Annotated in this window: 52 protein-coding genes and 1 pseudogene; 8 read left to right on the forward strand and 45 right to left on the reverse strand. The window is 62.1% G+C overall.

All coding sequences use genetic code 11. The annotated features are described in order from the left end of the window. Positions 1–135, forward strand: a pseudogene (locus AC0L2K_RS31665) (alanine dehydrogenase); the annotation flags it as partial. A gap of 197 nt (positions 136–332) precedes the next feature. Then, complete coding sequence (locus tag AC0L2K_RS31670; protein WP_473533250.1) at positions 333–1,634, forward strand: outer membrane protein; 1,302 nt, start codon at positions 333–335, stop codon at positions 1,632–1,634. 221 nt (positions 1,635–1,855) lie between these two features. Here the strand turns inward: AC0L2K_RS31670 and AC0L2K_RS31675 are convergent, their stop codons facing one another. The 6 genes from AC0L2K_RS31675 to AC0L2K_RS31700 form a co-directional block, all read right to left on the reverse strand. Continuing rightward, positions 1,856–2,323, reverse strand: coding sequence for a DUF1203 domain-containing protein (locus AC0L2K_RS31675; protein ID WP_023799253.1), 468 nt, complete (start codon positions 2,321–2,323; stop codon positions 1,856–1,858). 77 nt (positions 2,324–2,400) lie between these two features. Further along, positions 2,401–3,207 (reverse strand): 4-hydroxy-tetrahydrodipicolinate reductase, encoded by an 807-nt coding sequence (gene dapB / locus AC0L2K_RS31680; protein WP_473533251.1) that lies wholly within the window; start codon positions 3,205–3,207, stop codon positions 2,401–2,403. A gap of 112 nt (positions 3,208–3,319) precedes the next feature. Then, on the reverse strand, positions 3,320–3,883 hold the full coding sequence (locus AC0L2K_RS31685) for a GNAT family N-acetyltransferase (RefSeq protein ID WP_023799255.1): 564 nt from the start codon (positions 3,881–3,883) through the stop codon (positions 3,320–3,322). A gap of 5 nt (positions 3,884–3,888) precedes the next feature. Next, complete coding sequence (gene sseA / locus AC0L2K_RS31690) at positions 3,889–4,740, reverse strand: 3-mercaptopyruvate sulfurtransferase (RefSeq protein WP_023799256.1); 852 nt, start codon at positions 4,738–4,740, stop codon at positions 3,889–3,891. A 51-nt stretch (positions 4,741–4,791) separates the two neighbouring features. Beyond that, the gene (locus AC0L2K_RS31695) at positions 4,792–5,535 is read right to left on the reverse strand and encodes an alanyl-tRNA editing protein (RefSeq protein WP_077377797.1); all 744 of its coding nucleotides are present in this window, start codon (positions 5,533–5,535) and stop codon (positions 4,792–4,794) included. After that, positions 5,535–6,569, reverse strand: coding sequence for a cysteine synthase A (locus AC0L2K_RS31700; RefSeq protein WP_473533252.1), 1,035 nt, complete (start codon positions 6,567–6,569; stop codon positions 5,535–5,537). The genes AC0L2K_RS31695 and AC0L2K_RS31700 overlap by 1 nt, the downstream gene beginning before the upstream one ends. 214 nt (positions 6,570–6,783) lie before the next feature. On the opposite strand from AC0L2K_RS31700, the gene AC0L2K_RS31705 reads away from it, so the two are divergent. Both AC0L2K_RS31705 and AC0L2K_RS31710 read left to right on the forward strand, forming a co-directional pair. Next, positions 6,784–7,605 (forward strand): SDR family oxidoreductase, encoded by an 822-nt coding sequence (locus tag AC0L2K_RS31705; protein WP_473533253.1) that lies wholly within the window; start codon positions 6,784–6,786, stop codon positions 7,603–7,605. Between the two features lie 95 nt (positions 7,606–7,700). After that, on the forward strand, positions 7,701–8,675 hold the full coding sequence (locus tag AC0L2K_RS31710; RefSeq protein ID WP_023799260.1) for an alpha/beta hydrolase: 975 nt from the start codon (positions 7,701–7,703) through the stop codon (positions 8,673–8,675). Between the two features lie 101 nt (positions 8,676–8,776). Here the strand turns inward: AC0L2K_RS31710 and AC0L2K_RS31715 are convergent, their stop codons facing one another. Then, positions 8,777–10,198: a DEAD/DEAH box helicase gene (locus AC0L2K_RS31715; RefSeq protein WP_473533254.1), complete on the reverse strand. Its 1,422-nt coding sequence runs from the start codon at positions 10,196–10,198 to the stop codon at positions 8,777–8,779. Between the two features lie 748 nt (positions 10,199–10,946). On the opposite strand from AC0L2K_RS31715, the gene AC0L2K_RS31720 reads away from it, so the two are divergent. Beyond that, entirely contained in the window at positions 10,947–12,479 is a 1,533-nt protein-coding gene (locus AC0L2K_RS31720) for an acyl-CoA carboxylase subunit beta (protein WP_027154021.1), read from the forward strand. Between the two features lie 35 nt (positions 12,480–12,514). Here the strand turns inward: AC0L2K_RS31720 and AC0L2K_RS31725 are convergent, their stop codons facing one another. Beyond that, positions 12,515–14,518, reverse strand: a complete 2,004-nt coding sequence (locus tag AC0L2K_RS31725) for a hypothetical protein (protein ID WP_473533255.1) — start codon at positions 14,516–14,518, stop codon at positions 12,515–12,517. Next, entirely contained in the window at positions 14,515–16,047 is a 1,533-nt protein-coding gene (locus AC0L2K_RS31730; protein WP_473533256.1) for an NAD(P)H-hydrate dehydratase, read from the reverse strand. The genes AC0L2K_RS31725 and AC0L2K_RS31730 overlap by 4 nt, the downstream gene beginning before the upstream one ends. A gap of 436 nt (positions 16,048–16,483) precedes the next feature. On the opposite strand from AC0L2K_RS31730, the gene AC0L2K_RS31735 reads away from it, so the two are divergent. Beyond that, complete coding sequence (locus AC0L2K_RS31735) at positions 16,484–16,822, forward strand: P-II family nitrogen regulator (RefSeq protein ID WP_006205430.1); 339 nt, start codon at positions 16,484–16,486, stop codon at positions 16,820–16,822. Between the two features lie 54 nt (positions 16,823–16,876). Then, on the forward strand, positions 16,877–18,286 hold the full coding sequence (gene glnA, locus AC0L2K_RS31740; RefSeq protein ID WP_023799265.1) for a type I glutamate--ammonia ligase: 1,410 nt from the start codon (positions 16,877–16,879) through the stop codon (positions 18,284–18,286). 164 nt (positions 18,287–18,450) lie between these two features. Here glnA and AC0L2K_RS31745 read toward each other — a convergent pair whose 3' ends face one another. Further along, positions 18,451–19,491: a glutamine synthetase beta-grasp domain-containing protein gene (locus tag AC0L2K_RS31745; RefSeq protein ID WP_473533257.1), complete on the reverse strand. Its 1,041-nt coding sequence runs from the start codon at positions 19,489–19,491 to the stop codon at positions 18,451–18,453. Between the two features lie 317 nt (positions 19,492–19,808). Between AC0L2K_RS31745 and AC0L2K_RS31750 the strand changes: the two genes are divergently transcribed. Beyond that, a complete protein-coding gene (locus AC0L2K_RS31750) occupies positions 19,809–20,003 on the forward strand; it encodes a DUF2735 domain-containing protein (RefSeq protein ID WP_473533258.1) in 195 nt (64 codons plus the stop codon). Between the two features lie 92 nt (positions 20,004–20,095). On the opposite strand, the gene AC0L2K_RS31755 is transcribed toward AC0L2K_RS31750, so the two are convergent. The 35 genes from AC0L2K_RS31755 to AC0L2K_RS31925 all read right to left on the reverse strand — a co-directional run. Next, positions 20,096–21,982, reverse strand: a complete 1,887-nt coding sequence (locus AC0L2K_RS31755; RefSeq protein WP_473533259.1) for an MFS transporter — start codon at positions 21,980–21,982, stop codon at positions 20,096–20,098. 286 nt (positions 21,983–22,268) lie between these two features. Continuing rightward, complete coding sequence (locus AC0L2K_RS31760) at positions 22,269–23,060, reverse strand: ATP12 family chaperone protein (protein ID WP_473533260.1); 792 nt, start codon at positions 23,058–23,060, stop codon at positions 22,269–22,271. An 11-nt stretch (positions 23,061–23,071) separates the two neighbouring features. Then, positions 23,072–23,992, reverse strand: coding sequence for a DMT family transporter (locus AC0L2K_RS31765; RefSeq protein ID WP_128248297.1), 921 nt, complete (start codon positions 23,990–23,992; stop codon positions 23,072–23,074). A 5-nt stretch (positions 23,993–23,997) separates the two neighbouring features. After that, positions 23,998–24,978, reverse strand: a complete 981-nt coding sequence (locus AC0L2K_RS31770; RefSeq protein ID WP_091591186.1) for an RluA family pseudouridine synthase — start codon at positions 24,976–24,978, stop codon at positions 23,998–24,000. Positions 24,979–25,111: 133 nt separating this feature from the next. Next, the gene (gene crcB / locus AC0L2K_RS31775) at positions 25,112–25,489 is read right to left on the reverse strand and encodes a fluoride efflux transporter CrcB (RefSeq protein WP_128248296.1); all 378 of its coding nucleotides are present in this window, start codon (positions 25,487–25,489) and stop codon (positions 25,112–25,114) included. A 67-nt stretch (positions 25,490–25,556) separates the two neighbouring features. Further along, positions 25,557–26,867 (reverse strand): replication-associated recombination protein A, encoded by a 1,311-nt coding sequence (locus AC0L2K_RS31780; RefSeq protein WP_473533261.1) that lies wholly within the window; start codon positions 26,865–26,867, stop codon positions 25,557–25,559. A gap of 51 nt (positions 26,868–26,918) precedes the next feature. Further along, a complete protein-coding gene (locus tag AC0L2K_RS31785) occupies positions 26,919–28,406 on the reverse strand; it encodes a DegQ family serine endoprotease (protein WP_128248294.1) in 1,488 nt (495 codons plus the stop codon). Between the two features lie 194 nt (positions 28,407–28,600). Beyond that, entirely contained in the window at positions 28,601–29,032 is a 432-nt protein-coding gene (gene rplQ, locus AC0L2K_RS31790) for a 50S ribosomal protein L17 (protein ID WP_023799277.1), read from the reverse strand. Positions 29,033–29,176: 144 nt separating this feature from the next. Further along, positions 29,177–30,187 carry a DNA-directed RNA polymerase subunit alpha gene (locus tag AC0L2K_RS31795; protein ID WP_023799278.1) on the reverse strand — a complete coding sequence of 337 codons (1,011 nt, stop codon included), beginning with the start codon at positions 30,185–30,187 and terminating at the stop codon, positions 29,177–29,179. Positions 30,188–30,392: 205 nt separating this feature from the next. Then, positions 30,393–30,782: a 30S ribosomal protein S11 gene (gene rpsK, locus AC0L2K_RS31800; RefSeq protein ID WP_023799279.1), complete on the reverse strand. Its 390-nt coding sequence runs from the start codon at positions 30,780–30,782 to the stop codon at positions 30,393–30,395. Positions 30,783–30,921: 139 nt separating this feature from the next. Continuing rightward, entirely contained in the window at positions 30,922–31,290 is a 369-nt protein-coding gene (gene rpsM, locus AC0L2K_RS31805; RefSeq protein WP_023799280.1) for a 30S ribosomal protein S13, read from the reverse strand. Positions 31,291–31,481: 191 nt separating this feature from the next. Next, on the reverse strand, positions 31,482–32,102 hold the full coding sequence (locus AC0L2K_RS31810) for an adenylate kinase (protein ID WP_128248293.1): 621 nt from the start codon (positions 32,100–32,102) through the stop codon (positions 31,482–31,484). After that, positions 32,099–33,439, reverse strand: a complete 1,341-nt coding sequence (gene secY / locus AC0L2K_RS31815) for a preprotein translocase subunit SecY (protein WP_023799282.1) — start codon at positions 33,437–33,439, stop codon at positions 32,099–32,101. Before secY ends, AC0L2K_RS31810 begins: the two co-directional genes overlap by 4 nt. Positions 33,440–33,629: 190 nt before the next feature. Beyond that, the gene (gene rplO / locus AC0L2K_RS31820) at positions 33,630–34,103 is read right to left on the reverse strand and encodes a 50S ribosomal protein L15 (RefSeq protein ID WP_027154037.1); all 474 of its coding nucleotides are present in this window, start codon (positions 34,101–34,103) and stop codon (positions 33,630–33,632) included. Positions 34,104–34,125: 22 nt separating this feature from the next. Next, positions 34,126–34,323 carry a 50S ribosomal protein L30 gene (gene rpmD / locus AC0L2K_RS31825; RefSeq protein ID WP_006205449.1) on the reverse strand — a complete coding sequence of 66 codons (198 nt, stop codon included), beginning with the start codon at positions 34,321–34,323 and terminating at the stop codon, positions 34,126–34,128. 24 nt (positions 34,324–34,347) lie between these two features. Next, positions 34,348–34,911: a 30S ribosomal protein S5 gene (gene rpsE / locus AC0L2K_RS31830; protein WP_006333394.1), complete on the reverse strand. Its 564-nt coding sequence runs from the start codon at positions 34,909–34,911 to the stop codon at positions 34,348–34,350. 156 nt (positions 34,912–35,067) lie between these two features. Then, positions 35,068–35,427, reverse strand: a complete 360-nt coding sequence (gene rplR / locus AC0L2K_RS31835; protein ID WP_023799284.1) for a 50S ribosomal protein L18 — start codon at positions 35,425–35,427, stop codon at positions 35,068–35,070. Between the two features lie 192 nt (positions 35,428–35,619). Continuing rightward, positions 35,620–36,153, reverse strand: coding sequence for a 50S ribosomal protein L6 (gene rplF / locus AC0L2K_RS31840; RefSeq protein ID WP_023799285.1), 534 nt, complete (start codon positions 36,151–36,153; stop codon positions 35,620–35,622). Positions 36,154–36,264: 111 nt separating this feature from the next. Beyond that, the gene (gene rpsH / locus AC0L2K_RS31845; protein ID WP_006205453.1) at positions 36,265–36,663 is read right to left on the reverse strand and encodes a 30S ribosomal protein S8; all 399 of its coding nucleotides are present in this window, start codon (positions 36,661–36,663) and stop codon (positions 36,265–36,267) included. 12 nt (positions 36,664–36,675) lie between these two features. After that, positions 36,676–36,981: a 30S ribosomal protein S14 gene (rpsN, locus tag AC0L2K_RS31850; protein WP_023799286.1), complete on the reverse strand. Its 306-nt coding sequence runs from the start codon at positions 36,979–36,981 to the stop codon at positions 36,676–36,678. 27 nt (positions 36,982–37,008) lie between these two features. After that, the gene (rplE, locus tag AC0L2K_RS31855; protein WP_023799287.1) at positions 37,009–37,587 is read right to left on the reverse strand and encodes a 50S ribosomal protein L5; all 579 of its coding nucleotides are present in this window, start codon (positions 37,585–37,587) and stop codon (positions 37,009–37,011) included. After that, on the reverse strand, positions 37,580–37,894 hold the full coding sequence (gene rplX, locus AC0L2K_RS31860) for a 50S ribosomal protein L24 (protein WP_013531428.1): 315 nt from the start codon (positions 37,892–37,894) through the stop codon (positions 37,580–37,582). Before rplX ends, rplE begins: the two co-directional genes overlap by 8 nt. A 12-nt stretch (positions 37,895–37,906) precedes the next feature. After that, positions 37,907–38,275 carry a 50S ribosomal protein L14 gene (gene rplN, locus AC0L2K_RS31865; RefSeq protein ID WP_006205457.1) on the reverse strand — a complete coding sequence of 123 codons (369 nt, stop codon included), beginning with the start codon at positions 38,273–38,275 and terminating at the stop codon, positions 37,907–37,909. Positions 38,276–38,347: 72 nt separating this feature from the next. Continuing rightward, positions 38,348–38,587 carry a 30S ribosomal protein S17 gene (rpsQ, locus tag AC0L2K_RS31870; RefSeq protein WP_023799288.1) on the reverse strand — a complete coding sequence of 80 codons (240 nt, stop codon included), beginning with the start codon at positions 38,585–38,587 and terminating at the stop codon, positions 38,348–38,350. Positions 38,588–38,598: 11 nt separating this feature from the next. Beyond that, positions 38,599–38,799 (reverse strand): 50S ribosomal protein L29, encoded by a 201-nt coding sequence (gene rpmC, locus AC0L2K_RS31875; protein ID WP_023799289.1) that lies wholly within the window; start codon positions 38,797–38,799, stop codon positions 38,599–38,601. A gap of 13 nt (positions 38,800–38,812) precedes the next feature. Next, a complete protein-coding gene (gene rplP, locus AC0L2K_RS31880; protein ID WP_023799290.1) occupies positions 38,813–39,226 on the reverse strand; it encodes a 50S ribosomal protein L16 in 414 nt (137 codons plus the stop codon). 27 nt (positions 39,227–39,253) lie between these two features. Further along, a complete protein-coding gene (rpsC, locus tag AC0L2K_RS31885) occupies positions 39,254–39,979 on the reverse strand; it encodes a 30S ribosomal protein S3 (RefSeq protein WP_023799291.1) in 726 nt (241 codons plus the stop codon). Continuing rightward, positions 39,979–40,368, reverse strand: a complete 390-nt coding sequence (gene rplV, locus AC0L2K_RS31890) for a 50S ribosomal protein L22 (RefSeq protein ID WP_023799292.1) — start codon at positions 40,366–40,368, stop codon at positions 39,979–39,981. Before rplV ends, rpsC begins: the two co-directional genes overlap by 1 nt. A 2-nt stretch (positions 40,369–40,370) precedes the next feature. Further along, positions 40,371–40,649 (reverse strand): 30S ribosomal protein S19, encoded by a 279-nt coding sequence (gene rpsS / locus AC0L2K_RS31895; RefSeq protein WP_006205463.1) that lies wholly within the window; start codon positions 40,647–40,649, stop codon positions 40,371–40,373. 16 nt (positions 40,650–40,665) lie between these two features. Then, positions 40,666–41,499 (reverse strand): 50S ribosomal protein L2, encoded by an 834-nt coding sequence (rplB, locus tag AC0L2K_RS31900; RefSeq protein ID WP_128177330.1) that lies wholly within the window; start codon positions 41,497–41,499, stop codon positions 40,666–40,668. Between the two features lie 23 nt (positions 41,500–41,522). Next, positions 41,523–41,816 carry a 50S ribosomal protein L23 gene (locus AC0L2K_RS31905; protein ID WP_010909275.1) on the reverse strand — a complete coding sequence of 98 codons (294 nt, stop codon included), beginning with the start codon at positions 41,814–41,816 and terminating at the stop codon, positions 41,523–41,525. After that, a complete protein-coding gene (gene rplD / locus AC0L2K_RS31910) occupies positions 41,813–42,433 on the reverse strand; it encodes a 50S ribosomal protein L4 (protein WP_027154042.1) in 621 nt (206 codons plus the stop codon). Before rplD ends, AC0L2K_RS31905 begins: the two co-directional genes overlap by 4 nt. After that, complete coding sequence (rplC, locus tag AC0L2K_RS31915; RefSeq protein ID WP_236372875.1) at positions 42,433–43,179, reverse strand: 50S ribosomal protein L3; 747 nt, start codon at positions 43,177–43,179, stop codon at positions 42,433–42,435. The genes rplD and rplC overlap by 1 nt, the downstream gene beginning before the upstream one ends. A 140-nt stretch (positions 43,180–43,319) precedes the next feature. Next, positions 43,320–43,628, reverse strand: a complete 309-nt coding sequence (gene rpsJ, locus AC0L2K_RS31920) for a 30S ribosomal protein S10 (protein WP_006205468.1) — start codon at positions 43,626–43,628, stop codon at positions 43,320–43,322. Positions 43,629–43,691: 63 nt separating this feature from the next. Next, positions 43,692–43,767: EF-Tu C-terminal domain-related protein (locus tag AC0L2K_RS31925; protein WP_454589835.1), on the reverse strand; the 76-nt coding region annotated here is incomplete at its 5' end.

Genomic DNA, 43,767 nt, shown 5'->3' on the forward strand with positions numbered 1-43,767 from the left:
GGCCTGAAGGCGCTGGTCGACGATCATCATTTGCGCAACGGCCTCAATGTCCACAAGGGCAAGATCACCAACCGCGCGGTGGCCGAATCACTCGGCTATGAGTTGGTCGAGCCGAAGGCCGTTCTCACCGCCTGAGCCTGCCGCTCGATCCTCTCCCGATAGGGCCGCCGACGCCCCCGGCGGCCTTTTCCACAAGTAAATTTCACGAATTGCGCTAGGCTGACCGGTTTTTCCCGTCATGCTTGTAATGTGTCATTGTTGTGGCTTTTTTGTTACATCCGCCGGCATGGGCAGGTGCTAGACGGGTGCCGGGTTTTCAAAAGGCAGGGGCAATGATCAACAAACGATTCGCAAAATCTCTTCTTCTTGGCGCGGTTTCCGTACTGGCGCTCGGATCGGCTTCTCAGGCTGCCGACGCGCTTGTGCCGGTGGTCGAAACGTCGGCCTTCAACTGGAGTGGCATTTATGTCGGCTTTGGCGTCGGCGCCGGCGCCAATGTCCACGAGCTCAGCAGCGATTTCCTTCCCGGCTTCTCGTTGAACGGCATTGGTGGTGAAGGCGTATACGGTGAATTGACCGTTGGATACGACTATATGGTGTCGCCGCGCTTCCTGATCGGCGGACTCTTGGACGCCCATATCGGCAACATTGAAACCACGCTCGATGTAGCTGGACTAGAGGCTTCGGTCCAAGAGACCTACGGCTTCGACGCTGGTCTGCGGGCTGGTTACCTCTTCACGCCGAACACTTTGGGCTACGTGCTCGGCGGCTATTCGTGGCAGAAATACGAACTCGACACCAACGCTGGTTTTGTCCTGGATTGGGACCAGAGCGGCTACTTCGTCGGAGCCGGGGTTGAAACGGCCATCAACAGCAACTGGACCATCAAGACAGAATATCGCTATACCCGCTTCGGCACCAATGATGATCTGCTTTCCGATCTCGGTGCGCCGGATGGCACCCTCAATCTCGACACGTCGCGGCATACGTTCCAGGTTGGGGCCAACTATCGCTTTGGCGCCCAGAATGGCGGCGTGGCCGCTTTTGAAGCGCCTGCCTACAACTGGACCGGCTTCTACGTCGGCGGCGCCGCCGGCGCGGGTGCGTCGGTGCATCAGATCGAGGTCCCGCCGCTTGGCGGGCTCGAGTTCAACGGGCTCGGCGGCGAAGGTGTGTTCGGCGAATTGAACGTCGGCTATGACCATGATTTCGGCAGCTGGGTCGCAGGTGTCATGGTGGATGCCCGCTACTCCGGCATGACTTCCGAGTTGGAACTTCCAGGCGGATCGATCAATCTGGATACCGATTACGGCTTCGATGTGCTTGCCCGCGTCGGTATGAAAGTCAACGAATCAACCCTCGCCTACGTGCTCGGTGGTTACAGTTGGCAGCACTTCGATCTGAACGCGTCTTCGCCGATCGGCGATATCCTCGATTGGGACTCCAGCGGCTTCTCGGTGGGTGGTGGTCTGGAAACGGCCATGTCCAGCAACGTGACCGTCGGCCTCGAGTACCGCTATTCGCAGTTCTCCGAGGAGGATTTCTCGTCGGAACTTGGGCTGCCGGACGACACTCTCACCTCGACGCCTTCGTTCCATACCGTCCGCATTGGTGCGAAGTACAAGTTCAACTAATTTTCGAGCCGTCCAGACAACAGTCAAAGCCCGTCGGTCATTCCGGCGGGCTTTTTCTTTGGGTAAAGAAATATAATGCAGGCAGCAAAAAAGCGGAGCCAAAGCCCCGCTTCCTCTGATATCGAGATCTCCCGCCGGTTCATCCGCGGTCGGCAAATCGATCGACAATCATTCCATAACGCGACATTGCGACAGGCGTACGACAGCTGCGACCGATCCGGTCACGCGCGCTCGATCCGGCACTGATAGCAGTTGTTGCGTGCCGAGCGAACATGCACATAGGCGATGTCGTCGCGCTCGAACAAACTCTCGGCCCGTGCCGCAATAGCGGCCGTTGGGATGACGCCGCCGCTGCCGTAGACGATGCGATCGTCGCTGCCGTAACCGCGCACGATGTAGTCGCTGCCTTCGAGAATTTCGGGAAGCGCCTCGGCCTCGGCAGCGCGCTCGCAAGGCTCGGCATGGAGGAAGATCGGGCCGGTCTCGGCATAAGGCTGCAATTGCGGGAATGGCCGATAAGCCAGGACAAGGTAGGCTTCTCCAGCGGCGACGTTCTTCAGGCAGTGGCGGCAAGGCACGCCGTCACCGTCGGATATTTTCCGCTCTGGGATCAGGCCATAGGCGTCCGGCCCGCCGCGCTGCAAAGCTCTGACGCCTTCCGTGGGCAAGGCCTTGAACTGGATGGTCATGGTGAAATCTCCGGTGTCATCGACCGGAAATTACGTCGCTGCGCCAGCGCTTCCCACCCGATTCCTGCCAATCTGGATCAGTCCATCAGCGCGTCGAGACCGCGCACCAGCCCTGTGATCTCCTGTACCCGCCGGATGGCGAGCAGCGTCCCGGCCACATAAGGGGCAGCGGACGAGCCGGCGTCGTGGCGGATGGTCAGCCGCTCGTCGGGCAGGCCGAACAGCGCTTCGCAGGACAGGATATAGGAAGGCAGGCGAAGCGCATGCACCTGCACCCCCTCGCCCGTGCCAACCGCCGCACCGCGCGTTCCCGGCACACCGGAGACCTCCGAGACCGGCCGCGCGGTCGAAGCCTTGCAGACATCGGCCAGCGCTTCGGCAAGCTCGCGCGCCGTGCCGGACGGCGCGTCGGGCTTTTTGGCGCTGGCATAGTCGATGACCTCGACATCCGGCACGTATTTCGCCGCCATCAGGGCAAACCGCTTCATCAGCGTGGCGGTGATCGAAAAATTGCCGGCGGCAATGACGCCGACACGATTGGCGCGGGCTGCAGCATCGATCTCGCCGAAATCGGCCGCACCCAGCCCCGAGGTGCCGATCACCACGTGCCGTCCGTTTTCGATGGCCAGCAGCGCATGGTCCTTCACGACATGCGGTTTGGTGTAGTCGACCAGCACGTCCGAGGGCACCTCCATTGCCTCGGCCAGCGAGGCGGCAACGATGATGCCGTTTGCCGACAGGCCGACCAGCAGGCCTGAATCCTGCCCAGCGCCGCTGCGTGACACGGCACCGGCCAGCGCCATGTCGCCTTGCGCCCCGATCGCCGGAACCAGTGCCTTGCCGACCCAGCCGGTCGCACCGGCCATCACCACCCGAATCGTCATTGATCCTCCCATCGCCATTTCAAGCGCCACGCGTTCCCTTGGATGCGTGGCGAACGCTCCAACAGTTTGCCTCCGGGCTGAAGCATCGATGAAATTCAGTCTGCGGAGAAAATCATGGCCGCATGACGCTGGCCGCACGTTCGGCGAAGGTCATTGGATGCACCATCTCCTTCTTTTGCGCGACCGGTTCAAAGCCGAGCTTCTGATAGAGCGGCAATGCCGCCGGATGGTCGAGCGTGCAGGTCTGCACCGTCACCCGCCTTGGTCCGTGCGACCAGGCGGCGTCGATCGCCGCACCCAGGAACCAGCGGCCGATGCCTTGGCCGGTGGCGTGCTCCATCATGCCGAAATAGGCCAGTTCCACTTCTCCCGGCAGATGTGGCTTCAGGTCGAAAAAGCCGGCCGGCGAACCGTCGAGATACAGCACCCTGATATCGCGGTCCTCGCGATGGATCCCGGCAGAAAGCTCCTCGTCGCTCAGCCTCAGCACATTGACCCAGTGCCATTTGCGGCCCACCCGATCCATCAAATAGCGGTAGAAATGCAGCGGAATGTCCTTGGTTTTTAGCAATGCGATCTGGCGGTTGTACGGCAGCGGCGGCGAATAGGCCGGCGGCGCATGCATTTCGAGAAACGTCACCGTGACCTCGATGTCGTCAAGCGCGCCGTTTTCCATCACAGTCAGTCCTTGCCCGTCACGACGGGCGTATCGCCAAGCCCACCCCATTCGGTCCATGAACCGTCGTAGAGCCTGTTGTCGGTGTGGCCTAGCGTCTCGAGCGCCAGCGTGATCGCCGCCGCCGTAACGCCTGAGCCGCAAGAGGTGACGACCGGCTTTGACAGGTCGATGCCGGCGTCCTCGATCACCTTGCGCAACCGGTCTTTCGACAGCAACTCGCCATCCTCGGCAAGCGCCGAAAACGGCGCATTGCGCGCGCCGGGCATATGGCCCGAGCGGACGCCGGCGCGAGGCTCCGGCTCGGTACCGGCAAACCGGCCAGGCGAACGCGCATCGGCGATCTGGCTTTCTCCGGTCTCGACGATCCGGCGCATGTCGGCCAGGCTGGCGACGCGAGCGGCATCGAAGTCGGCATGGAACACGCAAGGCGCGATCTTCGTCGGCTCCGCCGTCACCGGCCGTCCAGCCGCTTTCCAGCGATCGAAGCCGCCGTCCAATATGTAGACCTGGAACACCCCCATGACACGGAACATCCACCAGGCGCGCGGCGCCGAGAAGAAGCCCGGGCCGTCATAGACAACGATGGTGTCGTCGGCCGAAATGCCCATGGCGCCGACATACTGGGCGAAATGCTGCGGCGACGGCAGCGTGTGCGGCAGTGGGGAATCAGGATCCGAGATCGCATCGTGATCCAGGAAACGGGCGCCCGGAATGTGCGCTGCGTCATATTCGGCGCGCGCGTCGCGTTTCTGCGCCGGCAAATACCAGGACGCGTCGACGATGGTCAGGCCAGGCTCGCCGAGGCGCTTCTGCAACCAGTCCGCATCGACGGTGAAAGGGCTGTCTTCGGCCATTGTTCTTCTCCTGCCCGCCTTCGACAATCTGTTTATCAGGCCGGCTGTTTATCAGGCCGGCGGCATTGGTCCAAAGCGTATTCGGAAGCGCCGGTTCTCGCGACCCTTCTTCTCGATCTTGCCGATATGTATCTCGCCGACTTCTCCAGTGCTCTTCACATGAGTGCCGCCGCAAGGCTGGCTGTCGATCGAGGCGTTCTCGCCAATGCAGACCAAGCGGATCTTGCCCGTGCCGACCGGCGGCCGAACATTCTTCGATTTCACCAGTCCCGGATTGGCCGCCAACTCCTCGTCGGTGATCAGCCTGACAAAGACCGGGTGGTCGGCCCGCACCAATTCCATCAGCCGGGCCGTCACATCTTCCCTGGTGAAGCCGGCATCCGGAATATCGAAATCGATACGGCTGTCGTCCTCGGAAACCGAGGCACCGGTGATCGGGAACGGGCAGACGACGGTAAGCAAGTGGCAGGCTGTGTGCATGCGCATCAGAAGATGCCGCCTCTGCCAATCGAGGGCAAGCTTTACCGGCTCACCGACCTCAGGCACCGCCTGCTCAGGCGGCGGCACATGGATGATGTCATCCTTGGTCTCACCGGTGATGGTGGCGGCAACAGCGATCAGGCTGCCGTCGGCGCGTTCGAGGGTGCCCGTATCGCCAGGCTGCCCGCCCGACGTGGCATAGAAGATCGTCCGGTCCAGAATGATGCCGCCACGGTCGTTGACGGCGACAACCACGGCATCAGCCGTCCTGAGATAGGCGTCGTCGCGAAACAGGGCATCCGTCCTGTAAGCCATCACGCAACCTTTTCGAACGGCACCGAGATTGTGCTCCGCTGTTCCATCCAGCCCGGCACCGGCAGCTGCTTCTGACGCAGGAATTCCGGGTTGAACAATTTCGACTGATAGCGCGTGCCGTAGTCGCAAAGCACGGTCACGATGGTATGGCCGGGACCCATCTCACGTGCCAGCCGGATCGCGCCGGCAATGTTGATGCCGGTCGAGCCGCCGACGCACAGGCCTTCCTCCTGGATCAGGTCGAAGACGATCGGCAGTGCATCCTCGTCCGGAATCTGGAAGGAGAAATCCGGCGTGAACCCTTCCAGATTGGCGGTGACCCGCCCCTGCCCGATGCCTTCGGTGATCGAGCTGCCTTCGGATTTCAGCTCGCCGCTGGTGTAGAAACTGTAGAGCGCCGCACCGAGCGGATCGGCGAGCGCGATCTTGACGTCCTTGCTCCTGGCCTTGAGCCCGAAGGCGACCCCTGCCAGTGTTCCGCCGGAGCCGACCGCCGAGACGAAACCATCGACCTTGCCGCCGGTCTGGGCCCAGATTTCTTCCGCCGTGGTGCGGGTATGGCCATCACGGTTGGCGACGTTGTCGAACTGATTGGCCCAGATCGCGCCGCTCGGCTCGGACCGGGCCATCTGCTCGGCCAGACGGCCCGACAGTTTCACATAATTGTTGGGGTTCTTGTAGGGAACGGCAGGCACCTCGATCAGCTCGGCGCCGAGCAATCTGATCGTGTCCTTCTTCTCCTGGCTTTGCGTCTCCGGGATGACGATTACGGTGCGGTAGCCAAGCGCCTTGGCAACCAGCGTCAATCCGATGCCGGTGTTGCCGGCCGTCCCCTCGACAATCACCCCGCCCGGCCTCAAAAGTCCGCGCTGCTCGGCGTCGCGGATGATGAACAGCGCGGCACGGTCCTTGACCGACTGGCCCGGATTCATGAATTCGGCCTTGCCCAGGATCTCGCAGCCGGTTTCTTCCGAGGCTTTGTTGAGGCGGATCAGAGGCGTATTGCCGATCGCTTCGATCACAGAACGGGGCATGGAGATTCCTTTATGCTTGCGGCCGAACCCTAGAAACCCGAAGCTTGGGTTTCAAGGCAAGAATTTGCCTGATCCAGCGGCATTTCCGGGCTGCAATTTCCTAAAACAGATGTTGCGTTGAGCCAATCATTGAAGCTCACCATTGAAAAGCGCTCTTTTCATCCGATTTCTTCACCGCTAGAGCACAGGCTAAGAAAAAGTCGCAGGGCATAGCATGACACTCTATCGGGCCGACCCGAAGCACGGCGTCGCCTGGATTACCGGCGGCAGCAGCGGCATCGGCCGTTCACTGGCCAAGGACCTTGCGGCGCAAGGCTATGTCGTCGCGGTGACGGCGCTCGACGACGATCCGATCGACACGCTTGTTGTCGAGACGGCGCAGATGCCGGGCCACGTCACGGCCTATCCTTGCGACGTCACCGACGAAGAACGCATGGCAAGGACGGTCGCGGCGATCGAGAAGGATCTCGGCCCGATCGTCTTGGCCGTGTTCAATGCCGGGAGCTATATTGCGACCGTCGGCGAAGACCTCACTGCCCGTGGATTTCGCCAGTCCTTCGATGTCAATTATTTCGGCATCATCAATGGCCTGGTGCCGGTCATCGAGCGCATGCGCGTCCGCGCGCGCGGCCATATCGTCCTGGTCGGTTCGGTCACTGCCTATTTCGGCTGGCCGACCACGGCCGCCTATGGCGGCACCAAGGCGGCGATCAATATCCTCGCCGAGTCGCTGAAGTACGATTTCGACAAGATGAACGTCCGCATCCAGGTGATAAACCCGGGCTTCGTCGACACCCCGCTGACCGAGAAGAATTTGCTGCCGATGCCCCGGCTGATGCCCGTCAATCGCGCCTCGCGCCGCATGGCGCGCGGCATCAAATCCGGCGGCTTCGAAGTCACCTTCCCGTGGCGCTTGTGCTGGGGCCTGAAGCTGTTCAGAATCCTGCCGAGACCGTTCTGCCGATGGGTCATCAGCACCGCGACCCGCTGGAAGGCGCGTCCGCTGAATTTCGACCGCAAGCCGCCGAGCGAATAGACCGGCCATCAAGTTGGCGCTCCCGCCGCCGGCGGGACGTCGTTGCCTGTTTGCCATCGTGGCCATAGGTTGAGATTAATTGCATGGAGTCTGCGATGGGGCGACGGATCGTGCTTGCGGTATTGGGTCTCGCCGTCATTCTCGTCCTTGCCTACGTCTTCGGCCCGCGCGCCCCAGCCGACATCACGATCCGCTTCGATCCTTCCGTGATCGGCGATGACCCGCAAGCCTACCTGGCACGCAAGGAGGCGGCCGTACCTGATATCCACGACGGGCTGGAAAAGGAAATCATCTGGGTCAATCCGATGGTTCACGCCAGGACGCCGCTGTCGATCGTCTATATCCACGGCTTTTCGGCGTCGAAGGGCGAGGTTCGTCCGCTTCCCGACGAGGTGGCCGAAGGGCTCGACGCCAATCTTTACTACACCCGTCTCACCGGTCACGGACAGGGCGGTGCCGCGATGGCGGACGGCAGCGTCAACGCCTGGATCAACGATTATGAGGAAGCGCTCGCCATCGGCCGAGCGATCGGCGACAAGGTGATCGTCATCGCCACCTCGACCGGCGGCTCGCTGGCAGCCTGGGCTGCGACGCAGCCGGGCGCATCGGACGGGGTGGCGGCCATAGCATTCATCTCGCCGAATTTCGGCGTCAAGGCTTCCGGCGCCGAACTTCTGACCATGCCGTGGGGCCGAGAGATCGCCGAGCTGGTCGCCGGCAAGGAGCGCAGCTTCGTGCCGCGCAATGCGCTGCACGAGAAATTCTGGACCTGGCGCTATCCGATCGCGGCGACGCTGCCGATGGTGGCGCTGACCGAGCTGGCCAATGGCGCGCCGGTGGAGAAGGCGACCATCCCTGCCCTGTTCATCTTTTCCGATTCGGACAAGATCGTGCGGCCGGACCGCACCCGCGACATCGCCGGGCGCTGGGGCGCGGCGCACGAACTGGTGCCGGTCGACGATACCGGCGATCGGGACAATCATGTCATTGCCGGAGACGCGCTGTCGCCAGCAACCACAGCTTTCCTGGCGCAGCGCATTGTCGTGTGGGTACAGGCGGTGGTGAAGTAGGTCTCAGGCGAAAAAGGCGACCGAAGCATCGCTCCGATCGCCTTTTTCAATTGTGAGCAGCCGGGCCGAGCCGACCGGCGCGGGCCGGATGCACTATCTGGTTACGCAGCCCGCGCTGCTGGCCGCTTGCCGCCGAAACGACGCTTGTTGTTGCCCTTGAACGCCTTGGCGCCTTCCGGCTTGCGCTCGCCGGCGAAGGCCGGCTTGTCGCCGAAGCGCTTGTTGCCGTTGTTGTGGCCGCCCGGCCGCCTGCCGTCGCGACGACCGCTGCGGTCGTTGGCCGGCTCGAAGCTGCGCTCGTTCTTTTCGGCAGGATTGCGCTGCGGGTCGGGACTGCCGAGATGATCGGCAACGATCGGCAGCTTGGTGCGGATGATGCGCTCGACCTGGCGCAGCTTGCTGTTCTCGGACGGGTCGCAAAGCGTGATGGCGATGCCGTCCATGCCGTTACGGCCGGTGCGGCCGATGCGGTGGACATAGCTCTCTGCCTCGTCCGGCAGGTCGAAATTCACCACATGGCTGATGCCGGGCACGTCGATGCCGCGCGCCGCGATATCGGTCGCAACAAGAATGCGCACCGAACCCTCGCGGAAATCGTTCAGCGCCTTCTGACGGGCGTTCTGCGACTTGTTGCCGTGGATGACGGCGGCCTTGAAGCCATCGCGCTCGAGATCCTTGGTCACCCTGTCGGCGCCATGCTTGGTGCGCGAAAAGATGATGACGGACTTCATCGCCTGGTCGGCGAGCATCGTCGCCAGAACCTGGCGCTTCTGCTTGGTGCGGGCAAAGACGACGCCCTGTACGATCTCGGCCGCCGCAGTGCTGTGCGGCGCCACTTCGACGCGGATCGGGTTCTTCAGCAGGCCTTTCGCCAGCTCGGCGATTTCGGCCGGCATGGTCGCCGAGAACAGCACCGTCTGACGGTCCGGCGCGGTCGCCCTGGCGATGCGCTTGACGTCGTTGATGAAGCCCATGTCGAGCATGCGGTCGCCTTCATCGAGCACCAGCCATTTGGTGTCGGCAAGCACGAGGTCGCCCTCACGCACCAGATCGGTCAGCCGGCCGGGCGTGGCAATCAAAATGTCGACGCCGGGAGCGATCTTCTTCACCTGGCTGAAGCGCGAGACGCCGCCAAGCACGAGTGCTGTCGAGACATGCGCGCCCTTGGCGAGCAGCTTGATCATCTCTTCGATCTGCACGGCGAGCTCACGCGTCGGCGCCAGGATCAGCGCACGAGCGGTCTTCGGCCGGCGCTTGGTGCCGAGCGCGATGATCTTCGAAAGGATCGGCAGCGCGAACGCCGCGGTCTTGCCTGAACCAGTCTGGGCGATGCCGAAAATGTCACGGCCTTCCAGCTGCGGCGGGATCGCCTGGGCCTGGATCGGCTTCGGATCGGTGAAGCCTGCGCCATGGGTGGCCTTGAGCAGCGCGCCCGTAATTCCAAGTGCTGCGAAACCCGAAAGCTCGCCAGTGTCCTTACCGGTCAGATTGTCGTTACCGGTCAAAGTGTTTTCGTTGATCAAAATATTCTTCTTTCACGCGGCTCCTGGCCGCAAACATCAATGGCGGCAGGGCGCAACCTGCCGTCGAAAAACTGTCATGAAACGACAAGGCGGGCGGACGTTATCGTCCGCACGGCTGCGCTGTCGTGCCCGCAGGCATCATGCCACGGGGCTTCTTCGCCGCCTTGCCGATATGCCGGAAAGAGGGAAAACAGACGCAACCAGTCTCATTCGTCGAGAAGGCCGGATAGGTCCCGGCCCAAGCGCCTATGCCGCAGCATATGGCCCAGTTCGCCGCGAAATGCAAGGGCCGTCATGTTGCAGCGCAGCAAAAACAGCCACGACGAGCAGCCGTGAAGGTCTGCTCAAACTTCTCCCGGCCATTCCCTCGCCCCATGCTGGACGAACAGAACTCTATTTGAATGTCTTTCATCCGATACGCAGGCGATTGGCCAAATTCTATCCACGCCTTCGTCATCCTAGCTAGGATGACGAAGTGGAGGAATGCTTCGGCTAATCTCAAACGTTTGCACTGACATCGGCCCGTTTGCGGCGGGCGCTGCCCCAGCGAGCGAAACGGGGGAGCATGGAAAGCGAGAGCGGTTGGTAAGCCGCACCTAACAGACGGCCAGCTATGCCCGCCAGCGTATCGAGATCGGCGGCGAAAGCACGCCAGCGTTGCGAAAACAAAGCAGGCCGAAAAGCGGCGCTTGCGCTCGCTTACCGCCACGATTACCACAAATCAGCTTTCCGTTTTGGGGACCGAGCGATGAAGGACGTGCTGAAGGAACTCGAGCGCCGCCGCGCCATGGCGCGCATGGGCGGCGGCAAGGCCCGTATCGACGCTCAGCACAAGAAGGGCAAACTCACCGCGCGCGAACGCATCGACGTCTTTCTCGACGAAGGCTCGTTCGAGGAGTTCGACATGTATGTCGAGCATCGCTCGACCGATTTCGGCATGGAGAAAACCAAGATCGCCGGCGACGGCGTCGTCACCGGCTGGGGTACCGTCAACGGCCGGCCGGTCTATGTTTTCGCCAAGGATTTTACCGTGTTCGGCGGCTCGCTGTCCGAGGCCCACGCCGAAAAGGTGGTCAAGGTGCAGGAGATGGCGCTGCGCAACCGCGCGCCGATCATCGGCCTCTACGACGCCGGCGGCGCCCGCATCCAGGAAGGCGTGGCAGCACTTGGCGGCTATGCCGAGATATTCCAGCGCAATGTGCTCGCCTCCGGCGTCATCCCGCAGATTTCAGTGATCATGGGCCCTTGCGCCGGCGGCGACGTCTATTCGCCGGCGATGACCGACTTCATCTTCATGGTGCGCGGCACCTCCTACATGTTCGTCACCGGCCCGGACGTGGTGAAGACCGTCACCAACGAGACGGTAACCGCCGAGAGCCTCGGCGGCGCCTTGGTTCACACGACGAAGTCGTCGATCGCCGATGGCGCTTACGACAATGACGTCGAGGCGCTGCTGCAGATGCGCCGGCTGGTCGATCTGCTGCCTGCCTCCAACACGGCTGAAATCCCCGAGATCGAATGTTATCAGTCGGTCACCGATCATGATCTGTCGCTCGACCGACTGATCCCCGACAATGCCAACAAACCTTACGACATCAAGGAGTTGATCCTTAAAGTTGCCGATGAGGGTGACTTCTTCGAGATCCAGCAGGATTTTGCAAAAAACATCGTAACCGGCTTCGGGCGCGTCGAAGGGCGCACGGTCGGCTTCGTCGCCAACCAGCCGATGGTGCTGGCCGGCGTGCTCGATTCGGACGCCAGCCGCAAAGCGGCGCGGTTCGTACGCTTCTGCGACTGTTTTTCGATTCCGATCGTCACCTTCGTCGACGTTCCAGGGTTCCTGCCCGGCACCGCGCAGGAATATGGCGGGCTGATCAAGCACGGCGCCAAGCTCTTGTTCGCCTATGCCGAAGCGACCGTCCCGAAGATCACCGTGATCACCCGAAAAGCCTATGGCGGCGCTTATGACGTGATGGCGTCGAAGCATCTGCGCGGCGACATGAACTATGCCTGGCCGACGGCGCAGATCGCAGTGATGGGCGCCAGGGGCGCGGTCGAGATCATCTATCGCAAGGACATCGGCGATGCTGAGAAGATCGCAGCACATACAAAGGCTTACGAGGATCGCTTCCTGTCGCCCTTCGTCGCCGCCGAGCGCGGCTATGTCGACGAGGTGATCATGCCGCATTCGACCCGCCGCCGCATTGCGCGTGCGCTGCGCATGCTGCGCAACAAGGACATGCAAAACCCCTGGAAGAAGCACGACAACATTCCGTTGTGAGGCAGTGATGTCGCGAAAGCGACCACAGCAAAAGCTCACTCCGCTTCCGCGGCGCCGAACCCTGCGCCCATCGTCGCGCGGACGGCGCCCGACCACGGCGTGGCATGATTGTCGATGCGCATCTGGAAGATAAAATAGGTCGGCGAGCAGAAGCCGACACCTTTCACCTTGCCGATACCAGGCGTGTCGGGCGGCAGCGATTGGCACATGTAATCTTCGCGGCAGAAATGACCGGCCGAGCAAGCCGGCCGGTTGCCGCGATTGACGGCGCCGCCCAAGCACTGGTCGAAATTATTGGTCGCCACGCAGATGTCGAATTTTTTGCCGCCGACCAGCCCGCAGATCTCGTTCGGCATCGGCTTGCCCGGCTTGAAGCCGGCAAAGGCACGGTCCTTGTCATTGCATCCGCGATAGGCGATGCCGGCCGGCACACCGATCTTCGGCGGCCGGCAGGTGTAGGCGGTGGGCGAAATGTCGGTGGCGAAGGCCGCGAACTGGCCGGTAATGCTGTAGCGGTCATTGAAAGGCTGCGTGCCGTTGCTGGCGATCGAGCCGGTCAGGCATGGATGGCCGGAGAACATCTTTTCGCTGTCTTTGGGCAGCAGGCATTGCGCCAGTTTCGTCCGCACCCCCGATGCCGTCGCCAGCGCCGTGCAGACGGTGCCGCCGCCGCATTGCCAGGTCGCGCCGAAGCGGGCCGCATCCTCCGGTTTCAAACACGGCATCGCCATCTCGGCCGGTGCATAAGCGACCTCGCCCGCGTCTTTCCATGCGGCCGGTGGCGCGAAGGACAGCGGGCGGAGGCGGTTCGGCTCCTTGCCGTCGGCGGTCGCACGCAGCCAGGCTTCGCGCCGCGGCATCTCGGCATGAAGATGCGGCGAGATGCCGACCTCGATGCGGTTCAGCGGCGATGTCGTCTTGTCGTCGAGGCCGATGAAATGGAAACCGGCGGTCGAACCAGCCTGATGACAACCCTGGCAGGCGCCATTGTCGAGCCGCTCGACCAGCGCTTCCGGCGTGCGCAGCAGCTTCAGCGCGGAATAGTCCAGCCCGGAAAAATCCGCGGGCTGGAACAGCGGCGTGAACGGGTGATTGGCCTGCCTTGCGCTGCCGAAAGTCGACCATGAGACGACTTTCTTCGCCAGGAATTCATTGGGGATTTCGTAGACGCCGAGATCGACCGCCGCGACATTGGCGCTGATATAGTCGGAAAGTTTTGCTTTCAGCGCGGCGTCGTCGGCAAGCCGCGCCAAGTCGGGCGTGTTTTCCAGCGGCTTTTCGCTGACCGTCTCTCCACCGACGCCAAAAATCCGCATGAGGTAGGCAGCCTGGCCGCCAAATTCGGTCTCCTGGCCGGAGGGAAAGCGCACAATCTGGGCGTTGAGCTCGAGCTGCTTGAAGCTCAGCCCGGCCCTTTCAAGCGGCCCGCCGATGAGCCAGCCGATATCGACGGTCTCATCGAGCGGCGGCGTCCAGCGTCCGGCAACGCCGACGCAGCCGCCATCGGCGTCCGGCGCGGCGCTATAGATGGCATTGAAATTGAACGGCAAGCGCGAGGCCAGAACCTTGCCGTTTTTCTTGAAGCTGTAGGCAAGGCGGTAGATGAAACGGACCTCGCCGCAGCCCCCATCGCCTCCTATTTCGGCGAAATCACGCCGATCGAGCCGGTTGACGACACCGACCAGCCGAAAGCGCGCGGCGTCGGTCTTCAGCCAGCGCATGTCGATGATGCGGCCGACATTGCCGTCGGTGACTTCGTAGAGCGACCGCCCGCCAGCCCTCATCTCGGCGCGCAGCGCGGCGACATCGCCGGCAATCGTTTCGATGATCCGATGATAGGCCGGCGCCCGGTCGTAGAGCGTCTTCAGGTCGCCCTTGCCGTCGACATCGAAAATGCCGGCGAAATCAAAACCCCTGGCGTCGAGAGCGGCCAGCACGGCCGGATCGTCGACGATCATCACCGGACCTTCGGCGCGCGCCAGGCTGGCCAAGAAAAAATTGGCGAGAATCACGGCGATCAGGGCGAGCCGACGGTTCATTCAGCGGTTATCCTGTTGCGATTTTCGGCAAGCTCGCGCAGCACCGGCACCAGCGCCAGCGGCAAGTCTTCAGCGATCAGCCCAGGTCCGAAACGGCTGCCGGCCTCAGCATGAATCCAGACCGCCGCGCAGGCGGCTTCGAAAGCCGGCATGCCTTGTGCCAGGAGGCCGGCGATGATGCCCGACAGCACGTCGCCCGAACCGGCGGTGGCCAGCCATGGCGCGCCGTTGCCGTTGATCGCCGCCCTGCCATCGGGCGCCGCGATCACCGTGTCCGCGCCCTTGTAGACGACGATGGCGCCGGCGCGCGCGGCGGCAGTGCGCGCCTTGGCCAGCTTGGACAGGGTCTTGTCTGCGGCGATGTCCGCAAACAGCCTGGCGAATTCGCCCTCATGCGGCGTCAGCACCAGCGCTGGCGCGTTCAGACGACGGGCGGCTTCGAACAGAACGTCGGGCGTATCGCGAAACGAAGTGATGCCATCGGCATCGAGCACCAGCCCGTCGACCTTGCCGTCTTGCCGCCCCCCGGTGGCCAGTACGCCAAGGGCAAAATCGCGTGTTTTCTCGCCAACGCCAAATCCGGGTCCGAGGACAAATGCCGATGGCCGGCGGCCCTCGATGAATTCCTGCACGTCCGCGATGCTGTCGGCCTTTTTCAGCATGATCGAAGTCAGATGCGCGGCATTCACCTGCACGGCATTCGCCGGCGACAGCACGGTCACCGCCCCTGCCCCGCTTCTGGCCGCGGCAAGCGCCGACAGCCGTGCGGCACCCGTCGCCGATGGCCCGCCGGAAAAGACGCCGACATGGCCGCGCCTGTATTTATGCGCGTCGACGGCTGGGACCGGGAAATTTTCGAGCCAAATCGGCGGGATGTTCTCGAAGGTGAGCGGTTCAAGCTGAGCAACGATATCGTCGCTAATGCCGATATCGGCAAGCACCAGCTTGCCGCACATCCCGCGCCCCGGCAACAGCAGATGGCCGGGCTTTTTTCGCGCGAATGTTACCGTGAATTGGGCGCGGAATGCCTGGCCGAGAATCTGGCCACTGTCGCCTGACACGCCTGAGGGCAGATCGACCGCGACGACAGGCAGGTTCAGTTCTGTCGCAACCTCGACCGCCCTGGCGGCATCACCGGACAGCGGCTTGGACAGCCCCGCCCCATAAAGCGCATCGACCAGGATCGAACCTTTATCGGCAGCAAATTCCGACAGCGGCCGTGGACTGACCCGGCATTCCGACGCGGCGAGCGCCGCGTCGCTGCCGGCTTTGGGCGAGCCGGATGCCCACAGCAACACGTCGACGGCGCTGTCCCTTAGAATGCGGGCGACGACATAGCCATCGCCGCCATTGTTGCCAGGTCCGCACAGCACGTGGACGCGCCTGGCAGCCGGAAAATGGGCGAGCACCACCGCAGCGACTGCGCCACCTGCATTGCGCATCAGGACAATGCCGTCGAATGGTCCGGCGGAAATCGTCAGCCGGTCGGCCTCAGCCATTTCGGCCGGAGACAGAATTTCATTGCTCATGGATGCCGATCCGCATTGGCTCAAGCCGATCCTGTGGTCAAACCCCGATCCTTGTGGTCAAACCCCGATCCCTGTGGTCAAACCCCGATCCCTGTGGTCAAACATTGTCCAGTTTTCGGTTCGAAGCAACGGCGATGAAATGGCACGATCTGTAAGCACATCGTTAGGGACAATGGCGTCCTCGAAGCACAATTGCCCGCGAAATGCTCTATCTGCCCAATTATTGTGCGGACGGTAGCGTCGACAATGTGTAGGTTCCCAGTATCCATGACGCAGCCAATGCAGCGAATGACGCGAATTTAGCCCTCAACGCGGCATGGCATCGAAATCGCGTGATACCGCTTCGAATCCCCTCAAATTGGCACGGTTCGTGCTTGAAAGAGGCGCAAGCGGGGCTCACAACCCGTCTTTTTTGACAGTGGAGGCCACTTTTTACATGAAAAAGATCGAAGCGATCATCAAGCCGTTCAAGCTAGACGAAGTGAAGGAAGCGCTTCAGGAGGCCGGGCTGCAGGGCATCACCGTAACGGAGGCCAAGGGTTTTGGCCGGCAGAAGGGCCATACCGAACTCTATCGCGGCGCTGAATATGTCGTGGATTTTCTGCCCAAGGTGAAGATCGAGGTCGTGCTCGGCGACGACGCGGTCGAAGGCGCGATCGAAGCCATTCGCAAGGCGGCCCAGACCGGCCGCATCGGCGACGGCAAGATCTTCGTCTCCAACATCGAGGAAGTCGTGCGCATCCGCACCGGCGAAACAGGGATGGACGCGGTCTGAGGATTCTGATTTCAGATCATCTCCTCGAAACGTCATCAGACAGGGAAACATGACATGACGACAGCCAAAGACATCATGAAGCAGATCAAGGACAACGACGTGAAATTCGTTGACCTGCGCTTCACAGATCCGAAGGGCAAGCTGCAGCACGTGACGATGGATGTCGTTGAGGTCGAGGAAGACATGTTTGCCGACGGCGTCATGTTCGACGGGTCCTCCATCGCCGGCTGGAAGGCGATCAACGAGTCCGACATGGTGCTGATGCCCGACACCGAGACGGTGCATATGGACCCGTTCTTCGCGCAGTCGACCATGGTCATCCTGTGCGATATCCTCGATCCGATCTCCGGAGAATCCTACAATCGCGACCCGCGCGGCACCGCCAAGAAGGCTGAAGCCTATATGAAGGCGGAAGGCATCGGCGATCAGATCTTCGTCGGCCCGGAAGCCGAGTTCTTCGTGTTCGACGACGTCAAGTACAAGGCCGATCCGTACAACACTGGCTTCAAGCTCGACTCCACCGAATTGCCGTCCAACGACGACACCGACTACGAGACCGGCAATCTCGGCCACCGCCCGCGCATCAAGGGCGGCTATTTCCCGGTGCCGCCGATCGACTCGGCGCAGGACATGCGCTCCGAAATGCTGACCGTGCTCGCCGAAATGGGCGTGCGTGTCGAAAAGCACCACCACGAAGTGGCCGCTGCCCAGCACGAGCTCGGCATCAAGTTCGACACGCTGGTCCGCAACGCCGACAAGATGCTGATCTACAAGTATGTCGTGCACCAGGTCGCCAACGCCTACGGCAAGACGGCCACCTTCATGCCGAAGCCGGTCTTCGGCGACAACGGCTCGGGCATGCACGTCCACCAGTCGATCTGGAAGGGCGGCAAGCCGACCTTCGCCGGCAATGAATATGCCGGCCTCTCGGAGAGCTGCCTGTTCTACATCGGCGGCATCATCAAGCATGCCAAGGCCATCAACGCCTTCACCAATCCGCTGACAAACTCCTATAAGCGCCTGGTGCCCGGCTATGAAGCGCCGGTGCTGCTCGCCTATTCGGCCCGCAACCGCTCTGCCTCCTGCCGCATTCCATTCGGCTCGTCGCCGAAGTCCAAGCGTGTCGAGGTCCGCTTCCCCGATCCGGGCGCCAACCCCTACCTCGCCTTTGCCGCCATGCTGATGGCCGGGCTCGACGGCATCAAGAACAAGATCCACCCGGGACAGCCGATGGACAAGGATCTCTACGACCTGCCGCCGAAGGAACTGAAGAAGATCCCGACCGTCTGTGGTTCGCTGCGCGAAGCGCTGCAGAGCCTCGACAAGGACCGCGGCTTCCTGAAGGCCGGCGGCGTCTTCGACGACGACCAGATCGACAGCTACATCGAGCTCAAGATGGCCGAAGTGATGCGCTTCGAAATGACCCCGCATCCGGTCGAGTACGACATGTATTATTCGGTGTGATTGGACGAGGGATCAAGAAAAACCCCGGCGGAGCGATCCGGCGGGTTTTTTGTTTGGGATGGCGAACACTCAATCCAGCAGTTGGTGTTGTCGCCCTGGCAAATGGCCGACGCGACGGAGAACAGTCACGGCGCAGACAGAAAAGTCTGCGCCGTGATGAGCGCTCAAGCGGCGGCCGAAACCTCGGCGCTGGTCGGGACGGAGGCAATCGTCTTCAGGATCTGGGAAGCGATCTGGTAGGGGTCGCCCTGCGAGTTCGGGCGGCGATCCTCGAGATAGCCCTTGTAGCCATTGTTGATGAAGGAATGCGGCACGCGGATCGAGGCGCCGCGATCGGCGATGCCATAGCTGAACCTGTTCCATGGCGCGGTCTCATGCTTGCCGGTCAGACGCTTGTCGTTGTCCGGCCCGTAGACGGCGATGTGATCCATCAGGTTCTTGTCGAAGGCGGCCATCAGCGCCTCGAAATAGTTCTTGCCGCCGACTTCGCGCATATAAGCGGTTGAGAAGTTGGCGTGCATGCCGGAACCATTCCAGTCTGTGTCGCCGAGCGGCTTGCAGTGGTATTCGATATCGATGCCGTATTTCTCGGTGAGGCGCTGCATCAGGTAGCGGGCCATCCACATCTGGTCGGCGGCCTTCTTGGAGCCCTTGCCAAAAATCTGGAATTCCCACTGGCCCTTGGCCACCTCGGCGTTGATGCCTTCATGGTTGATGCCGGCGGCAAGGCAGAGGTCGAGATGCTCCTCGACGATCTGCCTGGCGACGCTGCCGACGTTGCTGTAGCCGACGCCGGTGTAGTACGGGCCTTGCGGCGCGGGGTAGCCGCTCTCGGGGAAGCCGAGCGGGCGGCCGTCCTTGTAGAAGAAATACTCCTGCTCGAAGCCGAACCAGGCGCCCTCGTCGTCGAGGATGGTGGCGCGCTTGTTGGATGCATGCGGCGTCACGCCGTCCGGCATCATGACTTCGCACATGACGAGCACGCCATTGCTGCGCGCGGGATCGGGATAGATGGCGACCGGCTTCAGCACGCAGTCGGACGAGTGGCCTTCGGCCTGCATGGTCGAGGAACCGTCGAACCCCCACAGCGGAAGCTGGTCGAGCGTCGGGAATTCGGCATATTCCTTGATCTGCGTCTTTCCACGAAGGTTGGGAACCGGGGTGTATCCATCGAGCCAAATGTACTCGAGCTTGTATTTCGTCATTCTAGCCTCTCGTTGCTTTGATCACCGAACCTTGGACGGCGCCGGCATGCCAGCCACCCTGCAGCCGACCTGCCGGATTATTACAAAGCAATTCGTGTGCCATTCTCGCCGGCCAAGGATGCGACAAAACTGACGCCGCATGCCGACAAATCCGCTGCCGCGTAATCGCAATGCGTCCGGATCAATCACAAGCATGGTCTGCATAAATAGCAGGCAGATACTGATCTTTTTATAATCATATTGCCTAACTGGATTGCAGAACCTATCCTCGGGAAAGATTGAATCGGCAAGGCTCTGCACAAGAAGGGAGACCGACAATGGAAATCACTCCTACCCGTCAGTCGGCCAAAATCCTGATGTTCCCGGTGGCAGCGCGCGCTTCTGCCTCAAATTTAAGCGGAAAGGCTAAGTTCGCGGCAGAACTTGCTTCATTGCGCAACCGTACGGATTTCGGAAGTGGCTGGTATCACGAAGCGGCCATCGACGAAGAAAAACAGGACCGGGACAGCTAAACCATTCCTCCGCATCGCTTTTGACGAATTGCAAAGCAAAGCCCGGCGCGATCGCTCGCGCCGGGCTTTTCATTTTTGCTGTCAGGCGAGGATCAGGTCTTGGCGTGCAAGTCCGTTCCCAGCGTATCCCTGACAAAGATCGTACCGATGATCAGCGACATCGCCGCGATCACCACCGGATACCAGAGGCCGTAATAGATATCGCCGCTGTAGGCGCTGAGCGCGAACACCGTCGCCGGCAGCAGGCCGCCGAACCAGCCATTGCCGATGTGATAGGGCAACGACATGCCGGTATAGCGGATGCGGGTCGGGAACATTTCTACCAGGATCGCGGCGATCGGTCCGTAGACCATGGTCACGTAAATGACCAGGATGAACAGGACGCCGATGACCTTTGCCCAGTTGACCTGTTCAGGGTCGGCAAACATCGCAAAGGCGCCTGCCGCCGGGACGCTGTAGACGGTGATCTCGGGCACCGCCGCTGCCTCATCGGCCGTCAGCAGCTTGTCCTTGACCGCCCGGTCGGTCGCAACCGTCGTCTTGTCGCCGGCGCGGATTGCGGCGGCGTCGAGCTTCAGTTCCGGATTGGCCGCTACGAAGGCGTCAAGCTTCTGGTCGGCGACCTTGGCCGCAGCACGCTTCAGCGGATAGCCGCCGTCCCGCAATGCAATGTTGATTGCCTTCTTGAACGCGGCGTCGCTTGAAGTCGCCTTGTCTGCGGCTGCCACGGCATCATAGGACGCCACCGTTGCGGTGCCGATCTTGACACTGGCCGCGGTCCCCGGTGCCGCTGTCGTGACAATGTCATAGGGCACCGAGCTCTTGGCAAGGAAGTCCGTCGCAATATCGCACGATGTCAGAGGCTTGCGCGTTCCGGTCGGATTGAACTGGAACTTGCAGTCGCCAGGCGCAGCGGTAATCGTGGCACGGGTGTTTTGCTGTGCGGTGGCGAGCGCCGGATTGGCTGCCCAGGTCAGCGCCTTGAACAGCGGGAAGGTGGTGACGATCGCCAGCGCCAGGCCCGCCATGATGATCGGCTTGCGGCCGATCTTGTCGGAGAGCCAGCCGAACACGACGAAGAAGATAGTGCCGAGCGCCAGCGCGATGGCGATCATGATGTTGACCGACTGGCCGTCGACCTTGAGCACGTTCTGCAGGAAAAACAGCGCGTAGAATTGGCCGTTGTACCAAACCACGGCCTGGCCGGCAGTAAGGCCGAAAAGCGCCAAAATGGCGATCTTGGCATTCTTCCACTGTCCGAAGGCTTCCGTAAGCGGCGCCTTGGAGCCCTTGCCCTCGTCCTTCATCCGCTGGAAGGTCGGCGATTCGGCAAGCGACAGGCGAATCCAGACCGATATGCCGAGCAGAATGGCTGAGAGCAGGAATGGAACGCGCCAGCCCCAGGCCTCGAAATCCTCCTTGCTCAGCGAATTTTGCACGATAAGGATGACGACCAGCGACAGGAACAGGCCAAGTGTCGCCGTCGTCTGGATCCACGATGTGTAGAAGCCGCGACGGTCGTCGGGCGCATGCTCGGCCACATAGGTCGCCGCACCGCCATATTCACCACCGAGCGCCAGGCCCTGCAGCATGCGCAGCGCAATCAGGATAATAGGCGCTGCAATGCCCCAGCTTGCCGAACCAGGCAGCAGGCCGACCAGGAAGGTCGACAGGCCCATGATCATGATGGTGACGAGAAAGGTGTATTTGCGACCTACGAGATCACCGATGCGGCCAAACACAAGCGCGCCGAACGGGCGCACGAGGAAGCCAGCGGCGAAAACCAGCAGCGTAAAGATGTTGCGCGTCGCTTCCGGATACGAGTTGAAGAATGTCGAGCCGATCGCTGCCGCCAATGCGCCGTAGAGATAGAAATCGTACCATTCGAAAACGGTGCCGAGCGAGGAAGCGAAGATGACTTTCTTCTCTTCCCGTGTCATTCCGCGGCTTGCTCTGCCGGCGGTCGCTGCCATTGCCATGAATTCGTCCTCCCGTGACATCTCGCTGTGCTTGATGCTGCGCGGTGTCGCCTCTGGACACGAACTCGGGCAGCTATCGCCGCGAGAAGTGACAGAAAGCGCCGCCCAGAGGCAGCCCGTCTTTGGGATTATGACTTTGGTCCAATGCATCGGCCCGAACATCGGAATCGATGTTCGGAAAGCACGATGCATAGATTCAAAGTGTTAGGGCGTATTTTGCACGTCCAACTGGAACGCACGTCGCTCTAATAGGGCAAGGCGAAACGAATGAGGGCGGCGATTGCCGTCAGCCCTTGAGCGCCGTGAGGAGACCGACGGCGGCCATCATGTCGCGCTTGCGGTGGGCACGGCGGGCGACGGCTTCCGCGTCATGGCCCCAGTGCTCGGCCTGCCAGTCCTCGTCGACATGGCCGGCGGCCCAGGCTGCCTCGCCGTCGATCTCGCCGAAATCGACGGCCAGCGCCAGCAGTGCCGATCCCGTCAGCGACGTCATGACGTGGATGGCGGCAAGCCGGAGCGGGTCGGCACGCTGGGCAAGATGAACGCCGAGCACCGCGAAACTCTCGCGCGGCTGCTCGACATGGATCACCCCTTCGGCGAGGTGAAACCGGGCGCCGAGCGCGCTCCGCGCCCAATCGATGACGGGGTCCCAATATTCGTTCTGCCGGTCGACCAGCCCCTGCGGGGCGTCGGCGCGATAGCAGAGCAGGTCGGACGAGGCAAAGCGCAGGATGTCTTCCAAAACCGCCTGCGGGTCGCTGGCGACGCCGTCGATGGCCGTGTTGACCAGACGCATGACCGGCATCGTCATCGGGTCGATCGTCTCGCCTTGCGCGGCGAACTCGCCGGCGACCAGAGCGGCGGCTTTTTCGGTCGGCAGGATCAGAAGCGCTCTGCCCGGCGTACGGACCGGCTTGCCATCGAGATGAACCGCAAAACCAGCTTCGGCCGGTGCGACCAAGACGGTTTTGTAGAAGCGTTTCGGCAGATGCGTCTTCATCTGGATCTGGGCACGGCGTACCGGATCCGGATCGGAAAGCTGCTTTCCCGCTTCGAGGTCGTTGAGAATATCGCGCATGCCGGAGCCTTTCATCCGGGGATCTGTTTTCGGGCCGGCCGATTCACAATGATCAGACCGGCTGCGATGAGGCCGAGTGCCAGGAAAATACGGATGGTCAGAGGCTCGTTCAAGAAGATGGCGCCGCACAGAACGCCGAACACCGGCGAAAGAAAGGTGAAGCTCGACAGGCCCGATGCCGGATAGCGCCGCAGCAACCAGAACCAGAGCACATAGGTGAAGGCGACGATGTAGACCGCCTGGAAAAGCAAGGCCAAGGTCGGCAAAGCGGCGAAGTCGCGGACGGGCGGCCCGGCGAAAGGCAGCACCAAGGCGCCGACCATCGCAGCGCCGGCCAGTTGGTAGAGCAGCAACTTCTCGGCGCTCGTTTCCGCCAGTTTCGTGCGCTTGATGACGATGTAGGTCAAAGCCCACAGAATGCCGGCGCCGAGACTGAGCAGATCACCAATCAGGGTCGCACCGTTATCGGCGCTCAACTGCTCGGAGAACACCGCGACCAATCCGGCGAAAGCGAGCAGAAGGCCGACGAGCCGGCGCGCGGTGATGCGTTCGTTGAGCAGGAAATGCCCGCCGACCAGCACCCAGAACGGCATGGTGTTGACCAGCAAGGTGTTGCGCGCGACGGTCGTCTGTTCGAGCCCGACATAGAGAAACAGGAACTCGAGACCAAAAAGCGCGCCTGCCAGAATGCCGGCGACAAGGGTTCCGTCGCGGGTAAAAAGCGCAATGCCGCGCCAGCGGCACCAGACGAGAACGCACAGCCCGCCGATGACCGACCGTGCGATCGACAGGAAAACGGGATCGTAGCCGGCATAGGAGATCTTGGCGGCGACGTAGTTCAGCCCCCAGGAAAAGGTCAGCCCGACCATGATGGCGGCGGCGGCCATGTCGACCCTGTCGCGACGGTCGAGCGTATCTGTGGCCATGCCCATTGGAACTAGTCCTCCGCGCTGGCGTCGTCGAAGCCGATCAGGTTCCAGCTCTGGCGCATATGCGGCGGCATCGGTGCGGTGACGTCGATGAAACCCTTGTCGGGATGCGGGATGACGATGCGGCGCGCGTGCAGATGCAAGCGGTTCTGCATGCCGCCGGGAAAATCCCAATTGGTATCGGCCTCGAAATATTTGGGATCGCCGATGATCGGGCAGCCGATGTGAGCGGCATGGACGCGAAGCTGGTGGGTGCGGCCGGTATAGGGTTCCATCTCCAGCCAGGACAGGGTCTGCGCCGCCTGCTCGACGATCCGGTAATAAGACACTGCGTGGTCGGCGCCCTTTTCGCCATGCTTGGCGACGCGCACGCGGTCGCCGTCGGGCGTCGGTTCCTTGATCAGCCAAGTCGAGATCTTGTCCTCGCGCTTCGGCGGCACGCCCTTGACCAGCGCCCAATAGGTCTTCTTGGTCTCACGCGCCCGGAACGCCTCGGCAAGCTTCATGGCGGCGAGCCTGGTGCGGGCGACGACCAGCACGCCTGACGTGTCGCGGTCGAGCCGGTGCACCAGACGCGGTTTCTCGCCCTTCTGGCTGCGCCAGGCTTCCAGCATGTCGTCGACATTGCGGGTGACACCTGAGCCACCCTGGACGGCGAGGCCGGCCGGCTTGTTGAAGACAAACACTTTTGGATCTTCATGGATCAGCATCTTGGCCAGAACGTCGGCGTCGCCCTGGTTGCGGATCGAGTGACCGGTGAGCGGGCTCTCGCCCTTCTTGTCCACTTCGAGCGGTGGGATGCGAACCGTCTGGCCCGGCTCGACGCGGGTATCGGCCTTAACCCTGCCGCCATCGACACGGATCTGGCCGGAGCGCAGCAGTTTTTGCAGATGGCCGAAGCCAAGGCCCGGAAAATGGGTCTTGAACCAGCGGTCGAGCCGCATGCCCGCCTCGCCGGCCTCCACCGTGATCTGTTCTACGCCTGCCATTGTCTCGTTTTTACCCGTTTCCAGCGCATGACCTGAAATCGATCTTCGGAAAGGGTCATGCGCAAATCAAAAAGCTACAGCGTCCTTGGCGCGCCCCGAGGGGCACGCGGCGCTGCAAGCGGGGGCAATAGCATTAAGGCAGGCTTCTTGCGAGCCAAAGACCCAGAAACAGGGCAATGATCGCGCCAATGAGGCTGGCAAGGGCGTATCCGAACGCCGGCAGCGTCGCGCCGCGCTCCCACAGCGTCGCAAAATCGAGCGAAAAGGCGGAGAACGTGGTGAAGCCGCCGAGGATGCCGGTGGCGACGAACAGCCGAAGCTCGTTCGATCCGCCGTAGCGCCGCGCCAGGGTCGTGATGAACAGGCCCATGGCAAAGGAGCCGACAATGTTGATCGCCATCGTGCCCCAGGGAAAACTCGGGCCGACAAAACGCAGCGCAACGAAATTGACGACGTGGCGGAGCCCGGCACCAATAGCGCCGCCCGCAGCAACGAGGAGGAGATTGATCATCGCCGTTTACTGCCCTTACAGGGTGGCTCGGTCAATCCCTGCCCCTGAGCGGGAAAGTAGCGCGAGCCTACTTTTTCCGCTTGCCGCGCAGCTTCGCCCAATAGTCGAGCCGCTTCCTGATATCACGCTCGAAACCGCGCTCGGGCGGATCATAGAATTTACGGCGGCCCATCTTTTCCGGAAAATAATCCTGTCCGGAAAAAGCGTCCGGCTCGTCGTGGTCGTAACGGTAGCCGGCGCCGTAATCTTCTTCCTTCATCAGCTTGGTCGGGGCGTTGAGGATGTGTTTGGGCGGCAGCAGCGAGCCGAACTCCTTCGCCGCCTGAGTGGCGGCCTTGAAGGCGGTGTAGACGGCATTGGATTTGGGCGCGCTGGCGAGATAGACCGTGGCCTCGGCGAAGGCGAGCTCGCCCTCTGGCGAGCCCAGATAGTCGTAGGCGTCCTTGGCGGCATTGGCGACGACCAGCGCCTGCGGGTCTGCCAGCCCGATATCCTCCATCGCCATGCGCACCAGGCGGCGGCCGAGATAGAGCGGGTCCTCGCCGGCATCGAACATGCGGGCGAGATAATAGAGGGCGGCGTCGGGGTCGGAGCCGCGCACCGATTTGTGCAGCGCCGAGATCAGATTGTAATGGCCGTCCTGGCCCTTGTCGTAGATCGGCGCGCGGCGCTGGACGATGCGCTGCAGGCCCTCGGCGCCGAACACCTCGCCTGACTTGGCGGCGCGCCAGACCTCTTCTGCCAGCGTCAGCGCCGCACGACCATCGCCATCGCTCATGCGGACGAGCATCGCCCTCGCCTCGTCGTCGAGCGGCAGTGCCCTGCCCTCGGTCTCCTCGGCACGGGCCAGCAGTTTTGCGATGCTGTCCTCACCGAGCGGATGGAAGACCAGCACGCGCGCGCGGGACAGTAGCGCCGCATTCAGCTCGAATGAGGGGTTTTCGGTGGTGGCGCCAACCAACACGACGGTGCCGTCTTCCATCACAGGCAGAAAACTGTCCTGCTGGGCGCGGTTGAAGCGATGGATCTCGTCGACGAAGAGCAGCGTCTGACGGCCGTTGGTGCGGCGCAGCTTCGCCGCCTCGAACACTCTCTTCAGGTCGGCGACTCCGGAAAACACCGCCGATATCTGTTGGAACGCAAGGCTGGTTTCGCCGGCAAGCAGCCGCGCGACCGTGGTCTTGCCCGTCCCGGGCGGCCCCCAGAAGATCATCGAGCCGAGCGAGCCGGAGCCGATCAGCCGCGTCAGCGCGCCGTCGGGTCCGGTCAGATGCTCCTGGCCGACGACCTCGCTGAGGTTCTGCGGGCGCAGTCGGTCGGCCAGCGGCCTGCCGGGCGGCGCCTTTTCCGGTTCATCGACACTGAACAGATCGGCCATGCATGTCTTTTCGTTGGAGCGCGATCTCGTCCGAAGGATCGACGCTCGGGCTTAGTAACGCAACACCTGGCGCAGTATCTGCCCGCCGCGCTCGACGGTAAAGCGCCACCAGCGCGTCTCCTGCATGGCTGCCTGTTCCAGGGTCGCCGCGGTATCGATGGTCAAGCCGTTGACCTCGCGAACGATGTCGCCCGGCTGGAAGCCGAAACCGGCTGCGGGCGAACCGCGATTGATGTCGATCACCGTAACACCCTTGACGTCCGTGCGGATGCCGAGCCGCTGGGCGAGCCGCGGCGACAGTTCCGCAACCTTGGCGCCGGAGAACGGGCTGCGACCGCGGAGCGTCACTTCCGCGAGTTTCGCACCTTCCGGCGCACGCTCCAGCGCGATGTCCATCGCCGCTTGCTGGCCTTTGCTCAGAACGGCGAAGCTGGCATTGGTGCCGATCGACAGCGTCGCCATCCGGTAATCCAGCGCCTCGATGCTCTCGACCGGCGTGCCATTGAGCGACAGCACGACGTCACCGGCCTTGAGCCCCGCCTTGGCCGCCGGCCCGGCTTCGTCGATGGACGAAACCAGTGCCCCGGTCGGCGTCTCGAGACCGAGCGATTCGGCGATTTGCGGCGTCACGCGCTCGAATTCGGCGCCGATATAGGGCCGCTCGAAGAAGTCGCGCCCGGCCTTGGCCGCATCGGCAAAAGCGCGAACCATATTGGAGGGAATAGCAAAGCCGATGCCGATCGAGCCACCGCTGCGGCTGTAGATCGCCGTGTTGATGCCGACCAGTTGGCCACCCATGTTGATCAGCGCACCGCCGGAATTGCCGGGATTGATCGCAGCGTCGGTCTGGATGAAGAAACTGGAATCGGAAACGCCGATGTGGCTGCGGGCAAGTGCCGAAACGATGCCGCTGGTGGTGGTCTGGCCGACACCGAAGGGGTTGCCGATGGCCAACAACAGGTCGCCGACCTCGAGCGCGTCGGAATCGCCGATGGCGACGACCGGAAATGGCTTGTCGGCGGAGATCTTGAGCACGGCGAGGTCAAGCGTCTCGTCCTTGAGCAGCACCTTGCTGTCGAATTCACGCCCGTCCGCGGTGGCGACCTTGACCTGATCGGCGTCCTTGATGACGTGGAAATTGGTGACCACTATGCCTGTCGGGTCGACCAGCACGCCGGAGCCGAGCGAAGACTGCGCACGCGGCTGCGAACGGCCGAAGAACTCTTCGAAGAACGGATCGCCGTCGAAGGGCGACCTCAGCCTGGCCGTTTGCGAGGCATAGACATTGACCACGGCCGGCGCCGTCTGCTTGACCAGCGGCGCAAACGACAGTTGCATCTCCTCGCGGCCGAACGGCACGCGCTTGTCTGGACCGGAGGTGGCATTTTCGCCTTCGGCGCCGCGCAACATGTCGGTCAGCACGTCGGACAGACCGGGATCGGCCTTGGTGTCCTGAGCCAGCGCCTGCCTGGCGGCCGGCACGACTGCCGCCGCCAACAAGGCGCAGAGTAGAACAAGGGACATCCGTTTTACGCGCATTCCGAATCCTCCGGGGTCGGGCGCCATTGTCCCGACGATTGTGCAAAATGAAAGGCTAAGTCGATGTAATCGAATATTCTCGAGGAAAAGACATGGGCTTAAGTCAAGACAGTCCCCGCAATGCTCCCTACCGCGTCCAGAACGCACAAAAGGGCCCGCAGGCCCTTTTGAACTCCTTGAGGGAAAACCGAAGCTTATGCGGCTGCGGCTTCCTCGTCGGTGCCTTCTGCCTCGATGCGGGCACGGTCGCCGGCGCCCTTGGCCGAGGTGTCGCGATCGACGAACTCGATGACCGCCATGGCGGCATTGTCGCCGTGGCGGAAGCCCGCCTTCATGATGCGCAGATAGCCGCCGTTGCGGGTGGCGTAGCGCGGCGCGATCGTGTCGAATAAGCGCTTGACGACGCCTTCATTGCCGATCTGGGCAATCACCTGGCGGCGGGCATGCAGGTCGCCGCGCTTGCCTAGCGTCACCAGCTTCTCGACGATCGGACGCAGATCCTTCGCCTTCGGCAAGGTGGTGAGGATCTGCTCATGCTCGATGAGCGACACGGCAAGATTGGCAAACATCGACTTGCGGTGGCTTATGCTGCGGGCGAACCGGCGGCCTTTAAATCCGTGGCGCATGGCTCTTCTCCTGGTGTTGTGGGCGGTTGGCCCGGCTGTTTCGTTTTGTGAATGGTCAATAGTGAATGGTGAATGGAAGGGCTCTACCTCTCCGAAGTCGCCGACCGACGACCATTCACCATTTCACCATTCTCAATTCACCGGTCAGTATTGATCTTCGTAACGCTTGGCGAGGTCTTCGATGTTTTCCGGCGGCCAATCCGGCACTTCCATGCCGAGGTGCAGGCCCATCGCCGCCAGGACTTCCTTGATCTCGTTCAGCGACTTGCGGCCGAAGTTCGGGGTGCGCAGCATCTCGGCTTCGGTCTTCTGGATCAAGTCGCCGATATAGACGATGTTGTCGTTCTTCAGGCAGTTGGCCGAACGCACCGAAAGCTCGAGTTCGTCGACCTTCTTGAGCAGCGCCGGGTTGAAGGCAAGCTCGGTCACCTGCTCGGCGGCGACTTCCTTCTGCGGCTCGTCGAAATTGACGAACAGGCCAAGCTGGTCCTGCAGGATGCGGGCGGCGAAAGCCACCGCGTCCTCGCCCGAGATCGAACCGTCGGTATCGATCGTCATGGTCAGCTTGTCGTAGTCGAGAACCTGGCCCTCGCGGGTGTTCTCGACCTTGTAGGAGACCTTCTTGACCGGCGAGTAGAGGCTGTCGACCGGGATGAGGCCGATCGGCGCGTCTTCGGCGCGATTGCGGTCGGCCGGAACGTAGCCCTTGCCGGTATCGACGGTGAACTCCATGCGGATTTCTGCGCCCTCGTCCAGCGTGCAGATGACGTGGTCGGGATTGAGGATCTCGACGTCGCCGACCGTCTGGATGTCGCCGGCCAGAACAGCGCCCGGTCCCTGCTTGCGCACGACCATGCGCTTGGGGCCGTCGCCTTCCATGCGGATGGCGATTTCCTTGATATTCAAGACGATATCGGTCACGTCCTCGCGCACGCCGGCGATGGACGAGAATTCATGCAGAACGCCGTCGATCTGCACGGCGGTCACCGCCGCGCCACGCAGCGAAGACAGAAGCACGCGACGCAGCGCGTTGCCGAGGGTCAGGCCAAAGCCGCGCTCGAGCGGCTCGGCGACCAGCGTGGTCAGCGTCTTCTTCTTCGAAGAGAACTCGATCTTGTTCGGCTTGATCAGTTCCTGCCAATTTTTCTGGATCATGATGCTTTCCTTCCGTTGACCCGCCACCATCCAATCGTGGCGGGCGACCTGGAATGCCGTGGAGGAACGCTCCTGGCGTTCGCGCGGCGTTCGGTAATTTTTCCCTAAAGCGCGTAGCGCTTCAGGTCTCTGTTCTTATGCCTGTCGTTGCCCCAAACCGCTGCGCTCTCGGTTCAGGCCGAGGCAATGCTTTGGGCGATAATCTTTAGACGCGGCGCTTCTTGCGCGGGCGGCAGCCATTGTGCGGGATCGGCGTCACATCACGGATCGAGGTGATGGTGAAGCCGGCTGCCTGCAATGCGCGCAGCGCCGATTCACGACCTGAGCCCGGTCCGCAGACCTCGACCTCAAGCATGCGCATGCCGTGTTCCTGGGCCTTCTTGGCAACGTCCTCGGCAGCCATCTGGGCAGCGAACGGGGTCGACTTGCGAGATCCCTTGAAGCCCTGGGCTCCCGCCGACGACCAGGCAATCGAATTGCCCTGCGCGTCGGTGATGGTGATCATCGTGTTGTTGAAGGTCGAGTTGACGTGGGCAACGCCCGACGAGATATTCTTGCGTTCGCGACGGCGAACACGTGTGGCTTCCTTGGCCATGATGGTCCTTTCAGTTGATCTCTACACCGCCGTAATGCCAGCGGCTCCACCAGGGAGAAGGCAGTAGGGGAATACGGCAGTAGGGCAGTATGTCTGCCGATCCTATTGCCTTACTGCCCTACTCCCGTACTGCCCTAAATTACTTCTTCTTGCCGGCGATCGACTTGGCCGGACCCTTGCGGGTGCGCGCATTGGTATGCGTGCGCTGGCCGCGAACCGGCAGCGAGCGGCGATGACGCAGGCCGCGATAGCAGCCGAGGTCCATGAGCCGCTTGATGTTCATCGACACTTCGCGGCGCAGATCGCCCTCGACCTGGTAGTCACGGTCGATCGTCTCGCGGATCTGCAGCACTTCCGCGTCGGTCAGCTGGTTGACGCGGCGCTCGGCCGGGATGCCGACCTTGTCGACGATCTCCTGGGCGAAGCTCTTGCCAATGCCGTGAATGTACTGAAGCGCAATGACGACGCGCTTGTTGGTCGGAATGTTGACGCCGGCTATACGAGCCATGTTCTTCTCTTCTCCATGTGGGCCGGACAAGCCGGCGCTGTCAAAGTTGCCCCGCGTCCGGTGGAGGCCGGCCCATGCGGGAGTTTCCAGTTCAAAGCGGCTGCCTTGCCCTTGCGGGCAAGCAAGCCTCATGCCTGATAGGAAGACGGGCCGCCATACCCCAGCGAACCGCTCCAGTCAAGCGCAATCGTTTATTTTCCGTTCGCAGACCGTTGAGCCGCCGCTGGGGTCGCAGCCGTGAGCACCGCTTCGATCTGCCGCGTCACCGCATCGATGTCGGCCATGCCGTCGACACCTCTGAGCTTGCCCTTGGCATAGTAGTAGCCGATCAGCGGCGACGTCTTCTTGTAGTACTCCTTCAGGCGCTCTTCGAACACCGCCGGATTGTCGTCCTTGCGCACCGGCAGACCCGCGGCCTTGGCCTCTTCGGCGCGCTTGCCGATTCGACCAACCAGCGCCTTGTCGTCGACGACAAGCTCGATGACGGCATCGAGAGTGAGGCGGCGAGCCGAGAGCATCGATTCAACCGCGTCCGCCTGCACCAGGGTTCGCGGATATCCGTCAAGGATGAATCCCCCGGCGCAATCGGCCTGATCGATGCGCTCGGCGACAATGGCGTTGACGATGGCGTCGGAAACCAGTTCGCCAGCATCCATCACCGCCTTGGCCCGTTTGCCGACTTCGGTGCCGGCCTGGACAGCAGCGCGCAGCATATCGCCCGTGGAAAGTTGGGGAATGCCGTATTTTTCTACCAGTCTTTGTGCTTGCGTCCCCTTGCCCGCCCCTGGCGGCCCAAGCAATATCAACCTCATCTGGCCTTCTTCCCCCCGCGCAGCTTCGACTTCTTGATCAGGCCCTCATACTGGTGCGCGATCAGGTGACCCTGAATTTGCGCCACCGTGTCGAGCGTTACACTGACCACGATCAGAAGCGATGTGCCACCGAGGTAGAATGGTACGCCAGTCGCTGAAATCAGGAACTCGGGCAGCAGACACACCAGCACCAGATAAATAGCGCCGACGACAGTTATGCGGGTAAGGACATAGTCGATGTAATCCGCGGTGCGCTCGCCCGGACGGTAGCCCGGAATGAAACCCGAATGCTTCTTGAGCTGGTCGGCGGTGTCCTTCGGGTTGAAGACGATCGCCGTATAGAAGAAGGCGAAGAACACGATCATCGCCGCATAGAACGCCATGTAGAGCGGCTGGCCATGGCCGAGTGCAGCCAGGACGGTGCTGGCCCAGGCTGGCATGTTGGTCGTCTGCGAGAAGCCGGCGACCGTGGCCGGCAGCAACAGCAGCGAAGAGGCAAAGATCGGCGGAATGACGCCGGCGGTGTTGAGCTTGAGCGGCAGGTGCGAGGTGTCGCCCTGGAACATGCGGTTGCCGACCTGGCGCTTGGGATACTGGATCAGCAAGCGCCGCTGGGCGCGCTCGAAGAACACGATCAGCGCGATGACGACGACGGCAAGAACGATGATCGCCAGGATCAGGCCGGTCGACAGCGCGCCGGTGCGGCCAAGTTCCAGCGTACCGGAGATGGCTTGCGGCAGGCCAGCGACGATGCCGGCAAAGATGATCAGCGAAATGCCGTTGCCGATGCCGCGGGCGGTGATCTGCTCGCCGAGCCACATCAGGAACATGGTGCCGCCGACCAGCGTGATGACGGTCGAGATGCGGAAGAACATGCCGGGATCGCTGACGATGCCGCTGCCGCCTTCCAGTCCGACCGCAATGCCGTAGGCCTGGACCAGCGCCAAAAGCACGGTGCCGTAGCGAGTATACTGGTTGATGACCTTGCGGCCCTGCTCGCCTTCCTTCTTCAGCGACTCCAGTGACGGGATGACGGAGGTCATCAGCTGCATGATGATGGAAGCGGAGATATAGGGCATGATGCCGAGGGCAAAGATCGCCATGCGCTCGACGGCGCCACCGGCGAACATGTTGAACATGCCAAGCACGCCCTTGCTCTGCGACGAGAAGGCCTGGGCGAAAGCGTCGGGATTGATGCCGGGCAGCGGGATATAGGTGCCGAGGCGGTAGACCAGCAACGCACCAACGGTGAACCAGATGCGCTTCTTCAGATCCTCCGCCTTGGCGAAGGCCGAGAAATTCAGATTCGAGGCTAGTTGTTCAGCAGCCGAAGCCATGCCTGATTCTCCGCTTGGTCACGCTCGATGGCCCGCAACTCAGGCGGCGCGTGTCACCGAAGCTCACGAGATAAGCTCCGGACTGCAAACATGCAAGCGGCCGCGTTGACGCGGCCGCCATATTGAGCAGATCAAAGCGCAATCAAAAGCGAAACGTGTCCCGCTCTGCCGATCGCGCTTCAAATCGCCGTTACTCGGCTGCTGCCTTTTCCGGCAGCTTCACCGAACCGCCGGCCTTTTCGATCTTCTCGATGGCAGCCTTGGAGGCGCCGGCCACGTCGAAGGCAAGCTTCGACTTGATCTCGCCGTCGGAGAGGATGCGCACGCCGTCCTTGACGCGGCGGATGACGCCGGCCGCGACCAGCGCTTCGGCGGTCACGGTCGTCTTGGCGTCGAGCTTCTTGGCATCGAGCGCAGCCTGGATGCGGGCCAGCGACACGACGGCAAAGCTCTTGGCGAAGATGTTGTTGAAGCCACGCTTCGGCAAGCGCCGGTAGAGCGGCATCTGGCCACCTTCGAAGCCGTTGACGGCGACGCCGGAGCGCGCCTTCTGGCCCTTGACGCCGCGACCGGCGGTCTTGCCCGAGCCGGAACCGATGCCGCGGCCGAGACGCTTCCTGGAATGCGTCGCGCCGTCCTTGTCACGCAGATCGTTGAGTTTCATCTGAGTTCTCCTGCGCTCTGGTTCAGCCCTCGTCCACGACGCGGACGAGATGCTGGACGGCAGCGATCATGCCGCGCACGGAGGGGGTGTCCTCCAGCGTGCGCTGCTTGTGCATCTTGTTGAGGCCGAGGCCGACCAGCGTCGCGCGCTGCTCCTTCGGCCGGCGGATCGGCGAACCGATCTGCTCGACGGTGATGGTCTTGGTTGCTTTCTTGGCCATGGTCAATATCCCTGGTCAGCGCGACTATTCTTCGGCCGCAACGGCGGTGCCGCGGCGGGCCTGAAGGGTCGAATACTTGATGCCGCGCGCGGCAGCCACATCCTTGGGATGCATCTGGCTCTTCAGCGCGTCGAAGGTGGCGCGAACCATGTTGTAGGGGTTCGACGAACCCATCGACTTGGCGACCACGTCATGCATGCCGAGCGTCTCGAAGACGGCGCGCATCGGGCCGCCGGCGATGATGCCGGTACCCTGCTTGGCAGCGCGCAGCAGAACGCGTCCGGCGCCCCAGCGTCCTTCGACGTCGTGATGCAGCGTACGGCCCGAGCGCAGCGGCACGAAGATCATGTCGCGCTTGGCCGATTCGGTCGCCTTGCGGATCGCCTCCGGCACTTCGCGCGCCTTGCCATGACCGAAGCCGACGCGGCCCTTCTGGTCGCCGACGACGACGAGTGCTGCAAAGCCGAAGCGCCGGCCGCCCTTGACGACCTTGGCGACGCGGTTGATGTGGACGAGCTTGTCCACCATGCCGTCGTCTCGCTCTTCGCGATCACGGCCGCGGCCGCCATCCCTACGTTCCTGTGCCATATCCTGTTCCTTGTTTTTTTCCGGAAGCACGGTTGATGATGATATCCGGTTCCCTCTGTGGGTTGCCGGGAGCGAAACTCATTTTTCCGTTCGCATGATCTTATCCAAAAAGTCTGCAACTTATTGCTGCGCTGACCTCCGGTTCAGGATCACGCTTTAGAAGCTCAAGCCACCTTCACGGGCGGCCTCGGCCAGCGCCTTGACGCGGCCGTGATAGATGTACGGTCCGCGGTCGAAGACGACTTCCTTGACGCCGGCCTTCGAAGCGCGCTCGGCAATCAGCTTGCCGATTGCCACAGCGGCGGCAGTGTCGGCACCGGTCTTGAGCGAACCCTTGAGGTCCTTCTCCAGCGTCGAGGCGGCAGCGATGGTGTGGCCCTTGGCGTCGTCGATGACCTGGACGTAGATGTTCTTCGACGTGCGGTGGACCGACAGACGCGGACGCTCGCCGGCGACCTTCTTGATCTGGCGGCGGACGCGCTGAGCGCGGCGTTGGGTGGAGTCTTTCGAGCCCATGATATCAGTTCCTTGCCTTCAAAAAACGGGGGCAACCCTGTGCGGTAGGACAAGCCTCCCGCGACCGCTCCCCGCGGCGTTGACTTGCAGTGAATGGTGAATGGAAAAATGGTGAAAGGTAGAAACCAGGTGCCGCCCGGCTCCTGCCCATCCTGCTGCCATTTTACCATTCACCATTCACCATTGACGAAATTACTTCTTCTTGCCTTCCTTGCGGACGATCTTCTCGCCAGCGTAACGAACGCCCTTGCCCTTGTACGGCTCAGGACCGCGATATTCGCGGATCTCGGCAGCGACCTGACCGACCTTCTGCTTGTCGATGCCGGTCACGGTGATTTCCGTCGGCTTCGGCACGGTGATGGTGATGTCCTGCGGCGTTTCGTAGACGACGTCATGGCTGAAGCCGAGCGCCAGCTGCAGGTTCTTGCCCTGCATGGCGGCGCGATAGCCGACGCCGGTAATCTCGAGCTTCTTTTCGAAACCGTCCTTGACGCCCTGCAGGATGTTGACGATCTGCGTGCGCGACATGCCCCATTTGGAACGGGCGGTCTTGGTCTGGTCGCGTGGCTGGACAGCGATCTCGCTGCCTTCCATCTTGACCAGCACTTCGTCGTTGACCACGAACTTCAGCTCACCCTTGGGGCCCTTCGCCGTGACGGTCTGGCCGTCGACGGTCGCGGTCACGCCCTGCGGCAGCGAAACGGGTTTCTTTCCAATACGAGACATTTTGTTGTCCTCGTCACTTCTCTTGTTTCAGGTCTCTGTTTCGAGCGTGATCTTGTCCGAATCCGGGTTCCACGTTTCACAGCGTGGTTCGGTTCGGGATCGCGCTCCAGATCAGAAGATCTGGCAGAGGATTTCCCCGCCGACATTCTGTTCACGCGCTTCGTGGTCGGCCATCACGCCCTTCGGCGTCGAAAGGATGGCGATGCCGAGGCCGTTGGCGACGTGCGGGATCGACTTCGCCGAAACGTAAACGCGACGGCCCGGCTTCGAGACGCGGGCGATTTCGCGCACCACCGGCGCACCGTCGAAATACTTCAGCTCGATCTCGATTTCGGACTTGCCGTTGTCGAAGTCGGTCTGGCTGTAGTCGCGGATATAGCCTTCCGCCTTCAGCACGTCGAGGACGCGGGTGCGCAGGCGCGAGGCCGGCGTCGAAACGCTCGACTTCTTGCGGCCATAGGCGTTGCGGATGCGGGTCAGCATATCGCCGAGAGGATCGCTCAATGACATGTTATGTCCTCCTTACCAGCTCGACTTGACCAGGCCCGGGATCTGGCCGTTATTGCCGAGATCACGAAGCGCGATGCGCGATACTTTGAGCTTGCGATAATAGGCACGCGGACGTCCGGTGACTTCGCAGCGGTTGCGGATGCGGATCTTGGCCGAGTTGCGCGGCAGTGCCGCAAGCTTCAGCTGAGCGCGGAAGCGCTCTTCCATAGGCTTGGACTGATCCATGATGATCGCCTTGAGGACCTTACGCTTGGCAGCGTACTGGTCCACAAGCTTGCGGCGCCTGTTGTTCTTCTCGACTGAGCTGGTCTTTGCCATTTCAGATTTTTCCTTTTCTCGCTGCCGTTACTGGCGGAAGGGGAAGTTGAAGGCCTTGAGCAATGCCCTGGCTTCGTCGTCCGTCTTCGCAGTCGTACAAACGATGACGTCCATGCCCCAGATCTGATCAACCTTGTCGTAGTTGATCTCCGGGAACACGATGTGTTCCTTGATGCCCATGGCATAGTTGCCACGGCCATCGAAGCTCTTCGGATTGAGCCCGCGGAAGTCGCGGACGCGCGGCAGCGCGATGTTCACGAGGCGGTCGAGGAACTCGTACATGCGTTCCTTGCGCAGCGTGACCTTGGCGCCGATCGGCATCTTTTCGCGGACCTTGAAGCCGGCGATCGAGTTGCGCGCATGGGTGACGACGGCCTTCTGGCCGGCGATCAGCGCAAGATCTTCCGCTGCGATCGAAGGCTTCTTCGAGTCGCCGGTCGCCTCGCCGACGCCCATGTTCAGCACGATCTTGTCGATGCGCGGAACCTGCATCTCGTTCTCGTAGCCGAACTGCTCCTGCAGCGCCTTGCGGATGGTCTCGTTGTAGACCTGCTTGAGGCGCGGCGTGTTCTGGGCAGTCGCCTGCTTGGTTTGAGCCTTAGCCATTGATGACTTCTCCCGAGCGCTTGGCGACGCGCACCTTCTTGCCGTCCTTCTGGAAGATAAAGCCGACACGGGTCGGCTTGCCATCCTTGGGGTCGGCCAGCGCGATGTTCGACAGCTGGATCGGCGCTTCCTTGGTGATGATCCCGCCCTCTTGGGACTGGGACTGCTTCTGGTGACGACGGATCATGTTGACGCCGCGCACCAGCGCGGTGTCTTCCTTCGGCTGTACCGAGAGGACTTCGCCCGAGCGGCCCTTGTCCTTGCCGGCCAGCACGACGACCTTGTCGCCTTTTCTAATCTTCTGCATTGGTCCGGCTCCTTACAGCACTTCAGGCGCGAGCGAGATGATCTTCATGTGGTTCTTGGCGCGGAGTTCGCGCGGAACCGGTCCGAAGATACGCGTGCCGATCGGCTCTTTCTTGTTGTCGACGAGAACGGCCGCGTTCTTGTCGAAACGGATCACGCTGCCGTCCGGGCGGCGGATGTCCTTGGCCGTGCGAACCACGACCGCCTTCATCACATCGCCCTTCTTGACGCGGCCGCGCGGGATGGCTTCCTTGATCGACACCACGATGATGTCGCCCACGGAAGCGTATTTCCGCTTCGAGCCGCCCAGCACCTTGATGCACATGACACGACGGGCGCCGGAATTATCCGCGACGTCGAGGTTTGTTTGCATCTGAATCATGACTGGCCGCCTTCTTCTCTTCTAGCGGGACGGGCGCAAAGCCCCTCCCCGGTCTGTCCAAAATTCGTTGTTTTACGCCTGGTCCGAAGACACGACGGTCCAGCGCTTGTCCTTGGAAATCGGCTTCGATTCCTGGATGAACACCTGATCGCCGACCTTGTGGGCGTTGTTCTCGTCGTGCGCCTTGTACTTCTTGGTCATGCGCACGGTCTTCTTCATCACGGGATGCGTGAAGCGCCGTTCGACCTTGACGACAACCGTCTTCTCGTTTTTGTCGCTGACGACGGTGCCCTGCAGAATGCGCTTTGGCATGGTTTTCGTCCTTAAGCCTTCTTAGCCGCGGATTTTTCCGCAGCGATGGTCTTGATACGCGCAATGTCCTTGCGGACCTGCCTCACGCGCGCGGTCTTCTCGAGCTGGCCGGTGGCCTTCTGGAAGCGCAGATTGAACTGCTCCTTCTTCAGGCTGGCCAATTCGTCGGTCAGCTGGTCCTGGGTCTTGGTCCGGATGTCTTCGGCTTTCATGATCAGCCCGTCCTTATTCTGCGATGCGCTGTACGAAGCGCGTCCTGACCGAGAGCTTGGCTGCGCCGAGACGCAGCGCCTCACGGGCGGTTTCCTCATTGACGCCGTCGATCTCGAACATGATGCGGCCGGGCTTGACGCGCGCCGCCCAGTAATCGACCGCGCCCTTGCCCTTGCCCATGCGGACTTCGGTCGGCTTCGACGTCACCGGCACGTCCGGGAAGATACGGATCCAGACGCGGCCGGCGCGCTTCATCTCGCGGGTGATCGCGCGGCGGGCCGCCTCGATCTCACGCGCAGTGACGCGGTTCGGCTCAAGCGCCTTCAGCCCGAAACCGCCGAAATCCAGATTGGTGCCACCCTTGGCGGCACCATGGATACGACCCTTGAACTGCTTGCGGAACTTTGTGCGCTTTGGCTGCAGCATCGTTCTAACTCCAAATTCTCAACTGTCTCAGGCGTTTTCGCGACGGCGACCGCGTTCGCGCTCACCACCACCGCCATGCGCATGATCGCCCTCGGTGGCGCGGCGCTCCGAAGCCATCGGGTCGTGCTCGAGGATTTCGCCCTTGAACACCCAGACCTTGACACCGCAGATGCCGTAGGCGGTGTGTGCTTCGGCCGTGCCGTAGTCGACGTCGGCGCGCAGCGTATGCAGCGGCACGCGACCTTCGCGATACCATTCCATGCGCGCGATCTCGGCGCCGCCGAGACGGCCGGCGCAGTTGATGCGGATGCCTTCGGCACCGAGGCGCATCGCCGACTGCACGGCGCGCTTCATGGCGCGGCGGAACGCGATGCGGCGCTCGAGCTGCTGGGCGATCGACTGGGCGACCAGCGTCGCGTCGATCTCCGGCTTACGCACTTCGACGATGTTCAAATGCGTCTCGGACTTCGTCATCTCCATCAGCTTCCTGCGAAGCTTCTCGATGTCGGCGCCCTTCTTGCCGATGATCAGGCCCGGACGCGCCGCATGGATGGTGACGCGGCACTTCTTGTGCGGACGCTCGATCACGACCTTCGAAATCGCAGCCTGCTTGAGTTCCTTTTCAAGATACTTGCGGATCTTGATGTCCTCATGCAGCAGCTTGCCGTACTCGCCGGTGTTGGCGAACCAGCGCGAATCCCAGGTGCGGTTGATGCCGAGACGCAGACCGATCGGATTGATTTTCTGGCCCATTATGCGGCCTCCACTTTTTCTTCGACTTCACGAACGACGATCGTGAGGTGCGAGAACGGCTTCTCGATACGGCTGGCGCGGCCACGGCCACGGGCATGGAACCGCTTCATGACGATCGACTTGCCGACATAGGCTTCCGCCACGATCAGCGCATCGACGTCGAGGTCGTGGTTGTTTTCCGCGTTGGCGATCGCCGATTCCAGCGTCTTCTTGACCGTGCCGGAAATCCGCTTGGCCGAGAATTCGAGATCGGAAAGCGCTGTCGCGACCTTCTTGCCGCGGATCAGCGCGGCAACCAGGTTCAGCTTCTGCGGGCTGATACGGATCGTGCGCAACACGGCGCGCGCTTCGTTGTCAGCAAGCCTGCGCGGAGCTTTGGCCTTGCCCATGATTATTTCCTCTTCGCCTTCTTATCCGCGCCGTGACCGTAATAGGTCCGGGTCGGAGCGAATTCACCGAACTTGTGGCCGACCATGTCCTCGTTCACCGAAACGGGAACGTGCTTCTGGCCGTTGTAGACACCGAAGGTGAAGCCGACGAACTGCGGCAGGATGGTGGAGCGACGGCTCCACATCTTGATCACCTCATTGCGACCACCTTCACGAACCTTGTCCACCTTCTTGAGAAGGTAGCCGTCGATGAAGGGGCCTTTCCAAATCGAACGAGTCACTTGGCGTTACCTCTTCTTAGCTCTTGCGCTGATGGCGCGAGCGCAGGATGAACTTGTCGGTCGCCTTATTGGACCGCGTCTTCTTGCCCTTGGTCGGCTTGCCCCAAGGCGAAACCGGATGGCGGCCACCCGAGGTGCGGCCTTCGCCGCCGCCGTGCGGATGGTCGACCGGGTTCATGGTCACGCCGCGGTTGTGCGGACGTTTTCCCCGCCACACCGTACGGCCTGCCTTGCCGTCATTGATGTTGCCGTGGTCCGGGTTGGACACGGCGCCGACAGTGGCCATGCACGAGCCGTGGACGACACGCTGCTCGCCGGAGTTCAGGCGCAGGATCGCCATGCCCTGGTCGCGGCCGACGAGCTGGGCATAACCGCCAGCCGAACGGGCAACCTGGGCGCCCTTGCCCGGCTTCAGCTCGATGTTGTGGACGATCGTGCCGACCGGCATCGAGGCCAGCGGCATTGCATTGCCCGGCTTCACGTCGACCGCTTCGCCGGCCACAATCTTGTCGCCGGCAGCAATGCGCTGCGGAGCGATGATGTAAGACAGCTCGCCATCGTCATACTTGATCAGCGCGATGAAGGCGCTGCGGTTCGGATCGTATTCGATACGCTCGACCGTGCCGACAATGTCGAACTTGCGGCGCTTGAAGTCGATGATGCGGTACGTACGCTTGTGACCGCCGCCGATGAAGCGGGCGGTGATGCGGCCGTAATTGTTGCGGCCGCCCGATTTGGTCAGGCCCTGGGTCAGGCCCTTGACGGGCTTGCCCTTGTAGAGGCCCGAGCGGTCGACGATGACCAGCTGGCGGGTGCTCGGCGTTATCGGGTTGAATTTTTTCAGTGCCATGTCTGTTGTCCTCGCGGTCTTGCTCAGAGACCCGTCGCGACGTCGATCGACTGGCCGTCGGCCAGCGTCACAATCGCCTTCTTGACGTCGCTCTGGCGGCCGATCGTGCCGCGGAAGCGCTTGATCTTGCCCTTGCGGACAAGCGTGTTCACGGCCATCACCTTGACGCCGAACAGCGCTTCGACGGCAGCCTTGATTTCCGGCTTCGACGCCTTCTTGGCGACGTTGAAGACGACCTGGTTCTGCTCGGAAGCCATGGTCGACTTTTCGGTGATCGCCGGCGAGACGATCACGTCGTAGTGACGAAGGTCGGTCATTTGAAGCGCTCCTCGAGAGCCTCGACGGCGGCCTTCGAAAGGACCAGCGTGCCGCGGCGCAGAATGTCGTAGACGTTGATGCCCTGGATGGGCAGCACGTCGATGTTCGGGATGTTCGTCGCCGCCAGCTTGAAATTCTTATCGAGCTCGGCGCCGCCGATCAGCAGGGCGTTGGACAGGCCCAGCGTCGCGAAATTCGCGATCAGCGCCTTGGTCTTGGCCTCAGTCAGCATCAGCTCATCAATGATGATGAGCGAGGCGCTCTTGGCCTTGGCCGAGAGCGCATGCTTGAGGCCCAGCGCACGCACCTTCTTCGGCAAATCGTGCTCGTGACTGCGGACGACCGGGCCGTGGGCCTTGCCGCCGCCGCGGAACTGCGGAGCGCGTGCCGAATGGTGACGGGCGCGGCCCGTGCCTTTTTGCTTGTACATCTTGGCGCCGGTGCGGGCGATCTCGGCGCGACCCTTGGTCTTGTGCGTGCCCTGCTGCTTCTTGGCAAGCTGCCAGCGCACGACGCGCTGCAGGATGTCCTCGCGCGGATCAAGGCCGAAAATCTCCTCGGAGAGTTTCACCTTGCCGGCGTCCTTGCCGCCAAGCGTTGTGATCTTGAGGTCCATTATTCCGCTCCCTCTGTGGCCGGGACATCTGCTGTGGCCGGGGCATCGTTCTTGGCGCCACCATTGGTTGCAATGGCGCGGATTGCGGCGGGCTTCGGCGCGTTGGCCGGCAGCGCAACCTTGGCCGCGTCACGGACCAGGATCCAGGCGCCCTTCGAACCGGGAACCGCGCCGCGGATCAGGATCAGACCACGATCGGCATCGGTCGAGACGACCTCGACATTCTGCGTGGTGACGCGGGTGTCACCCATGTGGCCGGCCATATGCTTGCCCTTGAACACCTTGCCCGGGTCCTGGCGCTGGCCGGTCGAGCCGTGCGTACGGTGCGAGACCGAGTTGCCGTGGGTCGCGCGGCCGCCGCCCATGTGGTGCCGCTTGATGACGCCCTGGAAACCCTTGCCGATCGTGGTTCCCGTCACATCGACCTTCTGGCCGACGACGAAATGATCGACGGTGATCTCGGCGCCGACATCGATCATGTTGTCGGCGGAGACGCGGAACTCGGCAACCTTGGCCTTCGGCTCGACGGAAGCGGTCGCGAAATGGCCGCGCATCGCCTTCGACGTGTTCTTCACCTTGGCAAGGCCAACGCCGAGCTGGACGGCGGTATAGCCGTTCTTCTCCTGCGTGCGCTGCGCCACGACCTGGCAGTTCTCCATCTGGAGAACGGTGACGGGAACATGTTCCCCGGCATCGTTGTAGATGCGGGTCATTCCCACCTTCTTTGCAATCACACCTGAACGCATCGGTTCATTCCTTTAGAGTTCCCTGTCGGGGCTGTCGCCCCTCCACGCCTCTTGTTCCTTCAGAGTTCCCTGTCGGGGCTTTCGCCCCTCCACGCCTCTTGTTCCTTCAGAGTTCCGGGTCGCCCCGCCGCTCTGGTTCCTTAGAGCTTGATCTCGACGTCGACACCGGCGGCAAGATCGAGCTTCATCAAAGCGTCGACCGTCTGCGGGGTCGGATCGACGATGTCGAGCAGACGCTTGTGCGTGCGCATCTCGAACTGCTCGCGGCTCTTCTTGTCGACGTGAGGCGACCGGTTGACCGTGAACTTTTCGATCCGCGTCGGCAGCGGAATGGGGCCGCGGACGTTGGCGCCGGTGCGCTTGGCCGTCGACACGATTTCCCGCGTCGAGGCGTCAAGCACCCGGTGATCAAACGCCTTCAGGCGGATGCGGATATTCTGTCCGTTCATGCGTCACTTCCTTGTTCTGGCGCGGCGCGGGCAGCGCCCGCGACAGATCGGTTTAAGTCCAAATTACTCTTTGATGGTGACGACGATGCCGGCACCGACGGTGCGGCCGCCTTCACGGATGGCGAAGCGCAGCTTCTCT

The sequence above is a fragment of the Mesorhizobium sp. WSM4817 genome, assembly GCF_055811135.1.

What these genes read in the sequence shown, in the direction of transcription:
- AC0L2K_RS31670 (WP_473533250.1), top strand. Translation starts at nt 333, where the DNA reads ATGATCAACAAACGATTCGCAAAATCTCTTCTTCTTGGCGCGGTTTCC.
- AC0L2K_RS31675 (WP_023799253.1), bottom strand. Translation starts at nt 2,323, where the DNA reads ATGACCATCCAGTTCAAGGCCTTGCCCACGGAAGGCGTCAGAGCTTTG.
- dapB (WP_473533251.1), bottom strand. Translation starts at nt 3,207, where the DNA reads ATGACGATTCGGGTGGTGATGGCCGGTGCGACCGGCTGGGTCGGCAAG.
- AC0L2K_RS31685 (WP_023799255.1), bottom strand. Translation starts at nt 3,883, where the DNA reads ATGGAAAACGGCGCGCTTGACGACATCGAGGTCACGGTGACGTTTCTC.
- sseA (WP_023799256.1), bottom strand. Translation starts at nt 4,740, where the DNA reads ATGGCCGAAGACAGCCCTTTCACCGTCGATGCGGACTGGTTGCAGAAG.
- AC0L2K_RS31695 (WP_077377797.1), bottom strand. Translation starts at nt 5,535, where the DNA reads ATGGCTTACAGGACGGATGCCCTGTTTCGCGACGACGCCTATCTCAGG.
- AC0L2K_RS31700 (WP_473533252.1), bottom strand. Translation starts at nt 6,569, where the DNA reads ATGCCCCGTTCTGTGATCGAAGCGATCGGCAATACGCCTCTGATCCGC.
- AC0L2K_RS31705 (WP_473533253.1), top strand. Translation starts at nt 6,784, where the DNA reads ATGACACTCTATCGGGCCGACCCGAAGCACGGCGTCGCCTGGATTACC.
- AC0L2K_RS31710 (WP_023799260.1), top strand. Translation starts at nt 7,701, where the DNA reads ATGGGGCGACGGATCGTGCTTGCGGTATTGGGTCTCGCCGTCATTCTC.
- AC0L2K_RS31720 (WP_027154021.1), top strand. Translation starts at nt 10,947, where the DNA reads ATGAAGGACGTGCTGAAGGAACTCGAGCGCCGCCGCGCCATGGCGCGC.
- AC0L2K_RS31725 (WP_473533255.1), bottom strand. Translation starts at nt 14,518, where the DNA reads ATGAACCGTCGGCTCGCCCTGATCGCCGTGATTCTCGCCAATTTTTTC.
- AC0L2K_RS31730 (WP_473533256.1), bottom strand. Translation starts at nt 16,047, where the DNA reads ATGAGCAATGAAATTCTGTCTCCGGCCGAAATGGCTGAGGCCGACCGG.
- AC0L2K_RS31735 (WP_006205430.1), top strand. Translation starts at nt 16,484, where the DNA reads ATGAAAAAGATCGAAGCGATCATCAAGCCGTTCAAGCTAGACGAAGTG.
- glnA (WP_023799265.1), top strand. Translation starts at nt 16,877, where the DNA reads ATGACGACAGCCAAAGACATCATGAAGCAGATCAAGGACAACGACGTG.
- AC0L2K_RS31745 (WP_473533257.1), bottom strand. Translation starts at nt 19,491, where the DNA reads ATGACGAAATACAAGCTCGAGTACATTTGGCTCGATGGATACACCCCG.
- AC0L2K_RS31750 (WP_473533258.1), top strand. Translation starts at nt 19,809, where the DNA reads ATGGAAATCACTCCTACCCGTCAGTCGGCCAAAATCCTGATGTTCCCG.
- AC0L2K_RS31755 (WP_473533259.1), bottom strand. Translation starts at nt 21,982, where the DNA reads ATGGCAATGGCAGCGACCGCCGGCAGAGCAAGCCGCGGAATGACACGG.
- AC0L2K_RS31760 (WP_473533260.1), bottom strand. Translation starts at nt 23,060, where the DNA reads ATGCGCGATATTCTCAACGACCTCGAAGCGGGAAAGCAGCTTTCCGAT.
- AC0L2K_RS31765 (WP_128248297.1), bottom strand. Translation starts at nt 23,992, where the DNA reads ATGGGCATGGCCACAGATACGCTCGACCGTCGCGACAGGGTCGACATG.
- AC0L2K_RS31770 (WP_091591186.1), bottom strand. Translation starts at nt 24,978, where the DNA reads ATGGCAGGCGTAGAACAGATCACGGTGGAGGCCGGCGAGGCGGGCATG.
- crcB (WP_128248296.1), bottom strand. Translation starts at nt 25,489, where the DNA reads ATGATCAATCTCCTCCTCGTTGCTGCGGGCGGCGCTATTGGTGCCGGG.
- AC0L2K_RS31780 (WP_473533261.1), bottom strand. Translation starts at nt 26,867, where the DNA reads ATGGCCGATCTGTTCAGTGTCGATGAACCGGAAAAGGCGCCGCCCGGC.
- AC0L2K_RS31785 (WP_128248294.1), bottom strand. Translation starts at nt 28,406, where the DNA reads ATGCGCGTAAAACGGATGTCCCTTGTTCTACTCTGCGCCTTGTTGGCG.
- rplQ (WP_023799277.1), bottom strand. Translation starts at nt 29,032, where the DNA reads ATGCGCCACGGATTTAAAGGCCGCCGGTTCGCCCGCAGCATAAGCCAC.
- AC0L2K_RS31795 (WP_023799278.1), bottom strand. Translation starts at nt 30,187, where the DNA reads ATGATCCAGAAAAATTGGCAGGAACTGATCAAGCCGAACAAGATCGAG.
- rpsK (WP_023799279.1), bottom strand. Translation starts at nt 30,782, where the DNA reads ATGGCCAAGGAAGCCACACGTGTTCGCCGTCGCGAACGCAAGAATATC.
- rpsM (WP_023799280.1), bottom strand. Translation starts at nt 31,290, where the DNA reads ATGGCTCGTATAGCCGGCGTCAACATTCCGACCAACAAGCGCGTCGTC.
- AC0L2K_RS31810 (WP_128248293.1), bottom strand. Translation starts at nt 32,102, where the DNA reads ATGAGGTTGATATTGCTTGGGCCGCCAGGGGCGGGCAAGGGGACGCAA.
- secY (WP_023799282.1), bottom strand. Translation starts at nt 33,439, where the DNA reads ATGGCTTCGGCTGCTGAACAACTAGCCTCGAATCTGAATTTCTCGGCC.
- rplO (WP_027154037.1), bottom strand. Translation starts at nt 34,103, where the DNA reads ATGAAACTCAACGATCTGCGTGACAAGGACGGCGCGACGCATTCCAGG.
- rpmD (WP_006205449.1), bottom strand. Translation starts at nt 34,323, where the DNA reads ATGGCCAAGAAAGCAACCAAGACCATCACCGTCGAGCAGATCGGTTCG.
- rpsE (WP_006333394.1), bottom strand. Translation starts at nt 34,911, where the DNA reads ATGGCACAGGAACGTAGGGATGGCGGCCGCGGCCGTGATCGCGAAGAG.
- rplR (WP_023799284.1), bottom strand. Translation starts at nt 35,427, where the DNA reads ATGGGCTCGAAAGACTCCACCCAACGCCGCGCTCAGCGCGTCCGCCGC.
- rplF (WP_023799285.1), bottom strand. Translation starts at nt 36,153, where the DNA reads ATGTCTCGTATTGGAAAGAAACCCGTTTCGCTGCCGCAGGGCGTGACC.
- rpsH (WP_006205453.1), bottom strand. Translation starts at nt 36,663, where the DNA reads ATGTCATTGAGCGATCCTCTCGGCGATATGCTGACCCGCATCCGCAAC.
- rpsN (WP_023799286.1), bottom strand. Translation starts at nt 36,981, where the DNA reads ATGGCAAAGACCAGCTCAGTCGAGAAGAACAACAGGCGCCGCAAGCTT.
- rplE (WP_023799287.1), bottom strand. Translation starts at nt 37,587, where the DNA reads ATGGCTAAGGCTCAAACCAAGCAGGCGACTGCCCAGAACACGCCGCGC.
- rplX (WP_013531428.1), bottom strand. Translation starts at nt 37,894, where the DNA reads ATGCAGAAGATTAGAAAAGGCGACAAGGTCGTCGTGCTGGCCGGCAAG.
- rplN (WP_006205457.1), bottom strand. Translation starts at nt 38,275, where the DNA reads ATGATTCAGATGCAAACAAACCTCGACGTCGCGGATAATTCCGGCGCC.
- rpsQ (WP_023799288.1), bottom strand. Translation starts at nt 38,587, where the DNA reads ATGCCAAAGCGCATTCTGCAGGGCACCGTCGTCAGCGACAAAAACGAG.
- rpmC (WP_023799289.1), bottom strand. Translation starts at nt 38,799, where the DNA reads ATGAAAGCCGAAGACATCCGGACCAAGACCCAGGACCAGCTGACCGAC.
- rplP (WP_023799290.1), bottom strand. Translation starts at nt 39,226, where the DNA reads ATGCTGCAGCCAAAGCGCACAAAGTTCCGCAAGCAGTTCAAGGGTCGT.
- rpsC (WP_023799291.1), bottom strand. Translation starts at nt 39,979, where the DNA reads ATGGGCCAGAAAATCAATCCGATCGGTCTGCGTCTCGGCATCAACCGC.
- rplV (WP_023799292.1), bottom strand. Translation starts at nt 40,368, where the DNA reads ATGGGCAAGGCCAAAGCTCCGCGCAGGCTTGCTGACAACGAAGCGCGC.
- rplB (WP_128177330.1), bottom strand. Translation starts at nt 41,499, where the DNA reads ATGGCACTGAAAAAATTCAACCCGATAACGCCGAGCACCCGCCAGCTG.
- AC0L2K_RS31905 (WP_010909275.1), bottom strand. Translation starts at nt 41,816, where the DNA reads ATGACCGACCTTCGTCACTACGACGTGATCGTCTCGCCGGCGATCACC.
- rplD (WP_027154042.1), bottom strand. Translation starts at nt 42,433, where the DNA reads ATGGACCTCAAGATCACAACGCTTGGCGGCAAGGACGCCGGCAAGGTG.
- rplC (WP_236372875.1), bottom strand. Translation starts at nt 43,179, where the DNA reads ATGCGTTCAGGTGTGATTGCAAAGAAGGTGGGAATGACCCGCATCTAC.
- rpsJ (WP_006205468.1), bottom strand. Translation starts at nt 43,628, where the DNA reads ATGAACGGACAGAATATCCGCATCCGCCTGAAGGCGTTTGATCACCGG.